Source organism: Priestia sp. MDV22-iso46 (genome assembly GCF_058629175.1).
On the sequence record NZ_JBZVWT010000001.1, the window covers coordinates 689,473 to 747,143 of the forward strand.

General features: G+C 37.3%; 52 protein-coding genes, 3 tRNA genes, 1 pseudogene and 1 riboswitch (2 of these 57 only partly in view). Of the genes and pseudogenes, 13 read left to right on the forward strand and 43 right to left on the reverse strand.

Going from position 1 to position 57,671, the window contains the following annotated elements; all coding sequences use genetic code 11:
* The 6 genes from AC4NPH_RS03625 to recQ all read right to left on the reverse strand — a co-directional run.
* Nucleotides 1–1,560: the 5' portion of a helicase-related protein gene (locus tag AC4NPH_RS03625; protein ID WP_098563201.1), read on the reverse strand. The gene continues 1,050 nt to the left of window position 1, outside the view; 1,560 of the gene's 2,610 nt are visible here — the first part of the coding sequence; it begins with the start codon at nucleotides 1,558–1,560; its stop codon lies beyond the left edge, outside the window.
* Nucleotides 1,561–1,768: 208 nt separating this feature from the next.
* On the reverse strand, nucleotides 1,769–3,130 hold the full coding sequence (locus tag AC4NPH_RS03630) for a purine-cytosine permease family protein (protein WP_098196457.1): 1,362 nt from the start codon (nucleotides 3,128–3,130) through the stop codon (nucleotides 1,769–1,771).
* 20 nt (nucleotides 3,131–3,150) lie between these two features.
* Nucleotides 3,151–4,599: an aldehyde dehydrogenase family protein gene (locus tag AC4NPH_RS03635; RefSeq protein ID WP_098314912.1), complete on the reverse strand. Its 1,449-nt coding sequence runs from the start codon at nucleotides 4,597–4,599 to the stop codon at nucleotides 3,151–3,153.
* A gap of 82 nt (nucleotides 4,600–4,681) precedes the next feature.
* Complete coding sequence (gene speB, locus AC4NPH_RS03640) at nucleotides 4,682–5,665, reverse strand: agmatinase (protein ID WP_098196455.1); 984 nt, start codon at nucleotides 5,663–5,665, stop codon at nucleotides 4,682–4,684.
* Nucleotides 5,666–5,882: 217 nt separating this feature from the next.
* A complete protein-coding gene (locus tag AC4NPH_RS03645) occupies nucleotides 5,883–7,259 on the reverse strand; it encodes a sigma-54 interaction domain-containing protein (RefSeq protein ID WP_013056958.1) in 1,377 nt (458 codons plus the stop codon).
* Between the two features lie 115 nt (nucleotides 7,260–7,374).
* A complete protein-coding gene (gene recQ, locus AC4NPH_RS03650) occupies nucleotides 7,375–9,510 on the reverse strand; it encodes a DNA helicase RecQ (RefSeq protein WP_098314910.1) in 2,136 nt (711 codons plus the stop codon).
* A 281-nt stretch (nucleotides 9,511–9,791) separates the two neighbouring features.
* Here recQ and AC4NPH_RS03655 point away from each other — a divergent pair, with 281 nt between their 5' ends.
* From AC4NPH_RS03655 to AC4NPH_RS03675, 5 genes are all read left to right on the forward strand, one after another.
* Nucleotides 9,792–10,211, forward strand: a complete 420-nt coding sequence (locus AC4NPH_RS03655) for a hypothetical protein (RefSeq protein WP_013056956.1) — start codon at nucleotides 9,792–9,794, stop codon at nucleotides 10,209–10,211.
* A 331-nt stretch (nucleotides 10,212–10,542) separates the two neighbouring features.
* The gene (locus AC4NPH_RS03660) at nucleotides 10,543–10,869 is read left to right on the forward strand and encodes a YflT domain-containing protein (protein ID WP_013056955.1); all 327 of its coding nucleotides are present in this window, start codon (nucleotides 10,543–10,545) and stop codon (nucleotides 10,867–10,869) included.
* A 118-nt stretch (nucleotides 10,870–10,987) separates the two neighbouring features.
* Nucleotides 10,988–11,245 carry a hypothetical protein gene (locus tag AC4NPH_RS03665; protein WP_029321637.1) on the forward strand — a complete coding sequence of 86 codons (258 nt, stop codon included), beginning with the start codon at nucleotides 10,988–10,990 and terminating at the stop codon, nucleotides 11,243–11,245.
* Nucleotides 11,246–11,521: 276 nt separating this feature from the next.
* Entirely contained in the window at nucleotides 11,522–12,070 is a 549-nt protein-coding gene (locus tag AC4NPH_RS03670) for a DUF3231 family protein (RefSeq protein ID WP_097812442.1), read from the forward strand.
* Between the two features lie 67 nt (nucleotides 12,071–12,137).
* On the forward strand, nucleotides 12,138–12,431 hold the full coding sequence (locus AC4NPH_RS03675; RefSeq protein WP_013056952.1) for a hypothetical protein: 294 nt from the start codon (nucleotides 12,138–12,140) through the stop codon (nucleotides 12,429–12,431).
* A 25-nt stretch (nucleotides 12,432–12,456) separates the two neighbouring features.
* On the opposite strand, the gene AC4NPH_RS03680 is transcribed toward AC4NPH_RS03675, so the two are convergent.
* Nucleotides 12,457–14,634: an FUSC family protein gene (locus AC4NPH_RS03680; protein ID WP_097812441.1), complete on the reverse strand. Its 2,178-nt coding sequence runs from the start codon at nucleotides 14,632–14,634 to the stop codon at nucleotides 12,457–12,459.
* 188 nt (nucleotides 14,635–14,822) lie between these two features.
* Nucleotides 14,823–15,638 carry a hypothetical protein gene (locus AC4NPH_RS03685; RefSeq protein ID WP_013056950.1) on the reverse strand — a complete coding sequence of 272 codons (816 nt, stop codon included), beginning with the start codon at nucleotides 15,636–15,638 and terminating at the stop codon, nucleotides 14,823–14,825.
* 178 nt (nucleotides 15,639–15,816) lie between these two features.
* Here AC4NPH_RS03685 and AC4NPH_RS03690 point away from each other — a divergent pair, with 178 nt between their 5' ends.
* The gene (locus AC4NPH_RS03690) at nucleotides 15,817–16,755 is read left to right on the forward strand and encodes a VanW family protein (RefSeq protein ID WP_029321627.1); all 939 of its coding nucleotides are present in this window, start codon (nucleotides 15,817–15,819) and stop codon (nucleotides 16,753–16,755) included.
* Nucleotides 16,756–16,828: 73 nt separating this feature from the next.
* On the opposite strand, the gene AC4NPH_RS03695 is transcribed toward AC4NPH_RS03690, so the two are convergent.
* The 3 genes from AC4NPH_RS03695 to AC4NPH_RS03705 form a co-directional block, all read right to left on the reverse strand.
* Complete coding sequence (locus AC4NPH_RS03695; protein ID WP_013056948.1) at nucleotides 16,829–16,951, reverse strand: YjcZ family sporulation protein; 123 nt, start codon at nucleotides 16,949–16,951, stop codon at nucleotides 16,829–16,831.
* 188 nt (nucleotides 16,952–17,139) lie between these two features.
* Nucleotides 17,140–17,652 (reverse strand): GNAT family N-acetyltransferase, encoded by a 513-nt coding sequence (locus tag AC4NPH_RS03700; protein WP_013056947.1) that lies wholly within the window; start codon nucleotides 17,650–17,652, stop codon nucleotides 17,140–17,142.
* An 82-nt stretch (nucleotides 17,653–17,734) separates the two neighbouring features.
* A complete protein-coding gene (locus tag AC4NPH_RS03705; RefSeq protein WP_029321624.1) occupies nucleotides 17,735–17,959 on the reverse strand; it encodes a YczF family membrane protein in 225 nt (74 codons plus the stop codon).
* 146 nt (nucleotides 17,960–18,105) lie between these two features.
* Here AC4NPH_RS03705 and AC4NPH_RS03710 point away from each other — a divergent pair, with 146 nt between their 5' ends.
* From AC4NPH_RS03710 to AC4NPH_RS03720, 3 genes are read left to right on the forward strand one after another with little or no spacing between them, the layout of a single operon-like run.
* On the forward strand, nucleotides 18,106–19,728 hold the full coding sequence (locus AC4NPH_RS03710) for a spore germination protein (RefSeq protein ID WP_063671512.1): 1,623 nt from the start codon (nucleotides 18,106–18,108) through the stop codon (nucleotides 19,726–19,728).
* Nucleotides 19,718–20,941, forward strand: coding sequence for a Ger(x)C family spore germination protein (locus tag AC4NPH_RS03715; protein ID WP_098315056.1), 1,224 nt, complete (start codon nucleotides 19,718–19,720; stop codon nucleotides 20,939–20,941). The genes AC4NPH_RS03710 and AC4NPH_RS03715 overlap by 11 nt, the downstream gene beginning before the upstream one ends.
* 20 nt (nucleotides 20,942–20,961) lie before the next feature.
* On the forward strand, nucleotides 20,962–22,065 hold the full coding sequence (locus AC4NPH_RS03720; protein ID WP_063671509.1) for a GerAB/ArcD/ProY family transporter: 1,104 nt from the start codon (nucleotides 20,962–20,964) through the stop codon (nucleotides 22,063–22,065).
* Between the two features lie 177 nt (nucleotides 22,066–22,242).
* Here the strand turns inward: AC4NPH_RS03720 and AC4NPH_RS03725 are convergent, their stop codons facing one another.
* From AC4NPH_RS03725 to AC4NPH_RS03750, 6 genes are all read right to left on the reverse strand, one after another.
* Nucleotides 22,243–23,643 carry a Na+/H+ antiporter NhaC family protein gene (locus AC4NPH_RS03725; protein ID WP_043982340.1) on the reverse strand — a complete coding sequence of 467 codons (1,401 nt, stop codon included), beginning with the start codon at nucleotides 23,641–23,643 and terminating at the stop codon, nucleotides 22,243–22,245.
* Nucleotides 23,644–23,857: 214 nt separating this feature from the next.
* A tRNA-Gly gene (locus tag AC4NPH_RS03730) sits at nucleotides 23,858–23,929 on the reverse strand.
* Nucleotides 23,930–23,948: 19 nt separating this feature from the next.
* Nucleotides 23,949–24,030 (reverse strand) — tRNA-Leu (locus AC4NPH_RS03735).
* A gap of 26 nt (nucleotides 24,031–24,056) precedes the next feature.
* Nucleotides 24,057–24,130 (reverse strand) — tRNA-Trp (locus AC4NPH_RS03740).
* Between the two features lie 221 nt (nucleotides 24,131–24,351).
* Nucleotides 24,352–25,746 carry a phospholipase D-like domain-containing protein gene (locus AC4NPH_RS03745; RefSeq protein ID WP_057273122.1) on the reverse strand — a complete coding sequence of 465 codons (1,395 nt, stop codon included), beginning with the start codon at nucleotides 25,744–25,746 and terminating at the stop codon, nucleotides 24,352–24,354.
* A gap of 306 nt (nucleotides 25,747–26,052) precedes the next feature.
* Nucleotides 26,053–26,322 carry a hypothetical protein gene (locus tag AC4NPH_RS03750; RefSeq protein ID WP_013056940.1) on the reverse strand — a complete coding sequence of 90 codons (270 nt, stop codon included), beginning with the start codon at nucleotides 26,320–26,322 and terminating at the stop codon, nucleotides 26,053–26,055.
* Between the two features lie 504 nt (nucleotides 26,323–26,826).
* Here AC4NPH_RS03750 and AC4NPH_RS03755 point away from each other — a divergent pair.
* Entirely contained in the window at nucleotides 26,827–27,957 is a 1,131-nt protein-coding gene (locus AC4NPH_RS03755) for a GerAB/ArcD/ProY family transporter (protein ID WP_279824649.1), read from the forward strand.
* A 26-nt stretch (nucleotides 27,958–27,983) separates the two neighbouring features.
* Here AC4NPH_RS03755 and AC4NPH_RS03760 read toward each other — a convergent pair whose 3' ends face one another.
* The 9 genes and pseudogenes from AC4NPH_RS03760 to AC4NPH_RS03800 form a co-directional block, all read right to left on the reverse strand.
* The gene (locus AC4NPH_RS03760) at nucleotides 27,984–29,318 is read right to left on the reverse strand and encodes an FAD-dependent oxidoreductase (protein ID WP_491938566.1); all 1,335 of its coding nucleotides are present in this window, start codon (nucleotides 29,316–29,318) and stop codon (nucleotides 27,984–27,986) included.
* Nucleotides 29,319–29,559: 241 nt separating this feature from the next.
* Nucleotides 29,560–29,992: pseudogene (locus AC4NPH_RS03765) on the reverse strand (YrvL family regulatory protein).
* 83 nt (nucleotides 29,993–30,075) lie between these two features.
* A complete protein-coding gene (locus tag AC4NPH_RS03770) occupies nucleotides 30,076–32,157 on the reverse strand; it encodes a DNA topoisomerase III (RefSeq protein ID WP_013056933.1) in 2,082 nt (693 codons plus the stop codon).
* Nucleotides 32,158–32,284: 127 nt separating this feature from the next.
* Nucleotides 32,285–33,940 (reverse strand): DUF2339 domain-containing protein, encoded by a 1,656-nt coding sequence (locus AC4NPH_RS03775; protein WP_063671501.1) that lies wholly within the window; start codon nucleotides 33,938–33,940, stop codon nucleotides 32,285–32,287.
* Nucleotides 33,941–34,113: 173 nt separating this feature from the next.
* A complete protein-coding gene (locus AC4NPH_RS03780; protein ID WP_013056931.1) occupies nucleotides 34,114–34,350 on the reverse strand; it encodes a hypothetical protein in 237 nt (78 codons plus the stop codon).
* 99 nt (nucleotides 34,351–34,449) lie between these two features.
* Nucleotides 34,450–34,893: a hypothetical protein gene (locus AC4NPH_RS03785; protein WP_029321599.1), complete on the reverse strand. Its 444-nt coding sequence runs from the start codon at nucleotides 34,891–34,893 to the stop codon at nucleotides 34,450–34,452.
* 153 nt (nucleotides 34,894–35,046) lie between these two features.
* The gene (gene splB, locus AC4NPH_RS03790; RefSeq protein WP_025752275.1) at nucleotides 35,047–36,075 is read right to left on the reverse strand and encodes a spore photoproduct lyase; all 1,029 of its coding nucleotides are present in this window, start codon (nucleotides 36,073–36,075) and stop codon (nucleotides 35,047–35,049) included.
* A 111-nt stretch (nucleotides 36,076–36,186) separates the two neighbouring features.
* Nucleotides 36,187–36,435 carry a transcriptional regulator SplA domain-containing protein gene (locus tag AC4NPH_RS03795; protein ID WP_016764006.1) on the reverse strand — a complete coding sequence of 83 codons (249 nt, stop codon included), beginning with the start codon at nucleotides 36,433–36,435 and terminating at the stop codon, nucleotides 36,187–36,189.
* Nucleotides 36,436–36,519: 84 nt separating this feature from the next.
* A complete protein-coding gene (locus AC4NPH_RS03800) occupies nucleotides 36,520–37,479 on the reverse strand; it encodes a LacI family DNA-binding transcriptional regulator (protein ID WP_013056927.1) in 960 nt (319 codons plus the stop codon).
* Nucleotides 37,480–37,603: 124 nt separating this feature from the next.
* Between AC4NPH_RS03800 and AC4NPH_RS03805 the strand changes: the two genes are divergently transcribed.
* Complete coding sequence (locus AC4NPH_RS03805; protein WP_255263033.1) at nucleotides 37,604–37,732, forward strand: hypothetical protein; 129 nt, start codon at nucleotides 37,604–37,606, stop codon at nucleotides 37,730–37,732.
* A gap of 39 nt (nucleotides 37,733–37,771) precedes the next feature.
* Here AC4NPH_RS03805 and AC4NPH_RS03810 read toward each other — a convergent pair whose 3' ends face one another.
* From AC4NPH_RS03810 to AC4NPH_RS03820, 3 genes are all read right to left on the reverse strand, one after another.
* Nucleotides 37,772–39,082: a Na+/H+ antiporter NhaC family protein gene (locus AC4NPH_RS03810; RefSeq protein WP_013056925.1), complete on the reverse strand. Its 1,311-nt coding sequence runs from the start codon at nucleotides 39,080–39,082 to the stop codon at nucleotides 37,772–37,774.
* Between the two features lie 86 nt (nucleotides 39,083–39,168).
* Nucleotides 39,169–39,275: riboswitch (SAM riboswitch) on the reverse strand.
* 101 nt (nucleotides 39,276–39,376) lie between these two features.
* Complete coding sequence (locus AC4NPH_RS03815; RefSeq protein ID WP_098196450.1) at nucleotides 39,377–40,144, reverse strand: ABC transporter permease; 768 nt, start codon at nucleotides 40,142–40,144, stop codon at nucleotides 39,377–39,379.
* On the reverse strand, nucleotides 40,137–41,048 hold the full coding sequence (locus AC4NPH_RS03820; RefSeq protein ID WP_098196449.1) for an ABC transporter ATP-binding protein: 912 nt from the start codon (nucleotides 41,046–41,048) through the stop codon (nucleotides 40,137–40,139). The genes AC4NPH_RS03815 and AC4NPH_RS03820 overlap by 8 nt, the downstream gene beginning before the upstream one ends.
* A gap of 170 nt (nucleotides 41,049–41,218) precedes the next feature.
* Between AC4NPH_RS03820 and AC4NPH_RS03825 the strand changes: the two genes are divergently transcribed.
* Entirely contained in the window at nucleotides 41,219–41,659 is a 441-nt protein-coding gene (locus AC4NPH_RS03825) for a YtoQ family protein (RefSeq protein ID WP_025752263.1), read from the forward strand.
* 153 nt (nucleotides 41,660–41,812) lie between these two features.
* Here AC4NPH_RS03825 and AC4NPH_RS03830 read toward each other — a convergent pair whose 3' ends face one another.
* From AC4NPH_RS03830 to AC4NPH_RS03840, 3 genes are read right to left on the reverse strand one after another with little or no spacing between them, the layout of a single operon-like run.
* Nucleotides 41,813–43,024 carry a Ger(x)C family spore germination protein gene (locus AC4NPH_RS03830; protein ID WP_098196448.1) on the reverse strand — a complete coding sequence of 404 codons (1,212 nt, stop codon included), beginning with the start codon at nucleotides 43,022–43,024 and terminating at the stop codon, nucleotides 41,813–41,815.
* Entirely contained in the window at nucleotides 43,008–44,135 is a 1,128-nt protein-coding gene (locus AC4NPH_RS03835) for a spore germination protein (protein WP_082352700.1), read from the reverse strand. The genes AC4NPH_RS03830 and AC4NPH_RS03835 overlap by 17 nt, the downstream gene beginning before the upstream one ends.
* 3 nt (nucleotides 44,136–44,138) lie before the next feature.
* Nucleotides 44,139–45,716 carry a spore germination protein gene (locus tag AC4NPH_RS03840; protein ID WP_098196447.1) on the reverse strand — a complete coding sequence of 526 codons (1,578 nt, stop codon included), beginning with the start codon at nucleotides 45,714–45,716 and terminating at the stop codon, nucleotides 44,139–44,141.
* 505 nt (nucleotides 45,717–46,221) lie between these two features.
* Here AC4NPH_RS03840 and AC4NPH_RS03845 point away from each other — a divergent pair.
* Nucleotides 46,222–47,841, forward strand: coding sequence for an ABC-F family ATP-binding cassette domain-containing protein (locus tag AC4NPH_RS03845; protein ID WP_013056918.1), 1,620 nt, complete (start codon nucleotides 46,222–46,224; stop codon nucleotides 47,839–47,841).
* A gap of 35 nt (nucleotides 47,842–47,876) precedes the next feature.
* On the opposite strand, the gene AC4NPH_RS03850 is transcribed toward AC4NPH_RS03845, so the two are convergent.
* The 11 genes from AC4NPH_RS03850 to AC4NPH_RS03900 form a co-directional block, all read right to left on the reverse strand.
* Nucleotides 47,877–48,767, reverse strand: a complete 891-nt coding sequence (locus tag AC4NPH_RS03850) for a DMT family transporter (RefSeq protein ID WP_098196446.1) — start codon at nucleotides 48,765–48,767, stop codon at nucleotides 47,877–47,879.
* Between the two features lie 64 nt (nucleotides 48,768–48,831).
* Nucleotides 48,832–49,548, reverse strand: coding sequence for a helix-turn-helix transcriptional regulator (locus AC4NPH_RS03855; RefSeq protein ID WP_098196445.1), 717 nt, complete (start codon nucleotides 49,546–49,548; stop codon nucleotides 48,832–48,834).
* A gap of 27 nt (nucleotides 49,549–49,575) precedes the next feature.
* Nucleotides 49,576–50,208 carry an alpha/beta family hydrolase gene (locus AC4NPH_RS03860; RefSeq protein ID WP_098238734.1) on the reverse strand — a complete coding sequence of 211 codons (633 nt, stop codon included), beginning with the start codon at nucleotides 50,206–50,208 and terminating at the stop codon, nucleotides 49,576–49,578.
* A 251-nt stretch (nucleotides 50,209–50,459) separates the two neighbouring features.
* Nucleotides 50,460–51,239 (reverse strand): hypothetical protein, encoded by a 780-nt coding sequence (locus AC4NPH_RS03865; protein WP_491938567.1) that lies wholly within the window; start codon nucleotides 51,237–51,239, stop codon nucleotides 50,460–50,462.
* Nucleotides 51,240–52,038: 799 nt separating this feature from the next.
* Nucleotides 52,039–52,857, reverse strand: a complete 819-nt coding sequence (locus AC4NPH_RS03870) for a hypothetical protein (RefSeq protein WP_491938568.1) — start codon at nucleotides 52,855–52,857, stop codon at nucleotides 52,039–52,041.
* Nucleotides 52,858–53,184: 327 nt separating this feature from the next.
* Entirely contained in the window at nucleotides 53,185–54,072 is an 888-nt protein-coding gene (locus AC4NPH_RS03875; protein ID WP_491938569.1) for a restriction endonuclease, read from the reverse strand.
* Complete coding sequence (locus AC4NPH_RS03880) at nucleotides 54,069–55,187, reverse strand: ParB/RepB/Spo0J family partition protein (RefSeq protein ID WP_491938570.1); 1,119 nt, start codon at nucleotides 55,185–55,187, stop codon at nucleotides 54,069–54,071. The genes AC4NPH_RS03875 and AC4NPH_RS03880 overlap by 4 nt, the downstream gene beginning before the upstream one ends.
* A gap of 375 nt (nucleotides 55,188–55,562) precedes the next feature.
* Entirely contained in the window at nucleotides 55,563–55,817 is a 255-nt protein-coding gene (locus AC4NPH_RS03885; RefSeq protein ID WP_491938733.1) for a peptidoglycan-binding domain-containing protein, read from the reverse strand.
* Complete coding sequence (locus tag AC4NPH_RS03890; RefSeq protein ID WP_491938571.1) at nucleotides 55,814–56,560, reverse strand: LysM peptidoglycan-binding domain-containing protein; 747 nt, start codon at nucleotides 56,558–56,560, stop codon at nucleotides 55,814–55,816. Before AC4NPH_RS03890 ends, AC4NPH_RS03885 begins: the two co-directional genes overlap by 4 nt.
* 53 nt (nucleotides 56,561–56,613) lie before the next feature.
* Complete coding sequence (locus AC4NPH_RS03895) at nucleotides 56,614–57,141, reverse strand: phage holin family protein (RefSeq protein WP_491938572.1); 528 nt, start codon at nucleotides 57,139–57,141, stop codon at nucleotides 56,614–56,616.
* Nucleotides 57,142–57,176: 35 nt separating this feature from the next.
* On the reverse strand, nucleotides 57,177–57,671 hold the 3' portion of the coding sequence (locus AC4NPH_RS03900) for a hypothetical protein (RefSeq protein ID WP_491938573.1). The gene runs 87 nt beyond the window's last position; only the last 495 of its 582 coding nucleotides appear in the window; the start codon falls outside the window, past its right edge; the stop codon is at nucleotides 57,177–57,179.

The following is a 57,671-nucleotide window of genomic DNA, read 5'->3' on the forward strand; positions in this document are numbered from 1 at the left end:
ATGAATTTCTGAGATCACACCGTCTAACATCTCTTCTAACATACTTCGAATGCTTAAACTCCCGATAACATGAACTTGTTTGGCATTAGCTCGAGTGATGGCTTTATACCATGAAAACCCTCGGTCTCTGTCTTGAATCATTTGTGCTTCATCAATTACGGTTACATCGCCATGTTCTAATTCACTAAACATCTCTACGGTACCGGCCATATGCTGAGCGTCTTCAACAATCTTTTCTTCTTCACCTGTTTTTAACGAACAAGGGACTCTGTCTTTGTTCAGCTTTTCAAAAACTTCTAAAGCTAACAGGCGAAGCGGCGCTAAGTAACTACCCGAAGCAGCTTTTTTTAATGATTTTAATGCCGTATACGTTTTTCCTGTGTTTGTATCACCGAGATGAAGGATGTATTCCGTTTCTTTTCTTGGGTCCATTTCGTATTCTGCACCAAAAATATAATTTAACTGTCGCTGTTCTTCTTCGATAAGCTTTTTCTTTTCCTCACGTTCACGTTCTTGTTGTAATCGTCTTTCTTCCAGTTGCTGTTGATATCTCTCTTGATGCTCTTCAATCGTCAAGTTGTGATCTGAAATTTCTAGTACATCAGAAAGCTTTTCTTCTACAAGCATTTTTTTATATTCATAGACCAAATCCGATAAATCACTTCTAAGTGCTTTTATAATATCCATTCGTGTTACCGAAGCATTTGTATAAGATTTATATTCTTCTTTAAATGAAGCAGGAAGGTCATCCATAATCATAGTTGGAATAATTTCATAAATCTTATCGGTGATAAATACCTCGTATACATCTTCATACGTTTCAAACAAGATAATCGTTGAATATCTGTCTAATTCTGAGCTTACGCCGCCGGTGAGCTCTTGAAAAAAGTCATTAACCGTTTCATAATCATGACGTGTTAAATCGCCGTTTGCTATTAATTCATCTTCAAGCTCAGTATGCGGCGCATAGTTTTCAATATACTTTGAGTTTGTTTTAATGTCTTTTGACAGCTGATGGGAAAGCTGTTCTCTTATATGTAGGTAATACAGCCCTTTGTTTACTTCCAAAATAGGAGCTGCTTCTAAGTTTAACTGTAATTGATATCTAGCTTTTCGATCATTAATACTTTGCTGTCGTTCCTTCTCTTTTCTTTCTTCTTCTTTTTCGGCAAATTCAGCTCTTGCTTCTCCGTATAGAGATAGCCACTCCGCTTTATTGCCCTTTCCGTATTGCTCTTCTAGCCAAGAAAAAGCATTAAACTCTATACCTTTTCTCGTTTCTTTAGCAAATAACTTATCTATAGCTTGAGGTTTATACCCTTTCACCTCGAAGCCTTTCTCTGTTAAATATGACTTTCTGCTTTTTTTAGATACAGAAGAAACAACTGCTTTTCTCCACGTAGTCCCCCAGGCCTTTTTAATAAAAGAGTGCCTGTCTGTTAAATAAGTCTCAAAATCCGGACATTCGTCTTGTTCACCTATTACGTTTTTTATATCCTGTAGTAATGTATGTTTAGTTTTTTCAATGGCACTGCTTTGAATAGTCTCTAATTCGAGCATAAAATTCTCCTTTGGAAAGTTTTCCTACATTTATTATAGGAAAGACCCCTGACAGAATCAAATACATGTTATTACTTTATTTTTAGCTAGATCAAGAACCTCTCTTCTTCCTGCTTTTGCTTATTTCTTAGCTATTTTTAACACAAAAAGCTCCTTTAAATAGGAGCTTTTTGATTATTTTTGATAATTCAGTCTATTTAAAATTATATTAAGCATTTCTGTCGATTCCCTTTGAGTAAGGGATTGAGAGCTGCGAAAGTTTGGTTAACAATACATGCAAAACACCTGTAAATAAAAAAGCTAAGATTGTTGCGCCTGTGGCTAGCGGGTGAACGTACGTAAAATAGTAGGCAAATACAGCCCCCACTATGTAAGATACATACACACGAAGATTAAAGCCTTTTATATACCAGTATAGTTTATTTTCTTTTTCTAAAATAGCTGAAACGTCATAGTGTTTTCGGCAAATGATATAATAATCAACAAGAACAATCGCAATAATAGGAATAAATAATACGCCGATCATAAGCAAAAAGCTTTGAAAATTTGTCATTAACCACTCTTTTAATAAAGAACCTAGAACTGTGACAACTCCCATGGTTAGTGCCGGTATCCAGAACCTCTGCTTTGGAAAAATAGATAAATAAGACATTGTCGCGCTATACAATACCATTACGTTGGTTGACAGCACCGATAAAAAAATTACGATGGCAGCTACTAACCCTAACAGCGGGCTATATGCACCAATTAAATTTACCGGGTCATACGTTTGCGTCATATTTCCGAGAATTGAAAAGCCAGAAACCGTTGCCCCTAACCCCATCGCAATTAGAGTTGCGACGTTATACCCTAAATAAGTTCCCGCAATGCCCGTTTTTTCAGATTTACAGTTTCGGTTATAATCGCAAACAATGGGAATCCACGTAAAAGCTGTAGCTACTACAATATCAAAAGCTAACATTCCTGTAATACCAGGATTTTCGCTTGCTTTCATTTGAATTAATTTTGCTGCATCAAATTCGATAAACAAATAGCTAAACACAACGGTTGCTAAAATGACCATAAGCGTAGCTACTAATTTTTCCGTTGCTTCAATGCCTTTATGTCCGTATATAGAAATAGCTACTACCAACACTTGAGTAAGAATTGTAAATAGATTGATATTGCTGTAACCTGTCAAAAAGGTAACGGCATGATTTAAACTTAGCCCTGCCATGTAGGCTTGAATCCAGGCCCAGCCGATTAATGTAATAAGATTAACAGCAGCAGGAAGCATAGCTCCTCTTTGCCCAAAAGCTGGTCTCATCAAAACCATGGTTGGAAGACCGGTTCGAGTTCCGATATTCCCCATCAACACGAGCGGTATGGCACCAACTAAAGAGCCAAGCACAATAATAAATAATGCCTTTAAAAAGGTCATATCGGGTACAAACAGCATTCCGGTAAAAACGGTCGTTACTACCACATTGGCTCCTATCCACATGGAAAATGTAGAGAAGAAGCCCATACTTCTTTTATTCGTTGCAATCGGCTGCACATCATCATGGGCGAGACCACTTTTTGTTGTCATTCCTTTTCCACCTTTCACTTTTATTGATACCAATTGGCTCGAGCTAGCTTGGAATTTGTATTCACATGTTTTGTTTCAGTAAAAGCAGCTAATCCTGATGGACCTAACTCCCGCCCAATGCCGCTTTCTTTAAAACCGCCCCACGCCGTTTCAATATGAGGCGTATGGTAGCCGTTGATCCAAATCGTTCCCGCTTGAAGATGTTCAGCAACTCGCTCTGCTTTCATTAAATCATTCGTTAAAATTCCTGCAGCTAAACCAAATCTCGTGCCGTTGGCAAGTACTATGGCTTCTTCTTCACTTGAAAAAGATTGAACGGTAATGACGGGACCGAATATTTCTTCTTGTACGACTTTCATATGCTGCTCCACATCGACGAGCACAGCCGGCTTTATATAGTTTCCACCTTCGCAGTCAATTAACGTTCCTCCTGTTAATAAATTCGCGCCTTCTTCTTGACCTAACTTGATAAAATCCTGTATTTTGTTCAGATGCTCCGTGCTAATAACCGGACCCATCTCCGTTTCTTCTCTTAAGGGGTTACCAATTTTTATAGCAGCAACAGCCTCCATAAGAGCAGAAAGAAACGGCTTATAAATAGATTCATGTACGAGTATACGAGATGAAGCTACACACACTTGTCCTTGGTTAAAAAATGAGCCAAACATTGTCCAGTCTACTGCAATATCAATTTCACTGTCTTCAAAAATAAGAAGCGGAGATTTCCCTCCCAGTTCAAGCGAAACTCTTTTCATCTCTTTTGCGCACTGCTGATAAATACGTTTGCCTGTTTCTGATCCTCCTGTAAAAGAGACTTTGGCTACGTCTTTGTGTTCAACCAGTGCACTTCCCACTTCACCGTCTCCTGTAAGTAAATTAAACACGCCTTCTGGTATACCAGCTTTTTCACATAATGAAGCTAACTTTAAAAAAGAAAGTGGCGTTAATTCTGACGGCTTAAACACCACCGTGTTTCCAGCTGCTAATGCAGGAGCCAGCTTCCACATGCCAAGCAGCAAAGGGAAATTCCAAGGAACGATTAGCGCGCATACGCCAATAGGTTCTTGAATGATTTTACTGTTTGTATCGTCGAACATGTCTTTTGTCCACGGCTGATTTTCTTCTATTAAATTTGCGTAATATCTTAAACAATTAATCGTATCTTCAATATCTAACTGCGCTTCTTTTATCGGTTTGCCTGTATTTAATGTTTCTGTTTCAGCGAATATACTCGCTTCATTTTCTAATAAATTTGCTAGTTTCGTAAGCACCTCTACACGCAGTGACTTATTTTTCTTCCATTCACTCTGTTCAAAAGCCTGTTTCGCTTTACCTACCGCTTCCTCTACTTGTTGAAGCGAGGAATCAAACACTTCCGCTATGATCTTATTGGTCGCTGGATTGAATATTTCTCTTTTACATGGTTTTGCTCGCTTTTTATCTACTGTTACATTTACTTGCCCGTTCATAGTCCAACACTCCCTATAGAGAACTCTTATATAAAAGTGGGAAGATAATAGTACCTTCCCACTTTTACCATCTTCTTTATATTCAGTCGCGCGCTTTCATTAACAGCGCTTCTTCTTCTTTTGCTTTTTTTCTTAACGCGATAAGCGTGATAAATTCATAAACAATATTAGCGGCCGCTGCTGCTGTAATTTGTCCATGGTCATAAGCTGGCAGTACTTCTACTAAATCAAACCCGACAAAATCAATATTTGTTAACCCACGAACGAATTGAAGCGCATCGTCAATACTTGCACCCGATACTTCAGGCGTTCCTGTTCCCGGCGCGTAAACTGGATCTAAAAAGTCAATGTCAAACGATAAAAATACGGGTCCTTCTCCTACACGCTCATGAATAATATCTAGCATTCTTTCAACGCCCAGTTTTTTATATTCATTTGTCGTATACAGAGCTAGACCTAAGTTCTTTGCATCTTCTAAATCTTCAATTCCGTACAGACCGCCTCGCATACCGATTTGAATCGATCGCGATACGTCTATTAACCCTTCTTCAATTGCTCGTCTAAATACCGTACCGTGATTGTATTTTTGTTCAAAATAACTATCCCACGTATCAGAATGAGCATCAAACTGTAAAAGCGCTACCGGCCCGTGCTTTTTCGCGATGGCACGAAGTTCGCCGAGCGTCATCGAATGATCACCGCCTAGTGAAATAGGAATAATTCCTTCATTCACAACCGGCGTTAACCCTTCTTCAATTTTTTTATATGTTTCTAAAATATATCCCGGAACAACTGACAAATCGCCGTAGTCAACGCCTGAAATGTAATCAAAAATATTAATCTTTTGTTCCGGGTTATACGGGCGAAGCAAAATGGAGAAATCTCGAATAGCTTCCGGTCCAAAACGTGCTCCTGTTCGAAAAGATTGACCTGAATCAAACGGAATACCCGTGACAATAAAATCCATTTCCGAATTTACTTGTTCTACATACGGAAGTCTCATAAATGTTCGAGGTCCGCAAAAACGCGGAGATTCAAATGAATTTTTCGGCTGATATTTTGGCATGATTTATTCCTCCTAATGGGTTTCATTCATTAGCGCCGTGTCAACATGTTAGATACTGACGCTTTTTATTTAGATACTTTTTATTAATGCAAAATGCATGCCAATTTTTATCGTCTTATTTCGTGCAATTATGGACGATTTTTAATTCATAATAGAATCAAAACAAAAAAACTGATTCAGTACGGAATCAGTTAATTCATTTTGAATTAAATTTTCTTTATTTAATATTGTACTTTCGTAAACGTCTTACAACCGTAGGCTGACTAATTCCTAATGCATTTGCCATTTCATACGTTGTTTGACACTGTCGATAAGCACGAATCAGCCAGTTTTTCTCCACTTCTGCAAGCGCTTGCTGAAGGGTCATTCCCTGAGAGGTTAACGTATCAAGAGTCTCCCATTCTTCTTTATCACTTTTGATCTTTTCTGTATAAAACGGCAGGTCTTTAGGCGAGATGCTGTTTTCATCCGTTGTTAATACAAGGCGTTCAATTGTATTTTCTAGCTCGCGCACATTTCCGGGCCACGGATGTTCAACCAATATATCTAATGCTTCTGCATGAAAAAATTTCTTCATTTTATATTTTTCATTTTGTTTATGTAACACATGATAAAGCAGTGCCGCGATGTCTTCTTTTCGCTCGCGAAGCGGAGGAATAGTAATCGGAATAACGTGTAACCGATAAAATAAATCTTCGCGAAATGTTCCTTTTTTGACCATTTCCTCAAGCGGCTGATTTGTTGCTACAATCAGCCTGAAGTTTACGTATTTGGCTCGTTCACTTCCAATTTTGGTGACTGTTTTTTCTTGCAGCACTTTTAACAGCTTCACTTGCATATCAAGAGGCAGCTCTCCTATTTCATCTAAAAAAAGCGTGCCGTTATGAGCTAATTCAACCTTTCCTATTTTCCCTTTTGTACTTGCACCTGTAAAAGATCCTGCTTCGTATCCAAACATTTCAGATTCAAACAAACTAGCTGGAATGGCTCCGCAGTTGATTTCAATAAACGGCTCTTCTTTTCGTTCACTTCCATAATGTAAAGCACGCGCAAAAGCCGTTTTACCAACACCCGATTCACCTAGCAACACAACCGTTGCATCGCTGTCTGCCACGCGACTAATAATGGACCATACCTTTTTCATCGCTTGACTTCGTATGACCATTTCATTTGACTGCTGTTCCCGAAGCTCTTCCATTTCTAGCTGATATGTTTTCATTTTCACTTCGAGCTGCTGATAATCTTCTTTTAAGCGCTGAAGCTCTGTTAAATCATGTGAAAAGCTAATTACTCTTTTCATACACTGATATTCATCATACACGGGAATACCGGTTGCCATTACAACTTTACCCGTTTCTGTTTTTTGCATCAGCTGTACTTCTTTCTTTTTCTTTAACACTTCAATCGTAACGGAAGGTGAAAATATCCCGCGGTCTTGCAATTCGTATACTGTTTGTCCGACCAACTCTGGCACGTCATACCCGTATATATCACGGCAGTTTTGACTCGCCCGTAAAATACACCCTTTTTCATCAGTGATAACGATATTGTCGTTAGAAGCATGCAAAATAGCTTCAAGCTCTCGTTCAATCATCTCAGTGCAGTACTCCTTTTTATTTAATCTGATTTTTCAAATATTTATATCTTCTATTTTATCAGTAAACTCCCTTATTCAACATAAAAAAGCTCCTTAAATAGGAGCTTTTTGTTTAAGACAGCTGCTTCATTTTTTGTTTAAACAGCGCTACTTTAATCATAAAATAGGTAATGTTTTCAGGTAATTCTTCTTTGATTGGTTTTAACTTTTCATCGCCTACTGAGAAAGCAGCTTCTAAAATAAGCTGTTCGTCCTCCTCTGAAAGAAAAGGTGACCAGTCAATTTCTTTTTCTTCTTCTGCGCATTTAAACAAATGATTTTCAATGGTAATGCGGCTCAATTCACGTTCTGCAGCAATTTCATCTAACGATTTCCCTTGCTGAAATAGCTCATACGTCATTAAGTGAGAGCCTTCTTTTGATGAAGCTCTTGCTTTTTTCGGAGCAGAGGAAGATACTTCTCGCTTTCGATCTGGATGTTTCTCACAAAACTGTTTGATTTCAGTCGTGAATCGTTCTCCGTATCGCTCTTGTTTTTGTTCTCCGACTCCTTTTACAGTGGCGAACTGTTCAAGAGTTACCGGAAGTTTTGCGCACATATCATGAAGAGTATCGTCTGAGAAAATAACAAAAGGAGGCACGCCCGCTTCGTCTGCCAGCTGCTTTCGAACGGAACGCAAATGAGCAAACAGCTCGTCGTCTTGGACAATTTGCTTCACTTCCATTTGTTCTTTTCTCATCACTTTTTCCGTGCCGAGAAGCACACCTTTTCCTTTCGCTGCTACTGATAAAGTAGGAAATGATCCTTGTCCTACTAAAATAAACTGCTCTGAAATCAAATACTCAATAAAATCGCTCACTTCTTTAGCCGACCGGTCGCTCATGACGCCGTACGTTTTCAGCTTGTCAAAACCAAAATCAACTACTTTTTTATTTCGTGAACCCGTTAATACTTGAGCAATCATCATTTTACCGAAACGTTCGCCCATACGAATCATACAAGATAATACTTTTTGCGTATCGACTGTTACGTCTATTTCCACACGATCATCCGTACAGTTGCTGCAGCGGCCGCACTCATGCGCTTCACTTTCTCCAAAATAATGAAGAATATACGCTTGCAAGCAGCCTTCTGTATGACAGTAGTTCACCATATTTTGCAGCTTTTCAAGATCTTGAATCTGCTTTTTAGGATTTGACGTTGACTGTTCAATCAAAAAGCGCTGCACGCGAATATCTTGAGGAGAATAAAGGACGATACACTCACTTGGAAGTCCGTCACGACCAGCACGTCCTGCTTCTTGATAATAGCTTTCCATATTTTTCGGAAGCTGATAGTGAAGAACAAAGCGAATATTTGATTTGTCAATCCCCATTCCGAAGGCAGAGGTAGCCACCATCACCTGCACATCATCTTGCAGAAAGCGGTTCTGCTCTTCGTCACGGCTGTTCCCATTCATACCAGCATGGTATTTTGATACATTAACTCCTGACTTTTGTAATCTAGCATGAAGCTCTTCAACATCTTTACGCGTAGCGGCATAAATGATTCCTGCTTCTTGGTCATTTTTACGGATATACTGCTCGATATAGCTGATTCGATCCTGGCCTTTTACCACAGCGAACGATAAATTTTCACGTTCAAATCCCGTCATCACCGTGTACTCTTCATTAATATGAAGAGCTCGACAAATATCTTCACGCACTTGAGGCGTCGCCGTAGCCGTCAGCCCCATCACAATCGGAGCGTTAGACAGCTTGCTGATCAGTTCGTTGATGCGTAAGTAACTCGGTCTAAAATCATGACCCCACTGTGAAATACAGTGCGCTTCATCTACCGCTACAAGCGGGATAGGAAGCATTTGAAGCTGCTCTAAAAACTGCGGAGACTCCAGTCGTTCCGGCGCTACATAAAGCAACTTATATTCGCCAAGTGCGACTTCTTCTAAGCGCTGCTGTACCTCCGTGTGAGTCAGCGAGCTGTTAATATACGTGGCCGGAATACCAGCTGCATTCAGCGTGTCCACTTGGTCTTTCATCAAGGAAATCAACGGAGAAATCACCAGTGTTGTACCTTCTAATAATAATGAAGGAATTTGATAACAAAGTGATTTTCCTCCTCCTGTTGGCATAATACAAGCGGTATTGTGCCCTTCTAAAACATAACGAATCGACTCTTCCTGTCCTTTTCGAAACGAATCATAGCCAAAATAGGACTGTAAATGTGTTAAAGCTTGTTCAAACTGCAAAATAGCGTCCTCCTTTAAAATAAGTAGAAATAGTAGTTGAGGGATCTATCGGAAGGAATTAAAACGTAGGGTTTTATTTTACCAAATCTTAAAAGAAGTTGCACAGAATTCGTTGATTTAAGGTTATAGCAAAAATGATAAGCGAAAAGCCCTCAATTTATAACTCTCTTTCCTATTACAAACAGTTTACAAACAGTCTTTTTATGTATGTCAGGACTCCTTTCCTAAAAATCTTTCCCCATTCCATTCTTTTTTCCTGTATACTTAAGAATAGGAAAGAGGTGCTTATCACGAGACATCCTGTAGAAACGATTTATTATTTAGAAAATCCACAGCGTAATATTTCAACATATGCTTCCACAACTCAGTTAACGGTTGAGTCTGTTGTGAAAGATGTGTTTGGTGTTGCTTGCGTAGCAGATATTAAAATTATGCTCCAATATAATAAAGAATTCCGCAAAAGTATTAGTCAATTACACAATGCAATGGACGATGATCTTACGTTAGAAATGGTTTTTCGAGTTGCTTCAAAAGAAGATTTGCTTCGATTTAAAAAAAGTTTACTTGAAAGTAGTTTAGATGACGCAGAAACGTCAATAGACTGTCCATTCAGCGCAACCATTCAATTACAAGATGGTCGATATACATGGAACGAGTCTACTTCTGTTTATGAAAAACAAAAAGAACGTCTTTCATCTTAAATTTCTCATGTATGCAAAAAGCCTGGATCTTAGCTGTTTAAGATCCAGGCTTTTTGCAGTTTGTACTGTACCTTAAAAGGTCAAAAAAAAACGATGCAGGAAAAAGGCTAACTAAAGCTTCTTCCCGCTTACCCTTCACCAGATTCTCCTTAAAAATAAAAGCGTTTTTCCTTGTTCTTCTATATTAGGCTTTTTAACTCAATTTCATGAAATAGGTTTTATCTCTTCCAATAACGTGTATACACAAAACAAGGAGATAAGTTACTTAAGCTTCTCTTCATTACTCAACGTATTCAAGAAAGTTGTCTATCATACAAGGAGGTTTTTTGAAATGGTAAATGTAAAAGTAGTTGAAAATGGCGTACAGGCAAAAGATACAATTGAACAATTTTTGCGTGAAGGATTTACAAAAGACGAAGTTTATTTACTTGCACACCATCAAGATCGCTCCGAGGATTTAACAGCTGCAACAAATACAAACAACATCGGTCTTTCTGAACAAGGTGTTTTTGATGCGATTGCGAATGTATTTCGTTCTCGAGGAGACGAGCTTCGTGCCAAGATGCGTTCATTAGGATTATCACAGCCGGAAGCTGAACGCTATGAAGAAGAATTAGATCACGGTAAAGTCATCGTCGTTGCATCAAAAGTTGCTTAATCTAAAAGCCCTACAGCAGGGCTTTTTTATTTTTGTCTTCCTCCCTTTTACCCTTTCATTAAAGAAGTCATTCATACATATGATTATGAAGATAAGAGCTACTGTGAGGAGTGATATATTGATTATAGGAATTGAGTACACAAAACGTGTGAAAAATGGATTAGTCGTTAAAAATATTCCTTACAAGATACACGATAAACCCTGTGATGAAGGCTGCTGTAAAAACGATAAAACGATAGGCGTCAGAGACAAATTAAGGGTTAATTGGCTGTTGAATGTTTTTATGCCTAGCAAAAATATAACGGTATTTGATTATAAATATTGGTCAGAGGAATTAACTTCTTTATGGAGAGAGCATCGGAGAAAAACGATATAACACATCTGATAAAAAAATCTCCTTAATGAGCAAGGAGATTTTTTTCTATTTACTTCATGTTCTAGCCCTAACATATTTAGTACGCATTGCCGCAATTTTTATACCTTTAGATGTGGTGACAGTAAATGTACTGTCATCATTATAAATGGCTGCGTGAGATGCTTTTTCTTCCACTCATCATAATCAATTTTATATGTAACATTTCTTAGCTGTGTTTATCCTTTTCTGCTGAAGGTAATAATGGAGATGGATAAACTATATAAAGGGTGAAAAGTTATGATTAACGTCATTGAGACACTACTTGATTATATAAAGAACTCTTCTACAGATGATTCGCCCCCTCCCCCACATATTGGTGAGGCTATGGGATGCTGGTTATATTTCACTGCTTTAGCGGAAGAAGTACCTGCCTTAGAAACCTGTCTTAATACAACAACCAACAGTGAACTGCTTAAGCTTATTCAAGACTCAAAAAACCTGGCTGAATCTCAGATTGATACCCTAAAGAAATTAATGGTTAAAGAAGGAATCCTGCTTCCTGAAATACCGGCTACCAAGCCCAAATCCGACCCTAACAGCATTCCATTAGGAGCAAAAGCAACGGATTCTGAAATCGCTAACTTAATATCTGTAAAAGTTGCCTCTAATATCGTCATGTGCAGCACAAATATGGGACAGTCTATTAGAACCGATATTGGATTGATGTGGCTAAAATTCCACACTGAAAAGGTCATATTAGGATCAAAAGTGAAAAGTCTGATGCAGCAAAAAGGCTGGCTTAAAATTCCACCTTATTATTATTCACCTGGAGCACCTCATAACTAACTGAAGTGTTTTAAGGTAAGCAGCATAGATAACCTTACATCTAACACATTTAACGAGGTGCTTGAATATGGATTTCCCTACAATTCATACAAATTTTTGGGACGCAGTCATTGGCGTTCCTATCGTATTAATCGTGACGCAGCTGATCAAATGGCTTTTCCATCCTAAAAAGCAATATGTTCCGACTATTGCTTTAGCTGTTGGCGTGCTTTTTTCAGTATTTATCAGTCATCCTCATCATATTATTGCCGGCTTGTTTATGGGATATTTTTATGGATACGCTGCAATTGGCAGCTATGCCGGTCTTAAAACAACGTGGAGAACGATTAGAAAAGATACGTCTCCTTATTCATCAGACTAAAAATCAGCGAAATATTCGCTGGTTTTTAGTCTTCACTACTTATTTCTTCTGCCCCTAGCTCTTTGGCTAAGTGAACAACCGATTGATTGATTTTCCATACGTAATAAATGTTATGCAGCAGCTGAAGATGCTGTAAATTTCTTGATTGAACGGACGTATCAAAATAATCTAAAGATTGTTCAATCTTTTGTCTTACATCTTCAAGCGTGTATACATACGTTCCTCTTTCTCCTCGTAACGCTTTTTCAAGCTGAGTGAAGTTGCTTGCTACTTTCTCTTCCACTTCCTTTACTACGCCATGAAATTCTGCTTCCTTATAAAAAGCCTCGTTTCTAGTAGAAGAAGCTACCAAATGCTTGGCGTAATAATTAATGGCGGTAAAGACGGTCAAAAATTGCTGAAGACGTGAACGGCCAACGAAACCTTTGATAATAGGATCTGAATCGACATGAAGCTGTTTTAGCTTTTTTTCTAATTCCATTCCTTTATCAGCTAAATTGGCCAACGCATACTGCTTCGTAAAACGATGCAAATAAGTGTGAACAAATTCTTTTAAAGCCGCTACGTATTCTACTGAGGTGTCGGTTATTTTATCTCTTGTTCTTTTAGGAAACACAAGAGCAGATACGGCTAAACCAATTCCAACTCCTACAACTGTATCTAATACGCGAGCTAGTAATAAACTCTCTGAAATCCCCCCAAGAAGCATGTCATACATAAAGGCGAGCATCATCGTAATCCAAAAGCTCATAAACGAATACGTAATAGGAAAGAAATAAAAAGCCATAAACACACAGATAAAAAGCAGCGTTATTTCAAGTATCCCGGGTGAGACAAAGCTTGCGACAACAAAGCCAACAGCTGCTCCTAAAAGCGTTCCTACGCTTCGCTGCACGGCTTTTACAAACGTACTTCCTATCGTTTCTGTACCAAGAAGCACTAGATAGCCTGCTAACAGCGCCCAATATTGATGCGATGGAGATAAAAAAGAGCCAAATATTAACGTGGCAACAGCGGTGATGACCGCTTGAATAGACTTTTTCGTAGATGGTTTTAATCCTTTTTCTTCATCATTGTCCTCTTCGCCTTCTTTTTCTTCCGCTTCTTTTTGAGGCTGTTTTTCTTGTTTCACAATTGCTTGCTGCAGCTCATAGGCTTCATCAATCACGTGATTTGATATCGTTTCGATACGGCGGATTAAGTAAAGCCAGTCTTTATACCTTTTATCTTGAGGTTCGAGTTCACTTAATTTTTGGCGCAGCTCTTGCAGATGCTGAGCTGCATCCGTTAAGGAATGAGTAGGATTTTCATTTAATACTTCTGCTTCGCGAATCGATTCCACTAGCTTTAACAGCAGCTGCTGAATGTCAAAATGATTAAATGCTTTTAATTCACTGAGCTTTCGAATCGCCGGGGAATATGTCTGAAGCAGCATAACTGTATCAAATACATAAAGGCGCATCTGTTCAGCTGTTACGCCAGGCCATATGTCGTGGGGATCTGTATTCCCAAGCTCTTCTGATGCTACACGGGCATACTCTGCTAGTTTTTTAATATTGCGGTTATATTGTTTGATTTGAGCCGGTTCAATTTGTTTCTTTTGAATTAACTCAATAATTAAATCAAGCACCAAATTCACTTGAATATGAAATGATTTCATTGAAGACCTCAGCACGTTGGCAGGCCGGTCTTTAAAGATAACAAAATTATAGATAAATGCACAGCAGGCTCCTACTACAACGCCAGCTAACAGCCACGGCAGCTGAGAAAATGTGACGTGTAAAATAGAAGCAAAATAAAACGACATAAATGCTACCATCGACAGGGAAAAATAGCGAATACCAAATTTCTGTAAATAAAAAGACAAAAACACCAACAGAACAAGAAAAATATTTTCTGCTTGTCCATATCGTGATAAAAACGAGCCAATTCCGAGAGAAACGGCGCTGGAAAGTGCTACTAAGCCTGTTGTCACTTTTTTTGCGTTTGTTGTTTCATCATTCACGACCAATATACCCATCAGGCCGATTACACCTGCTAAAATAGCAGCGGTAATTTGTGAGCTTCCCGCTGCTTTTAATACGATCAGCATAATAACGACCGCTGTAATGACGCTGATCGTAGCTTTAGAAGCTGTTTTGAGCCTTTTTCGTCCAGGGTCTGCAGCAACTAAGCGGCTAAACCAATATGAAAAAATAAACACCCTCTCCTTTCGTGCTGTAGAGTTCTTTGTAGAAAGAGTAATATTATTACTTATACCCTTTTTTATTCTTTTCTATCGTATGTAAGCACGTTTTTACACTATAACATTGCGAAGGACTAAAGAACTAAACAAATGCTTAAAAACACATCTGTTTTCTGTCAGATGTGTTTTTAAGCATTAATCAGTACTTACAATGTAAGTGAAGAAATTTCCCACCCGTTTGTTAACGGGTTTCTTTTTAAAGTAAAAACCATCGTGGTCTTTTGAGCCCCTTTATCTTCGTAATAAATAAGGCAATCTACGGCGATTTTCTCTTTTGTTCTATACTTTTTTGCATGAAATAAGTCCGTTTTATAATAAATAGTGGAGATACTATGCAGTTTTGTCCATAGCTTATGCTCTTGCTTCACGCGCAAAACCGGCTGCATTAAGGCATCGTCATCTTGCTTTAATCCTGTTAAAAACATATTTACGACTTCTGCCGGCTCAGCTTTTAATGCATATTCATCAAGCTTTCCTCCTGCTTTTAATACCATTAACTGATGACCTGGATCCACATTTTGAGACTTGTGAGTCGTACTTCCTGCAAAATGAATGCAAAAATGACCGGGGAACCCATTGTCAAGCGCACCGGCTCCGTGAGGCATTCCGTTCATGGAAGCTGCAAGCATTTGACCTTTAAACGGAATGAGAACAGCTCTTCGGTTCCAGCTCCATTTCCCATTATATAAGTGCTTCATTATTTTCGTATCTTGGCGTGTAAGCGGCTGAACATCTGCATGGTGTGAGCCTGCTCTTCGCTGCACATAAAAGTAAAAACCAGTTTCTACATCGATCACTTTAAATTTTTTCCCCTTTGGCAGTAAGCTTTCTACACGTTTCCACTTTAATACTTTTCCTGTGTCACTTACGGGAAAGTACGTAAGGTTTTCTTCTGCTTTCATCTTTTGGGGATGCACAAAAAAACTAATAAGCATAAAGACTAAAATCATTAATTTTGTCATTGTCTACCCTCATTACCTTGTAGTTTCTCTATGTAATATGCGAAAGTACACATACAATTATAAATAGAAATTTTTACACGCTAAGCTCATGGAAAATAATACAAAAAAGAGCTTGTGAATCTTATACATTAAACGGTTCATTTTATTCATACTAACAGGTGAAAGCGAGGTATATGATATGAATTTCACTTGGATGGTTGGACTTTTAATGCTCATTCAACCTCTTTCTACACAAGACCACCTATCTATTACTCATGACGGTAACCCAATTGAACGGATTGAACGGGACAAAGTGGCCGTGCCTCTTCTTCCTGTACCTATGGTTGATCTTGATCGATACAATCTTCTTCTAAAAGAATTGGATAAAAAAACATATAGAGAGCCCATAAATGCCCGCATTGATAAAAGCGGACAAATTGTTCCTGAGCAAGCGGGTGTCAAACTATATCATAAAGATTTTGCGAAGAAATTTTATACTTATTTTTTTAACGGCGGTACGTCAACATTAGAAATCCCGACGCTTCCTGTTCCGCCTCGCGTGGATAAGGAGCTGCTTGCAACGATTCGAATTAAGCAAATCGGTCATTATCATACGTTATTTAACCCTCATAATAAAAATCGTTCTCACAATATTTCCCTTGCGGCTGAATCACTAGACAGCAGCGTCATATTTCCTGGGGAAGTTTTCTCGTTTAATCAAACCGTCGGAAAAAGAACGGCAGCCAAAGGGTATATGCGTGCGCCAATCATTGTAAAAGGAGAGTATTCTGAAGGAGTTGGAGGAGGAATTTGCCAAGTTTCTTCTACCTTATTTAACGCCGTCGATAACGCTGGCGTAACAATTACGCAGCGTTACTCACATAGCCGCAGTGTTTCCTACGTACCTCCTGGGCGAGATGCTACCGTGAGCTGGTATGGACCTGACTTTCATTTTAAAAATACGTATAGTGATCCTTTGTTGATTCGAGCGCAGGTGCACGGCGGAGTCGTAAGCGTAGCCGTTTATTCTACCGATGCGATTGAATACAAGCCTCGCCGCGTGCCTTGGGCTTCTATTAATCAATTGCAGAAAGAGAAAAAAATTGAATCACATGTTGATACTGAGCCTGCCGATTAATCATCTCTTCCAGCTTTTTATAATGAACATAAAAAAGCCTAAAGGGTATCCTTTAGGCTATTCAGTGATATAATTAGCAGCCGTAGCCGCCACCGTAACCACCGCTATAACAACTACATCCGATAATTACTAATAGAATAAATAATACAACTAATAAAGCGAAACCAGAACCAAATCCACATCCAGCATTAGACATACAAGCACTCCCTTTCAACGTAATTTTCTGTTGCTAAAACAAAGAAGGTTCAAACATGGGGTGTTTCTCATGGATAGGTTATTGTATGTCTGCCTAGACGTTTTGGTTTGCTGTTCTGCTCATTTTTTTAAAATTGGGCTTGTTTTCGTCTTTATAACTCGGAAAATGCAATTCCGTAAAAGTAAAGCTCATTTCCACTCTTCCTTTAAAATCGCGTAATAATATTCATCCCACCATCCTTTTTCAGTTGGAATACATTTTTTAAAATACCCTTCTCTTCTCATCCCGATCTTCTCCATAACACGATAAGAAGACGTATTCTCAGGTTGACAAGTAGCAATAATCCGATGCAGTTTCATTGTGTTAAAGCCATAGTCCACTATTGCTTTTGCCGCTTCTGAAGCATATCCTTTCTGATGATAGAGAGAATTAAATACCCAGCCAATTTCATAAGTATGGTTGCCAAAATAGTTAAAAAAGACGATATGACCAATTAGAATTTTTTTGTTTTTTAATACAACTGGAAAATTTTTAACATTTTCTTTCATATTTTCATTTAAAAATTTCTTCGCATCAGTCTTACTAAAAACACCTTCTGGTATATACTTCATGACATTAGCATCAGATGTATATGCGTAGACATCTTGCCAATCTTCATATTTAAATTTGCGTATTAGTAATCTTTTAGTCTCAATGTTCATGTGGTTCTCCCCTATCTCAAAGCTATCTCTCTATACGCTTGTTTCGATAGTGAAGATATAAAAACCTCTTTGCACCAAGTTACTATTGCTTTTGTTGACGCTTCTTTAAAACAAGATAAAGTGACTCTGCGAAAAAGAAAAACAAAAGAGAAAAAAGGACAAATAATTCGGCCACTTCCATTACACGAAACGGGCTTAAAGCATTGTATAGTGCCTGCAGTACGTTTGTTCCTTGAAAAAGATCAATTCCTACAGAAAGAGCGATCACAGATCCAAATAGCAGCAGGCTAACTCCAATAATTTTCATCATTTTCTCTCCTCACCTAATCATTACTTACCTCATAGGGTCGTCATTTTTATTTACCGTCATGCAAAAGATATTTTGTTAAAAATTACATAATTATACGGTTTTTGGTCAAATTAATAAAAACTATAGTAAGGGTGCTTTCATTTATGCCTTCGTTCTTTAAAAATCAAAAATCTAAAAATAAACTTCAACCTCAGGCAGATCAAACAAACAACGAACAAACAGTGTCTTCTCTTAAGAATCTGCTGTCTGAAAACCTTACCCTCATTAAAGAGAAAACTGGAAACAGCTCAGATATTGTGATTCGTCATTTTAAAATAGGCGTCAATAACAGCTTGGCTGCTGCTATCGTCTACATAGAAGGGATTGTAGATAATCAGGCTATTCAAGATTACTTACTGCAGTCTCTTATGAAAGATAATCAAAAAAACGACCTAAACGATCAAAATGCATTAGAGTTAATTTCCGAAGACATCGTAACAATGGGTAACGTATCGTTTGCAGACAACTGGAATGATTTACTTTCTTCTTTAATGTCAGGTGACAGCCTTCTTATTGTCGACGGCATAAACCGCGTACTCAGCGTGAGTACACAAGGCGGTGAAAAGCGTGCCATTGCAGAATCTACTACCCAAATGGTAGTGCGAGGACCAAAAGGTGCCTTTACTGAGTCTATTGGCACAAACTTAGCCATGGTGCGCCGAATTATTAAAACACCCGACTTATGGCTAGAGTCGATGAAGATTGGCCGGGTAACTAAAACGGATGTCACTCTTATGTATATTCATGGCATCGCAAACGATAAAGTTGTAAAAGAAATTCGAAAGCGATTAAAAAACATTGATATTGATAGTATTTTGGAATCAGGTTATGTTGAGCAGCTAATTGAAGATCAAACGGTCACTCCTTTTCCAACTATTTATAATACAGAAAGACCCGATGTGGTGGCGGGTAACCTTTTGGAAGGAAGAATTGCTATTTTTGTGGATGGCACTCCTTTTGTACTTATCGCTCCAGCGTTGTTCATTCAATTTTTCCAATCGGCTGAAGATTACTACGCACGCTTTGATATTGCGACGTCCATTCGTCTTTTGCGGGTGTTTATGTTTATGATTTCACTTATCGCTCCTGCTACGTATGTGGCGGTTACGACATTTCATCAAGAGATGGTACCCACAACGCTTATTGTAGCTCTTGCGGCACAGCGAGAATCCGTTCCATTTCCCGCGTTCGTGGAAGCTTTTTTTATGGAAGTCACCTTTGAAATTTTGCGTGAAGCAGGGATTCGTTTACCAAAAGCTATCGGCTCTGCTGTATCGATCGTTGGAGCTCTTGTTATTGGGCAAGCAGCGGTCCAAGCAGGGATCGTCTCACCAGCTATGGTTATTATTGTATCGATTACAGCCATTGCTAGCTTTGCCACACCGTCTTTCGATATGGCTATTTCAGCGCGTTTAATTCGTTTTTTATTTATATTAGGAGCGGCTACATTCGGTTTCTATGGCATTATCCTTATTCTTTTAATGGGGGTTGGACACCTGTGCAGCTTACGTTCATTTGGTGTTCCTTACATGACGCCATTAGCACCCTTTATTCCTGTAAGCAATGAAGATACATTGCTTCGGTTACCTTGGTGGACGATGAGAAGAAGACCTAAATTAATTAGTGATAACAAAGTTCGTCAAAGCAAACATCAAAAGCCTGAGCCTCCTTCTTCAAGAGGCATGATTAATCAGGAAATGGAAGAAGATGATCAAAATGAAACGTAAAAGTTTATTTTTACTGGTAATGACCATAATGATGGTATTGCTTACTAGCTGCTGGAGTAAAAAAGAGTTAACGGACCTTTCATTTGTATCAGCAATGGGCATTGATAAAACGAAAGACGGGCGGTATGAGCTTACCTTTCAAATTATTAACCCGGGAAATGTAGCTGGCTTACAAGGGGGCGGCGGTACTCAAAGTCCGCCTGTTACGATCTATTCCGCTTCCGGTAATAATTTAGTTGAAGCAAGCAGACGCGCTTCAGCTAGAATTTCCCGAAGACTTTATTATGCCCATACCAACTTAGTCGTGATCGGAGAAAAACTAGCGCGTGAAGAAGGAATTAACATTCTTATTGATTCTATTGATCGCGATCCTGAGTTTCGAATTACGACTTCCTTAGTAATCGCAAACCAATCAAGTGCTGCTGATTTGGTAAAAGCACTAACGCCTGTCGATAAAATTCCAGCAAACAAAATTATGAAAACGCTGGAGTTCACTCAAAGAAAATGGGGAGAAAACCTAAAGGTTTCCTTTCAAGAAGTGATGAGATCTCTCGAATCTCCCGGAGGAGAAGCGCTAGTATCGGGTTTTCGTTTAGTTGGAAATCCTCAACAAGCAGAAAAATTAGATAATCTCCAGCAAAGCGCACCAGAAGCTACCCTTCGTGCTTCTGGCATTGCTGTTTTTAAAAATGGAAAGTTAATCGACTGGTTGTACAATAGTCCAGCCAGAGGCAGTGTTTGGATCCTTGATAAAATACAAGGAACCGATATTAATGTAGATTGGAAAGGAAAAAAAGAAGCGCTTGCCTATCAAACAGTTCGTCAAAAAACGGATGTATCTGTAAAAATGATAAAAGGAAAACCTTATGCGTCCGTTCATACTCGTGTAGAAGGCGATCTTGGAGAAGTGGAGGTCCCTGTTGATACACGTCAACCTGCTGTAATCAAAAAAATGGAAAAAGCTGCAGGTAAAGAAATAAAAAAAGAATTACAAACGGCTATTAAACAAGCTCAGACAGACAAAGTTGATATCTTTGGATTTGGAGAAGCGCTGGAACGCACGCGCCCCAATCAGTGGGAAAAACTCAAATCAGAATGGGATGACGTTTACTTTCCAAAATTAGATGTAGACGTTACGGTAGAAGCTTATATTCGCCGAACAGGTCTGCGCAATAAATCATTTCTTTCTAGCGTAAAAGAAAAACAACACTAAGACAAGGAGGTACTGGGTATATGGAAAAAGCAAAAATTAGCGCCACTCAATTATTTATTCTCATGGTTTTATTTGAACTGGGAAGCGCTCTATTAGTCCCTCTTGCAATGGGAGCGAAACAAGATGCGTGGCTAGCTATTTTAATTGGAATGCTGTGCAGCTTTTTTTTCTTCTTAATCTATCATAAACTCTATTCCTACTATCCGGACCTCCTGCCTACAGAGTATATGCAGAAAATTTTAGGTAAGGTACTGGGAACACTTCTTGCCTTCATATATATTGTGTATTTTTTATACGATGCATCGCGAGTTCTAAGAGATTTCGGAGAGATGCTTCTTACTTTTGCTTATCCGGATACGCCTTTATTTATTGCCAATGCTTTATTGATGCTGGTCATTATCTATATAACCCGAAAAGGAATTGAAGCAATAGCGAGGTCAGGAGAGCTTCTGTTTATTTTTATGTATTTTCTGGCTATTGCAGGCTTCATCTTAATTATTAGCTCAGGATTAATTGATTTTAAGAACTTACAGCCGGTATTAAAAGAAGGAATACTTCCTGTTGCCAAAGTTGCTTTAACCGAAACGCTGTATTTCCCTTTCACAGAAGCTATTGTATTTACCATGCTTCTGCCTTATTTAAGCAACCCTAAAAAAGCAAATGTCACCATGCTATGCGCAACGGGATTAAGCGGAATTAATCTAATTATTACGATGATCATTAACATTAGCGTGCTTGGAGTTGATTTGACGACAAGATCACAGTTCCCTCTTCTGAGTACTGTCCAAACAATCCAAGTAGCTGATTTTTTAGAGCGTCTAGATGTATTTTTTATGTTCGCTATGGTTATTGGGATTTATTTTAAAGTTAGCATCTTGTTTTATGCTTCTATAATAAGTACAGCTACTTTATTTAAAATTAAATCTCCTTCACGTCTGGCATATCCTTTAGGCATCATTGTGTTGTTTTTGTCGATTACGATCGCTAGTAATTTTCAAGAGCATCTTTATGAAGGATTGCACGTAGCAAGATTGCTTTTACATATGCCACTTTTTGCTGTCGTACCTATACTGCTTCTGCTTATCGCATTTTTTAAGAATAGGAAGCGGCAGCAGAGACAATAACAATAAATTTGCAGTTAGTGAGGTGATTTTCGTGTATATATGGTTTTATGATCATTTTGTTAATACCATCTTATTTCCGCTTACTTGTATCATACTAGTGTGCCTATCATTAGGACTGTATGCATACGTTAAGCTGAAAAAAATAAAAAATTGATACTAGATGGCTATTTCTCTCATTCAAAACAAGAAAGATACAACGAGATAAAAAGCAACTGTTATTCCTGCTGCAATTAAAGCTGGCTTTAATTTATACTTGGCATATTCAATAACAGATAAATCTAATATTTTGGCGATGGTATTCGTATCGTCGCTTAAAGGTGAAGAAAACGCTCCAAATGAACCGCTCGCAAATACCGCACCGATAATCAACGGTAAAGAAAGGTCTGCAGAACTTGCAAGCGATACGCCAAGCGGCATTAAAATCCCCCACGTCCCCCAAGCAGACCCGATAAAGTAAGAAATAGCAGCTCCAAACACAAACATAAAAGGAGTGACAAACATTTGAGGAATCCACTTAGAATGTGCCGTCACGAAATTCGAAAAACCCAAGTCTTCTGTAACAGCGGATAATCCCCATACTACCGATAACAACAGAATAACGGACATTAAGTCATTGCCTCCTGTGATAAAACCATTAAGCAAATTCTGTAATGTAAAGCGCTGAAATAAGAAAAAAATGAGGGTAATTAACGTAGTCATAATCAAAGCTACTACCATCGCTTCTAGTACGTCTGCTTTAATAAATGCTTCAAAAAAGGTGTGACTTTTATGATGTCCACTCCACCATGTTAAAAGTAAGGTGAGTGAGATCACGACAAGTAAAGGCACTAAGAGATTCCAAGGCTTAGAAGGCAAATCCTTCGATACGCAAGGATGACAATCATGCCAATCTTTTTCGTCTTCTTCCTCAAGCTTCATAGGAGCCGTAGATGTTGAATGATGAAAAAAGCTTAAATAAATCCCTACTAAAATAATTACAATCGAAAAGAAATTATAAGGAATACTTTGAATGAACAAAGAATAAGCGTCTTGTTTTATGCCTTGATGATCAATCGCCATTTGAATGATTGATACCATATATCCTACAAATGCCGTTGCCACAGGAATTAAGACGATAACAGGAGTAGCAGTTGTTTCAATAACAAACCCTAGCTCTGCTGTCGTCATTTTCACTTTTTTCAGCAGCGCTCTCATGATGGGCGCGATCGTAACAAAACGAAATGTCGGAGCACTGAATGTCCCAATGGTTGAAACATAGGTTAAAATAAGGGCTTTTTTTCTTGTATCAATTCTTTCTGCAGCAGTTTCCACAAACCCCTTAACTCCTCCAGCCATCTTAATCATTCCGATAAGCCCTGAAAACGCGTATAAAAAGACGACGATTTCTATATTACTTTTATTTCTAAGAGCTTGTACAACGTAGTGAAGTAGCTTTTCAACACCTCCAATAATCGAATGATCAATCAAATAAGCGCCTACTAATAAGCCCAAAAACAACCCTGGCAGCACTTGTTTGGTGAAAATAGCTATTGGAATAACAATTAAAAACGGTATAATGGAAAACCAACTAGATTCCATAGGACTCTCCCCTATCTTAAAAACCATATTAGATGTCTTCACGTATCGTTCATTAGCTTTTAATGTAACCCCAATATTATGTGTATATTCACGAAAACAACACGTATAAGCAGTACTGCTTTAATAAAATATTTCTGATTAAAAACAGCATAATAAAACTCTTTATTTCTACAACAAAAAAGCAGTTTGCACATGCAAACTGCTTTTGAAAAGAAGCGGAAGACGAGGTTCGAACTCGCGACCCCCACCTTGGCAAGGTGGTGTTCTACCACTGAACTACTTCCGCGCATATATGAAAATAAAGATGCGGGTGAAGGGACTTGAACCCCCACGTCATAAGACACTAGATCCTAAGTCTAGCGCGTCTGCCAATTCCGCCACACCCGCGTGTGAACTAAAAGATAACTCCAAAATGGCAGGGGCAGTAGGAATCGAACCCACACTGACGGTTTTGGAGACCGTAGTTCTACCTTTAAACTATGCCCCTAGAAATGATTTCTTCAAAAGAACCTCGTTTATTAACGACGCTATATCATAATAAAACATATATGGAATTTCGTCAATAGGTCTTTTGATAAATCATAACTAGTACTAGCAGTTTCAAAAAAACTGTGAGGCATATCACAGCTTTTTACACATTCCCTTCACCAGCTGCAGTCTTCTTTAATCTCCGCTATTTGTTTTTAGAGACTCTACTGTAACATAGTACTATACAAAATGTCTCCAAAATCGCGTAAAGACCGAAAGAATATGTAGAAGTGCAGATTTTACAGGAGGCACGTTTTTTTGAGAATCCGTATTAAAATCCACAGGTTCTCCCTCATTTCCCACAAGCATACTGTGAGAAATTTTAGTTTCAATAGCTCCTGTTAACTCGGCTGCAAATTCTTCACTATCTATCATAACCATGGATTCAGTATTTAAAAATGCAGAGCGGGAATCTAAGTTAAAAGAACCAACTGCACTTAAACGCTGATCATAAACAACAGATTTCCCGTGAATTGAATAGGGCTTTTGATATTCATAAAGCTTTGAACCAGCTTTTATGACGTGATTCTTCACTCCCAAGTATGCAGAAAAAGCCATAGCATTTGGAGTGGATGTAATAGAATTAGTTAAAATAATTCTTTGTACTTTGGGTTTTACCCGCTTATCTATATACCGTTCCATCTCTTTTGTTGGTACGATATAAGGGCTTTGAACAACAATGGATTTTTCAGCTTGTTGGGAAAGCTTAATAAATGTTTTCCATATAAAAGGGCTTTTATTAATTCTCTGAATAGGATTTGTAATAAAAGAAACCTTTCTTGTAGGCATCGTTGATTCTCTCCATACAATATAAGGATGGACAAAAGGTTCGTTTGCTTTTTTTGCCTTTTCGTATTGATCTATCAACAATTTTTTTCCTGAAAGACCACGAAATTGTTTAGTCTTCTTGAGCTTTTGAAAAGCTTTGCGTGTATACGGATGAGTCCATAATTTCTCTACATACTTCTCCATTGAGAGAATGACACTATGACTTTCTTGCTTTGTGTTATAAATCAGCACATCACGGTCATAGACAAAATTTTTATCTGGTTGACTGGCCAAGTATTTATCTCCAATATTTCGTCCTCCAATAATACCTAATTGGCCATCGACTACTATTATTTTATCGTGAAGACGATTATGCCAGGTCCAAGGTTTAAAAATAGTGAAGGGCTCATAGTACTTTAATTCTATATTATTGTGGAAAGCTAGAGCATAAAGAACATTTTTTCTCTTGCCTTTTAACCCATGAGAGATCCCGTCTAATAGCACTCGAATACGTATACCTCGATCCGCAGCTTCGAATAAAGCGCCCATAAGTAAATCCGAAGAACGACCTTTACCGATGGAAAAGTAAGCAATATCAATTGTATGCCTCGCTTCTTGAATCATCTGCATCCGAACAAGCCCTGAAAAATAACCGTTTTCCAAAAGCATAACCCGGTCTGTGGATTCTTCCTTTCCGTAAAAATTCTCAGTATTCATTACTTTTAAGTCTTTTCCCTTGTGCAAAGGGACATAAAACAGTACCACTGCAGTTACGAATACATATATGAAGTACAATACGACAATCATTATTAGTATATTTATTAGCATGTTCCTGTCACAATCCCTTTCCATTCTTATCGTTCTGTTTTTATTAGGATTCTTACTTTTTTAACTTCTATACCTTTTAAAATAAGAATGGAATGATGGATTATTTGTTACACCACTGTTGATTTCCGTGCAAGTCTTCGCCTTTCCCCCAAACAATAGCCAGAAGCAATTATATACACGAAACCTACGTTCACACTACCAATAAAAAAAGCAGAAGTTCATTATCTTCTGCTTTTACAATTTATACCCTATTGTGAACCTGTTCTAAGTAAAACAGCGGCTCTTTTATTGATTAAGGTTGTTCTCCATATCTTTTATATCTTGCTGAAACTCTGTTAAACGCTGACGCTGTGTTTCAGAAGCATTTTCAAGCGCATTCTCAATTTGCTGAGAGGCTTCATTCACTTCACCTATCGCTTGCTTCGCTTCATGGCCGTACGATGCATCATTTTTAGCTTCATTTGCCTGTTCATATGCATCTACTGCTTCTTTATGCCCCTGCTGTGCTGCTTGAAACGATTGTTGTTTATCTTTATTGTATGGGAATTTTTTCATCATAGTGCTCCTTTCCATTTGTTCACTCTTTAGTGTGGCATTTTTCTACATATTCATACAACGCTTCAATAGGTTAAAGCTAAGTGTATATTCCTCATAACAAACCCCTCAATCATATAAGAGCCCTAGAAAATATCTTCTATCTCCTGAAATACTTTCTATATTTTACAGAAATGTATAATGACTTTCTTTAGCGGACATCATACGAATAGCTTATCTGAACGAAAAAATGTATTGGGGTTGACTGCATGCACTTGTTTCTTTCCTTTTTGATCATTTGTGCAGGGATTATATGGATGGAAATAAAAAGATTACCTCAACACTCTCATAAAAAGGAACGGAACATTTTTATTGTGTTCATGACAATCAGTATCATAATCGCTCTTGCAAAAATCTTTCGGCTGCCTCTACCGAACCCTTCTGATTGGGTAGAAGTAATGTTTCAACCTTTAAGTCACTTATTATTCCGTTGGATCACTTAATTAGTGTATATGGCAAAAGGATGTGCTCATTTTGCTTAATGAAATCAATATTTCAGCTGCGCAGTTTCGCAAATTAGTAACTTTGTATAGCATCGGAAGCACAATTATTGTTGTACCTGCCGCTATTACAGCTGATGCTCATCAAGATGCCTGGATTGCCGCACTCTTCGGTGTTGCATTAGGAATTGGCTTAGTTTTGCTTTTTACCTCACTAGGAAAAATGTTTCCAACGCTTACGCTGATGGAAATGAACGAAAAAATTTTTGGCAAACTATTTGGAAAGATTGTTTCTGCTGTTTTTGTGTTATCCAATTTATTTATCAGCAGTCAAGTTCTTTACTATGTAGGGAATTTTCTCACTACACAAATTCTTCCCTACACCCCGCTTACAGCCATCCACATTGCATTTATGGGTGTGGTCATCGTAGGAGTACGCCTAGGAATAGAGGTTATTGCACGAAGTGCCGAGATTTTATTCCCTTGGTTTGTCGGATTATTCGGGCTTCTCATTGTGTCTATGATCCCTCAAATTAAAATAGAGCATCTTCAGCCTGTGTTCGAAATCCATCCAAAAGCTTTTATTCGTGCTGTTTTAACGTTTTTAAGCATAAGTTCTTTGACTTATACGATTCTGCTTATGATTTTCCCTTCCCATACACCAGACACGAAAAAGGCAACTCAATCTTTTTATATAGGTAATGTAGCCGGTGGACTAGTGATGGTTACGTTAATCTTACTCGGAATTTTAGTACTTGGTCCTTATTACTCCCAAATCACCATGTTTCCAAGCTATGAATTAGGAAGAAGAATTGATGTAGGAAACTTTCTTCAAGGAATTGAAGTAATTATTGCTATTATATGGTTTCTTACTCTTTTCTTTAAAGTTTCTCTTTATTTTCATGCTTCTATCGCTGGGCTTTGCCACATTTTTAACGTTAACGAAACTCGATTTCTAACGTTACCGATGGGGTTAATCGTTACAACTTTTTCTATTATCGTTTATCCAACTATTATCTATCAAAAAACATGGTTAGCCGAAACGTGGATTCCCTATAGTTTTTTCGTAGGGGCTTTTTATCCTTTTATTCTTCTTATTATAGGCTGGATCCGCTTTAGACCTGCTAAAATAAAAAAGATAATAAAATCTACATAAAAAAAGCAGGTAGTCACCTGCTTTTTTTATGCTTGAAGCGCTTGAAGTCCTGCTTGGTTTAAGAAATGCCAAGGCTTATTAAAGTGCGGTTGAAAGAAAAAGTCCATAAAGCCAAGCTCATCGATGGTCATTTCCTGCTGTACACATACAGACAATGTATTGATTGCTTGAGTAGCATCAATTTTAGAAATAACCTGTGCGCCTACAATTCGTCTTGTTTCTTCTTCAAATACTACTTTCAACGTAATATTTTCGTACGTTGGCATGAATTCAGGTCGGTTATTCTCTGATATTGTGATACTTTTCACATTCATATCAAAAAGAGAAGCTGCTGTTTCAGTTATGCCGGTAGATGCAACATTGTAATCATAAATATGCAGACCTGACGTTCCTTGTGTTCCCATATACTTAATCGTTGACTTAACAAGGTTTTGAGCTACTAATGTTCCCATTCTAACTGCATTTGTAGCAAGCGGAATATAGGCATGTTTCTTAATCGGATTATAGTAAATGGCACAGCTATCTCCGGCAGCAAATATATCTTTTTTGCTTGTTTGCATATATTCATCAACCACAATTGCGCCGTTTGGAAGCATGTCTACTTGTCCTTTTACTAATTCTGTATTTGGACGGAAGCCAACACACAGAATAACAAGATCCGCTTCGTATTCGCCTTTAGTTGTCACTACTTTTTCAACAGATCCCTCACTGCCTACAAATTTAGTAACCGCTTGGTTTAATGCTAATTTAACTCCTCGATTTTCAAACTCAGTTTCCATTAGATTCGTAAATTCTGGATCAAGATATTTATTTAAAATGCGATCAGCACTATCAATAAACGTGACTTCTTTTCCATACACTTCGAATGCTTCTACTAATTCTGCACCAATATAGCCCGCACCAATTACGGCTATTTTCTTCGCTTGCTTCGCTTTTTCAATAATGTGATTAGCATGCTGATAGTTTTTACAAAGCACAACATTATTTAAATCGATGCCTTCAAGGTTTGGAATGATCGGCCATGATCCAGTTGTCATCACTAATTTATCAAATGTATCTTCAAATTCTTCGTTGGTTTCTAAATTTCGTACAGCTATTTTTTTACCATCTGTATCAATATTCGTAACTTCATATTTCATTTTCATATTTACACCCATCTCTTGCAATTCAGACGGTGAAGAGTAAAATAAGCCATTTGCATCTTTTACGACCCCGCCTACATAGAGCGCAATTCCACAAGACAAAAATGAAACATTATCATTTCGCTCATAAACTGTAATTTTAGCTTCTGGATAAAGTTCTGCCATATTTTTTACTGCTGCCGTTCCTGCATGTGTACACCCTACTACTGCAATTTTCATAGATGATATCCCCCTTAGGATTATAGAAAATATGATATTGTGAATTTATTCACATATATTGTGAAATGTTTCACATATCTTTTACAATTCTTATTATACAAACATGTTTGTCCTTTTTCAAGAGTTATGTGAAAAAAATCACATACTTTTTTAAAAAAATATGTTACAGGGTTCTTTAAATAGCTTTGAAGCTTGATATGATGCGCTTTTCTTGCTGATGCGCTGTTGATGAAAAACTTCATCAGCTTGTTTTTTTACGTAGAAACTTACTATCCAATGCACTCTCCATCCAAAAAAATAAGACGGATAAAAGAATCATCGCTAAAATAGATAAACGAATTCCGCTCACAAGCAAGTCTGCTATATAAACTGATAGAAAAGTAAAAAATATATCTACAGAAGCTGCAAATGTTACAAATAGTACTCTATTCAGTCTGGCATTCTTCATTAAAAAAATGAGTGTCTTTGAAAAAAGCTATAAAGCCAAATACAAAAATAAAAAATAGAAATAAATATATGGCCCAGTAGGACTCATATTCCACTCCCATTACTTTAAGGAAGCCTATAAAACCAAAAAAATAGCTTCCCATTAGTATCGCTAAAATGATTAGTACCATCGCTCCTACTATAAAGAACGCGATTAAACGATCCATTCCCCTGCTTTTTCTTTTCATTGTTCCACTCCACCTTACTTACTCATCACTTAATCCATATTATACGAAAAAAGTGCGATACCGTGGTATCGCACTTTTCTAGATTATTTATCTTTTTTATCTTGAAGGGCTTGTTTTAAAGCATCACCCAAGCTTGAACCAAATGCTCCGTCATCATTATATTTGTTAAGAAGCTTTCGTTCTTCTCGTTTTGAAATCTTTTTCTTTTTGTCCTCAGCTTTCTCCACTACTTGACATGAACGGCATTGGAAATACGTGCCCGCTTTTCCTGAATGAATTTCCATTCGCTTGTGACACTGCGGACAGCGTCGATTCGATAGTTTAGGGTCTTTTGCGCGTCTATAGCTGCACTCAAGGCTTGAACAAACGAGCACTCTTCCTTGCTTTGTTTTCTTTTCTTTCAAGAAAGAACCGCATTCCGGACATTTAGAGCCCGTTAAATTATGAGGTTTGTACGTTTGATTACTCGTTTTTACTTGCTTAACTAGCTTTTCTGTTTGTTCGCGAATATTTGTTAAGAACTCTTTTGCATTTCCTTTTCCTTTAGCAATTGCTTCTAAGTCACGTTCCCACTTAGCCGTAAGCTCAGGCGACTTTAACTCATCTGCTACTAGGTCAATCAGCTGCTTTCCTTTTTTGGTTGCGTGTAGACGATTGTTTTGGCGATCAATGGACTCATTTTGCAGAAGTTTTTCAATAATATCTGCACGTGTTGCCGGAGTACCTAAATTATGTTTTTCCATTTGTCCAAGAAGATCCGCTTCTGTATAGCGCTGCGGCGGCTCTGTAAATGCACTTTTCATCGTTACATCTTGAATGAGCAGCTTGCTGCCTTCTTCCATATCAGGCAGCTTCACCGTTGCTTCTGAGTCTCCACCAGAAACTTTTTTGAAGCCTGCATTCACGACTTGCTTTCCGCTTGCTACTAACTGTTCCCCATTTACTTCAAGCTCTGCTTTAACCACTTCATACTCATATGCAGGATAAAATAATGAAATAAATCGCTTTGCAATTAAGTCATACAGCTTTCGTTCATCAGCTGATAAGTCCTGTAGAAACACGGGCTGATCCGTTACGATAATAGCATGGTGATCACTTACTTTTTCGTTATTAACCACTCGCTTTGGCAACTGTGCATTTCTTAAAATTGAACGAACCTCTTCTTTATATACAGCAGAGATGCTTTCCAAACGCTCTTTCATAGTAGAAACCATATCTGTTGTTAAATAACGGGAATCTGTACGTGGATATGTGACTAACTTATGCTGTTCATATAACTTTTGAAGTACATTCAATGTCTTCTTAGCAGAGAAGTTAAAGCGTTTGTTAGCATCCCGCTGCAGTTCGTTTAAGTCATAAGGAAGCGGCTGCGCTTCTTTATGCATTTTGCGCTTAATTGTTTTTACAACTGCCTCACCTGATAATTTTGAGTGCAGCTCTTTTGCGCGTTTTTCATCAAAAATGCGCTTTTCATTGCCCTTTTGCCAAGCCGCTTCAAAAGATGAAAACTGAGCTGTAAGCGTCCAATATTCACTAGGTTTGAATGTGTTAATTACTTGTTCACGCTCAATTATCATCGCAAGCGTCGGAGTTTGTACCCTTCCTGCCGACAATGGTTCTTCGTATTTAGTCGTTAACGCTCTCGTCACGTTTAAACCGATAAGCCAATCAGCTTCTGAACGACAAACAGCTGAATCATACAAGCGATTAAACTCTGTTCCTGGTTTTAACTGTTTAAACCCGTCACGAATTGCTTTATCCGTTTGAGACGAAATCCAAAGGCGTTTAAACGGCTTGTTCCAGCGTACCTTTTCCATAATCCAGCGTGCTACAAGTTCTCCTTCACGCCCTGCATCAGTCGCAATAATTAACTCTCCAATATCCTTTCTTTTTGCTAGATCGGATACTGTGCGAAACTGAGAACTCACTTTACGAATTACTTTTAATTTCATTTTCTCAGGCATGATTGGCAGATCTTCTAATCGCCACGTTTTATATTGGTTATCATAATCCTCTGGTGTTTGTAATTCAACTAAATGACCGAGTGCCCATGTTACGACATACTTTGGTCCTTCAATATACCCTTTTTTTGTTTGGGTGCTGCCAAGTACGCGCGCAAGATCACGTGCTACACTTGGCTTTTCTGCTAATACAAGTGATTTCATTTTATGTATACCTCCAATTCACTTGTTCCATTATACATGATTGTATACTTTTTGTACGACTTCAAGATTAAGTTTACATAATAATATTATAATAAATAAAGCTGAAGAATTTCTCTTCAGCTTCTAGCTACTTCTTTTTATAAAATAGTCGCGAGATAATTAAACCGATAGCTCCTAAGACGATAAATAACAAGGCCCGTATAGCCATTGGGATAAAAGGTAAATCGTATAAAACAAGTTTAAAAAGTGTTAAGAACAAAATGCCCACACCGATATACGTTGCTGTTTTAAACGTTTTAAGTGATCCTATTACAAATGCTGCAATGGACAGCCCTAACCAAACGGCCGTCATAATAAGCGTTTGCGGATTAGCGGAAAGATGATTGGTGCCAGCGGCCGTAACTTCCGTAGCAAAAATTAAAGAAAGAATAGAAAAAACAATACTTCCTCCAATTTTGAACGTATCGTGCTCATCCTGTTCTGTTTTTTGAATGCTGATCCATATAAATACTAGAATAGAAGCTAACACAACAAGCCAATTTAATGTCGGAAGAGACAGCACTTGTTCGATTGGTGTAACTAAGATATACGTTGCACTCAGTATATAAATTGTATAAGAAAATAGTTGATGAAGTAGATTTTTATACGTCATGGCGATATAGTAAACAGCAAGTCCTTGAATCACATATAAAATGACTCCTTCTCTTAAATCGACGAGCTGATGAATAAAAAACGCTACTGCAACAATTAAATAGGTAATAAAAAATTCAAATTTCTCTTTAGAACTTCTTACTGCGTAAACACCTACTGCGTAAATAATAACTAGCGCAAGCAGCACCATTGTGGTCGTGCCATCGTCAAAAACGGTGAGCAGCCAGCCGTACGTAACTGCTAAACTCGATAGAAGGGTAAACGCATATACTTGGAGTACGGACTGTGATAGAAAAAAACTAGAAATTAAGCATAAATGCTGAATAAGAATCGCCATACCTAATAACTCTTTTACACCATTATCACCAACAAACGAGTAATAAATGAGTAGCGTAAGATTTAATAGTACCGCGGAAAGAACATATAAAATTGAATATTTTTGTTTGATTGCCACATATAAAAAGGCAATATACAGAAGCGTTTCATAGCCAATGAAAACGAGCGCATTAGGCGAATTACTTTCAATAAGAAAAGGAACTAGTACGCCTCCAACCGCGCTAATAATACCTAATGCCTGTGAACGATAAAAGACTGTCGCGATAATCCCTAGGATAATCCAGCTCGCATTTAGTATAAAAGCAAGCGTTGGTCCCGCTAAATGATACAGGCTATGCATCGCAAACGTCGTTAACATGAGAATAGGAATAGCTCCTCCTACAAGTACTCGCCCGAGCACCAACCTGCCCTTTTTAATTTGGAAACGACCTGTCACAGCAAAACCTATTGAAACAACGAAACCGAGAACAACTTTTGCTTTTTCATTCATTAACCCATAGTCAGAGGCTGCTTTAAATCCCCATAATACGCCAATAATAAATACAAAAATAAAAATTCTCGGCAGCCATGTTTGAAAAAGGACTTTTTCCCAATCAACAGGTTCTTCTATTGCCTGTGAGCTTTTAGCTGCTGTTTGAGCAGGAAGTTTAGTGGTCTCCTCGCACTGCTTGGGAGGAGCGTGAACTGTTTTTGATCTTGGAGAATTTGTTTTATATACGAGCGACTTTAGCCTAGCTACGTCTTCTTCTAAACTGCTTATTTTTCGTTCAAGTTCTTCTATTCTTTCTTTTTCCATATTTCCTCACCCTTTCTCTTTAAAGTATTTGTGATGTTTATATGTATATCTTACAGCGCTTAACTATTATACTATTAAAAGGAATATCTCTTAGAAACATTCTATTTTTAGCAAAAAAAAATACAGCGCCCTTTTCAAAAGAAAAGTTCGTTGTATAGGATGTGCTGCATTTTTTATGTCACTTTCTCGCTGTATGTACTATGAAATCCCGCTTCGATGTGGGCTACTTGAAAGCTATGGTGACCAATTAAATATTTAACAATATCCACACGGTCAATTTTACCGGGCTTATTGTTCATTGCTTCTCGCACCATAGATTGAAATGTTTCTTTGCAAAACTTCTTTTCATGAAGCAGAATCGTTTCACAATACTCTTCATGGTCTCCCTCTGAAATACGATAATAATGCATTTCTTTCACCCCTTTTTAATGGTATACCTATTACATACCCCAAATATTGCTATTTTAACAAATTAATTTTATTATTCTTTATTTTTCTATATATATGGTTTATAGGGCAACGTTTCGAAACTCGTCGTTATAAATGCTAATTTGAAGCCGCTGAGAAAAACGTTCTTGTTCGATATATGTTTCAGGCATTAATCCAACAGGATATACCTTAGGGTTTTCGCCACTGCCTAATATGTATACATACATCTTTCCTTCGCTTGTATATCGAACCTTCGTCGAAATACCCCCTTGCCCTTGAAGAGGCGCATAAACAGCTCTTACATTATCTCTTATTTCTTGTACAAACCCATGTAGTTCAATATCAGAATCATAATAATGGTTTGCTTCATACAAGCCGTAAATACGAGACTTATCGATATCACATAATATGTTCCAAAATTCAGATAAATTTTCTTGGAACAACACTTGAATAAAATTTCGTGCAGCTTCTTGCTGTTCGTTTGTTAATTCTTTTGTTAGCGCAAACTCTTCATTTTTTAACATCTCAGTCACCTCCCTTTTGTATGTAATACGACAAGAGATAAAAATAACCTCTTTTTTTCAACTTATTAGCAAGCAATTTATTTTTTTACATTAAAAATTGAAAAGTTATTTTGACTAAGGCGTCAGAATAACTTTTCAATTACTGTAGAATAATTACGTAAAGTATTCGATTTTTGCATTCGGAAAATACTGATCAATGTAATATTCCAACGTCTCTCTTAATTCTTGTTCTTCATCTTTTGCGTATACATATTTTCCAATTCCGTAACGCCCCCATTTGTAGCGGCGCTCCTCTTCATTCATCTCAAGCTTTGTTTTCGGATAATTTTTCTCGATTACCCGCTTGGCCGGCTTGGTAAAGCGATGCTGAATCATTTCAAACGTAATATCATCTCTTGACTCCTCAGGTATAGAGGCGTCAAGCTTTTCAAACAACTGACGGTATCCCTCTTGCCAACCTTCATGAATGTAAATAGGCGCCACAATAAAGCCAAGTGGATATCCGGCTTTTGCAACTTTATTAGCAGCTTCAATCCGGTAATCAAGAGGAGATGTACCAGGTTCAAAGTTTTTTATAACATAATCTGCATTTATGCTAAAGCGGAAGCGCGTGCGACCATTATGTTTAGCATCCAATAAATGATCCACGTGATGAAATTTAGTCACAAAGCGCAGTTGACCTAGTTCACTTTCCCCAAAATATTCAATCGCGCGCTTTAATGAATGTGTCAAATGGTCAATTCCTACGATATCAGATGTACAAGCCGCTTCAAATCGCGTTATTTGAGGGGCTCTCTCCTGCATATATTGCTCTGCTTGACCTAATATTTCTTCAACATTCACGTACGTGCGAATATATGGTTTGCTTCCCATTGTTGTCTGCAAATAACAATAGTGACAGTGCCCCATACACCCTGTTGCAAACGGTATTGCATATTCAGCTGACGGTTTAGATGTATCAAATTTCAATGTTTTACGCACGCCAACTACTAAAGTCGACTTGGCATTGCGATATTTTTGCAAATCATTTTTTCCCGGTATATTACGCACTTGATTATGAGAAGTTGTTTGACGAATCTCAATTCCCATCTTCTCAAATTTTTCTTTTAATTGAACACCAAGCGGGTACTCCATTGCCCCTGGCTCAATATATACTAATTGAGGTACAAAAGGTTTTATCATCATGTACACTTCCTTTTTTCTAATATTAATAGCGTTTGAAAAACAAAAAGACTCTATCCTTGGTAATTATTTTTCAAACAAAAAAGACTCTCCGTTTAAGAGAGCCTTGCGTCAGTCATATTGTTCATAATCAAATATCTTATTATACATTTTTTCAGCTTCTTCATATGTTGAATACACGGCATCATCTTCAGCTAACAAATGATAAGACTCATGTAAAAACAGCGCCTTTTCACCTTTGTTTTCAGGATGTTCAACAATTTCAGCTTGATTAATATTTGCAACGTTTGCCGTATGAGGATTTCGGTAAATAACAAATACTTGATCTCCCACTTGATATTCTTTTTTCTCCACGATCATCATCCTTTTCTTTTTTCTTTACTCGTATGATGTCCGCTTTTGCTCATTTTATCCGGTAAAAACCCTCATAGCATCATCAAGAATTCATACGCTTTTACGCTCAATAAACCGAAAAGGGAGCTCAATTTTCTGAGGAACCTTGCTTCCCACTAATGTAAAAAGCGTTTCGCCCATTTCCTTAAGAGGAAGTTCTATCGTTGTTATTTGTAAATAAGAAGAAAGCGGATGATTATCAAAACCAATGATAGCTAACTCACCAGGAACTGAAATACCCGCTTGTTCGCACTGAGCTTTTATTCCAATAGCTACTTGATCATTTGTTACTAAAAGCGCCTGAGGCCGATTTTTCATCTGCACTAGTTTTTCCACCACTTTTTCACCATCTGTCACGTTCAAACAGCCTTGAAAAACCCATTCCGGATGATAAGGCTGATTTATTCTTTCTACATATTCTTTGTATGCTTGTTGCCGCTGCAGGCTATTTGTACCCGTCATTCTTCCAATACAGTAGCCAATATCCGTATATCCTTTTTCTTTTAAATACATAAGCGCCTGCTTAAAAGCTGCATAATGATCAACGTATACGGAGCGAATAGAACGATTCTGTACGTTTTCGCACACGGCTATCGGCCCGTGCTGCTGATAATATTCAATCGTGCTCCAGCTGCTTGCTCTAGAACAAATAATCACTCCATCAACTTGCTTTGTTTTCAGCATATGAAGCGCTTCTTCTTCTTTTTTCACATCATAGTTCGTCTGACAAATAACAAGCTGATACTGCTTTTCTAACGCTTTAGATGCCACTCCTTCTAAAAGCAGACTAAAATACGGATGATTAATAAAAGGCAAGACGACGGCAATCATATTTGTTTTCCCTTTTGATAAGTGAACGGCATTAATGTTTTGTTCATAATTAAGTTCGTGAATAACCTGCTCTACCAGCCGGCGTTTCTCTTCTTTTACATACGGATGATGATTTAGCACCCGGGATACAGTCGAAACAGATACACCCGCTTTTTTTGCGATATCTCGGATATTTGTCATGTTTTCACCTTTTTCTCTTGCGCTGAAACGCGTTTCATACTTTATTCTCATTATAAAGTGAAACAGCAAGAAGCTAAACCCGTTACCATCGTGTTTTTATTCATTTACGTAAGGAGGTCATTTCATGGGTATTTTATTATTTATTTTATTATGCGGAATTGAAATTGGAGGAGCGACTTATGCACTTAAACAAAATGAGACGCTTTGGAAGGAGTTAGATGAAGAAAAGCCGACTGATTTTTTCAAACAGTAAAAAACCCTTAAAAAGAACATTCTTTTTAAGGGTTTCATATTACGCAGCTTCTTTAGATGACTTAGACTTTTTATTTAAACGAGGAAATCCAATTACAATCGCAATGATTCCGCAAACCGCTGTTAACATTGGATAGAATGTAAATGGAATAATCTCAATCGGTGAAACTTTAGCAAACCCTGCTGCGAGAAGCATTTGTGCGCCGTAAGGGATAAGCCCTTGAACGCTGCATGAAAACAAGTCCAGCAGACTGGCTGATTTACGATTATCAATTGAATACTTATCAGAGATTTCTTTTGCTAACGGACCTGCTGTAATAATTGAAATCGTGTTATTAGCCGTCGCTAAATTAGTTAAACTTACCAGTCCGGCGATGCTGAATTCTCCGCCTTTTTTTGTTTGAATGCGTCGTGTTAATAAATTCAATAAGAACTGAATACCGCCATTATAGCGAATAAGCTCAACCATTCCGCCAATTAACAGAGATAAAATAATTAACTCTGACATTCCGCCAATACCTTCTGTCACAGTTTTAGCAAGAGAAGAAAGCGTGTAGCTTCCGTCAGCTAATCCAATCACGCCGGCTAGCACAATTCCTCCGGTTAAAATGCTTAATACGTTTGCACCAAATACTGCAGCAATGAGTACGCCGATATAAGGCAAGATTTTAAACCAGCTGAAATCTTTAATTTCTACTGATGACGTGTTTCCTAGCGTCATTACAAGCAATAGAATCACTGTAACAATCGCTGCAGGAAGTACGATAAAAAAGTTTACTTTCAATTTATCTGTCATATTTGTTTTTTGCGTACGAACTGCCGCAATCGTTGTATCAGAGACAACAGATAAATTATCACCAAACATTGCACCGCCAATCACACCGGCTATTGCCAATGTAACAGAAACATGCGCTTGCTCACTGATTCCTACAGCGATAGGTCCCAGCGCAGCAATTGTTCCCATTGATGTTCCCATCGAAATTGAAATGAATGCGCCAATAACAAAGATTCCTGCTACGACTAAGCTTTGCGGAAGCACAGAAAGCGCTAAGTTTACCGTTGAATCCACAGCTCCCATGCCTTTAGCGACTTCAGAAAAAGCACCTGCTAAAATAAAAATAAGCACCATAATAATGATATCAGGATGTCCTGCTCCTTTAGCAAAACGCTCCACTTTTACATTAAGTGAATCTTTGCGGTTCATAGCCAGCGCCACAATGGCTGCAATGATAATGGCTACTAATACAGGCAGCTTATAAAAGTCTCCCGTTATAATTCCTGATCCGACAAACAGGACTAAAAAGACGCCCAGCGGTAACAGCGCCCAGCCGTTTCCTTTTTGTTGTTCCATTCTTAACACCTCTTGTTTACGTAATAAAAAAAGACCTCTTCTTATTGATAAGAAGAGGTCTCTTATTTTGTATCATAAGATTACCCTTCTCATCTTCCAAACGAAACATCGTCTGCTGGATTTGGCACCGCACTGCGTACAGCCAGTTGCCGAGACATCATAGGGCCAGTCCCTCCGTCTCTCTTGATAAGAAGTTTATAGTTGTTTTAAAAATAGTCTTTCACTACTGTAATCTCTTTTTATTTAATTGTCAAATGCTATTTCAGAAAAATATATAGTGCGAAAATTCTCACATCAATTAGCTACGTCTCGTTTTAAAAACGCTGCCCAAGCTACGCCCATAAAGAAGACAAAGTGTGCAACTAAGACGAAGATTGAAAATGGAATCGTCATGCCGTCAAACATCGTCTTCATTCCGTCCATATACTGTACAAAGTTCGTGTTGGCAAATAATAAAAATTTCCCCCACCATAAACCTAGCTCTGATACTAGTCCTGTTACAGCTTTTGCGCCGATACTTACGACAATAGCCAGACTGGAAGCAAGCGCGCTGTTTCTAAATAAAGACGACAGCATGAATGCGAACGTCATCATCATAAACGTTTCCATATACGCACTGTCATACGTAAGCGTAATGTTTTTAAGCAGCTGCGCATCTCCTTCTAGACTGGTAAATCCAAAGAACAATGCTCCCCATACAAACGAAAAAAGCAAATAGCTCAGTAAATAATACAAGCTAATTAAAATGAGGGTTAGGTACTTGGATGCTAAAATCGTTGAACGTCTAGCAGGGCGAATTAAAAGAAGCTTAATGGTACCTGCCTCAAACTCTTTTGCAACCATTGACCCTCCAACAGCAAGAGCAAAAAATTGAACGAGAATCAGCATACCTGAACTAAATGACAGGAAGTTCAAAATGTTGTCTTCTGTTCCTGCACTGTTTGCTACTTTCTTCATTAATAGAGCCATACAAAGAGTCAAAATACCGATGGTAATAAACGTGATTTTTGTACTTCTTTTGTGAAACCATTTCATGTGTTCATTTTGAATTAGCTTAAGCATGGTGCTCTCCTTCCGTAACGGACATAAACGAATCTTCAAGCGTCTCATACACAGGAGTGATTCGGTAGACTAAAATATCGCTGTCCACTAATTTTCTATTGACAGCTGGAATTTGCTCTTTCACAATTGCTACGTCAATAATATTTGATCTCATCGTTACTTCAAATTCTTGTGATAAAAATTCCGCTGCTTTTTGCGCGTCAGACACCTCAAATTCTACAAACATTCCTTGATCTTGGCGATTTGGAGATAGATCTTGAACGGCTTTTAACTCACCGTCTTGAATAATGCCAACGCGGTCACATAGTGCTTCTACTTCTTTTAATAAGTGGCTCGCGATCAAGATCGATATTCCTTCTTCCCTGCAAAGCGTTTGTAAATATGTACGAAACTCTCTCATTCCCGCTGGGTCTAGACCATTTGTTGGTTCGTCTAGTAAAAGCAATGCAGGCTTATGTAAAATAGCTTGAGCCACTCCTAAACGCTGTCTCATCCCAAGAGAATACGTCTTCACTTTTGCATGAATGCTGTTTTCAAGCTTTACTAAAGCAATGACTTCATCCAAGCGTTCTGATGTGATGCCTTCATGCATATTAGCAAAGTGTTTTAAATTTTGATAGCCCGTCAGATAATCATAAAACTCAGGGTTTTCAATAATCGCTCCAATTGATTTCATAGCTGATGTAAACTGTTCTTTTAAAGGAAACCCATTGACGGTAATTGTTCCCTCTGTTTCTTTAATGAGTCCTACGACGGTACGAATTAGCGTTGTTTTTCCAGAGCCGTTCGGGCCAAGCAATCCGAAAATCTCACCGCGCTCAACCGATAAGGATACATCATGCAAAATGGTTTTCTTCCCAATTACTTTACTGACATGATCTACTTGTAGCACTGTTTCTGTCATCATGTACATCCTTTCTTTAATTAGCAATACGCCTTCTATTGTTTCTCTTTTTTAACTATTTGTCTACTATAACCTTATTTTTGGAAAAGTAGCCCATTCAAATCATTCGTATTATCCGCTTACATTTGATAAAATAAAACAAACTTTAGTTAGAGGAGGACTTCTACATAATGAACTTAACCGTATACCTTGCCGGGCAAATTCACGATAACTGGCGAGACGAAATTAAAAACCAAGCAGAACAATTAAACCTTCCCCTTACCTTTGTCGGTCCCATGACAGACCATGACCGCTCCGACAACATTGGAGAAGAAATTTTAGGAAAACAGCCTAACGCTGTCTTAAAAGATGAAGCTGCTTCTCAAATTAATAATTTACGTACGCAGGTACTCCTAAAAAAATCTGATGTGGTTATTGCTTTATTTGGCGAAAAATACAAGCAATGGAACAGCGCAATGGATGCGGCGACAGCCATTGCATTAGATAAACCGCTAATTTTGGTTCGCCCTGAAAAACTGCATCACCCGCTTAAAGAACTGTCAAACAAAGCCCAGGTTGTAGTCGAAACGCCAGAACAGGCTCTTCAAGCATTAGCTTATATTTTTGAATAGCAAATAAGAGCTGTCGGTTCTGGACAGCTCTTATTTTTCATTTATCCCTCAAGCTCATTACTAGGGGAAATATTTTTTTAGCAAGCTCTAAGGCTATTCCTTTTAGTTTCTTTCATTTTCAACATCAAAACAAGCAAAATTGTACTTAGCTACTCATTTTTTTGATCCTGACGTTCCATAATCTTTAATCATTAATTTTACATCATAGTTAATTGGAACTTCACTAAATGTTTGATCCCAATTGTCTTTGACCCTCATCCATACTCTGGGCCTCTTAATTCTCAATTGATTTCCGAACCCGGCCACATCGACTTTATATTCTTTTTGCATTTTTTCTACCGTGTTTCTTACGAGGTGCTTCACTTTTTTTTCTGAGTTTTTTTGCACCTTATGTAAAAATTGATTTTCTAAAGGATTTCCTGAGACCACCCAATTTTCAGATAGCCTTCCCTCGGATTCAATATGCACATTGAAGGAGATGCTATTTCCTTTAACATGAGGTTCAATATGACTTTTCATGGATTCTATTTCGTATACAATCAGCTGACCGGTCTTTTTATCAAAGCTTTTCACTAGCCCGCCTTTCCCTTTTCCTGTGATCCAAGTCAGACCATCTAGTTCTTCTTCATTCAAAAAACCGATCATTTTGTTTGTTTTCCCTTTAATTATGGCAGCACCAGCAAATTTGATTTCCCCATTTGCCGATAATACATTTTGCAATAGAAAACTAGTCCCTGATTCAATATTGCTCTCTAATTTAATGAGCGAAGTGGGAGGTAAAATTCTTGTTGTTCGATAGGCATTTTCCACCATTCCAGCCAAACGAAATGCCGGGATCTCTCCTGCTGTCTTCGATTCTAGCCCGTCGCTAGCTCTCCCTTTACTAATAAGTACAAGACAGCTTGGTCTAATCTCGTTATCACGAAGAAACTCATTCACTAATTTTCCTAAGCTATACGTTCTTGCAAGAGCCTCGCCAATAATAATTACTTTTAGATGTTGGCTGGCAATCGAAGTCTCTCTTCTCAATGATAATTCACGGGTCATTTGATGAATAGAATCTCCCGTTTCAGCCATATTCACGTAAGCCTTCTGCTGAGATCCTCCTTGGACAGTTGTTGAACTTGCCACTTGCGGGGTGATCAGTTGGTAGGTTGACGTAATCAAGTTCCGTTTGGGATACTCTTCTTGTTCATCAAATTCTTTTTCAGTCATGGACTTGTTAGCTTTATCAAGAGCCATACCTACTCCTAAACTTCGTTCTTCAATTTCATGACTGCTCCAACAGCCCGCCAGAGGAAAGAGCAAAAAAACAGAAAGCAAAACCGATAAGAAGAACCGTACGTGATTAGAGACTTGTCTCATACTTTTTCCCCTTTATTTTTGAAATGATAAGAAGCAGTACCGGTAAAAAGCCAAATAAAATCAGGGCAGCATTGCCAACCATATCTCCTAATTTAAATACATCATTGATATTTCTAGGAACCATGGAAATGAGATAAATAACTGGAAGCACACCATACATAAATGGATGGATATTTTTTTTGAAAAGCTGAGACAGTCCTAATGAAGCAGCGTAATGGTTAACATTAAAAGAAGTAAACATTTGCATAATCCATACCACCAGCAACAAGGAATCAAAGCGTTCAAAGATTAACCCAGTTAATTCATAACTTCTTATCAAATCAAGCGTAGGCCACGTTCTCGTAACCACTCCATCCACTGAGAACGCTCCGATAACCATCACGACGGTAATAACATAAAGAAGCAAAGGAATCGCAGTACCAACTAGTACAGCTTTTACTGCTTTGTTTGGTTCTTTCATAAATGCCAATATTAAAAGCATGAATTCAGGCCCAGTAAACGCAAGAGCTGTTGTCCTTATCCCTTTTAACACCGGCGTAATACCTGAACCTAGTACCGGGCGCAGATTATCCACTTCAAATATTTTGATACTCATAAAGGCAACAAGTAAAAAAAGAATAACCGTAATAGGTAATATAATTTCAAATATACGGGCAATTGGATTTATTCCCCCTCTTATCAGATAGAGACTTGCCCACATAAATGGCATGATTATAGCCCATTTGGGAGTTCCCTCCAACAACAGATATCCAGTTACCTCTGCCAATGAACGAGCATGAAACCCACCCAGCGCCAAAAAATAACCTATCATGAGGAAACTAAATAACTTGCCTATCCATTTCCCTACAATTTCTTGGCTGTATTGATAAAAGGTTTTTTCAGGGAAGCGTTGACTTAATTTCACCATGATTACCCCTGCTATCATGGTGATTATCCCCCCTAAAATAACAGTTAGCCAAACATCTGGTGTTTTCACTTTTTCCGCAGCTGCCCGGGGCAAGGTAAGAATCCCTGTTCCAAGGATAAAGTTGGTAATAATAATAGTTGTTTGAGGCGTCGTAATACGATCTTTTGAATTTATCATTTCTAACGGCCCATTTCCTTTCATCATAAGCTACCCTTTTCGCAGAGGATCTTTGGTGTGCATCATCTTTGGACGTCGTTTCATCATCATCAGAGGCATACGGACTACCAAGTCTTTCCATTCACTTAAACGATAAGGAACAGCTGGACTCATATAGGGTACGCCGAAACTTTTTAGTTTCACTAAATGGCTCATCATAAAAAGGAAAAATAAGATGACGCCATATAATCCAAGTATGGCAGCACAAAGCATGGCTACAAAACGAAGAATACGCAATGTGATTCCTACACTATATTGCGGAATAGAAAACGATGAAATGGCAGTTAACGCCACTACAATCACCAAAATAGGGCTAACGATTCCTGCCTGCACCGCAGCTTCTCCAATGATTAACCCACCGACAATGCCCATTGCTGGACCAATTGGTTTCGGCAACCGGAGTCCGGCTTCTCTCAAAATTTCGATCGATAGTTCCATAAATAAGGCTTCGATAAGGGCGGGAAACGGAACACCAGATCTTGATCCTATAATAGAAATAGCTAACTTAGTCGGAATTAATCCTGGATGAAATGAAATAAACGCAATATACAAAGCCGGTGTAAAAAGGGAAAGAACCACTGCAATATAACGAAGAAAACGAATGAATGTACCGGGAATCCACCTTTCATAATAATCTTCCGGCGACTGTAACATCATGCTAAACGTAACGGGAGCAATCAAAGCAAAAGGCGTCCCGTCTAATAAAATGGCTACTCTCCCTTCCATCAAAGCAGCAATTACACGATCGGGACGCTCCGTATTCTGTACCTGAGGAAAGGGACTAAGGTAATTATCTTCAATGAGTTGTTCAACATATCCAGACTCCGGTACATTATCAAGGTCAATTTTTTTAATTCGTTTTTCTACTTCTTCAACTAGTTCTGGATCAACAATTTCCTTTATGTAAGCAACAATTAAATCTTTTTTGGAACGCTTTCCTACTTGAAATTTCACCAGCGACAAATTTTCAATATCTCCGCTTCCTCTTAATAAAGAAGTATTATCACTTAAAGATTCAGTGAAGCCTACTCTTGGCCCTCTCACTAATGCTTCTGATACGGGCTCTTCAATCGTCCTTGTTTTTAATTTGCTTGTACCAAGAATAAAGGCAAGTGATAACCCGTCAATTAAAAGAGCCGTAGATCCTGTTAAGACTTTTGATATTACTTCTTTAATAGAATGGACCTCTTCTACATCACTAATTGATAATACTTGGCTTTTAATACACTGTTTTGAAAGGCTTCCCTTTACGTAAAGCTGATCCTGTTGATATTCTTTTGAAAAATCAGCCATCAATGATGACAAAATATGTTTTTCAATAAGATCTTTATCTGAGAGCCCCTCTACAAAAATAATAGCTGCCTGAATGCCCGTGCGTCCTATAATAAACTCACGAAAATGAACGTCGGAATTATGACCAATTTCATTTTTAATTACTTCTAGAGTTAAAGCTAAATGATCCGTAACATGATTAGGTGAATCTTGATGTATAGATTCCTGTTTGTTTTCCTTCTCGTTCGCATGGTTACCTATTTTTTTCACTGCCGATTTCCATTTTTTCACTTCCATCACTCTTCCTCTGAATTACGAATCCCGCTTAATAATTTGTAGATTATATATGGGATGAAAAAAACCAGAACTGCTTGTATAAAAACTGGCCCTTCTGGAAGATAGGAAACAACTAATTTCCACATGATAATCACCCTATCTATGTCTATGTCAAACCAATTTTAGAAATAAGCACCCGTAAAATATCAGTGTTTACTTTATAAAAATTCTTTTATTTACCAGGTAGTATTATTCTTCTTTTTGTTTCTTATACAAAGGAATACAACATCCATCTTAAAAATGAAAAAGAGCTGATTACTGAAGGATTATACATGCTGGTTTGCCGCTCAATGTTTTGGTGAATGCTAGAATAATCAAGTTTTACCGCTCAAAAAATCCCTTAAATGGTTGACGCGTGTTTAAAGTGTCGGTTACACTTTATGTTTGAAATATTGTATTCATATCGCTCTTATCTCAAAAGAATGGTATAATTTTATAGATATTGAATTTGGAGGACTGCTCATACATGATTACAGTTAGTAATGTAAGTTTACGATTTGGCGACCGAAAGTTATTTGAAGATGTGAATATTAAATTCACGCCTGGTAACTGTTATGGATTAATCGGCGCAAACGGTGCTGGAAAATCAACGTTTTTAAAAATTTTATCTGGTGAAATTGAATCTCAAACTGGTGATGTACATATGGGCCCTGGCGAACGCCTTGCTGTCTTAAAACAGAACCACTTCGAATATGAAGATCAAGAAGTTATGAAAACCGTTATTATGGGGCACGCTCGCCTTTATGAAGTAATGCAAGAAAAAGATGCTATTTATATGAAAGCAGACTTCACAGATGAAGATGGAATGAAAGCAGCTGAGCTTGAAGGTGAATTTGCTGAATTAAACGGTTGGGAAGCAGAATCAGAAGCAGCTATTCTTTTAAAAGGATTAGGTATTTCTGAAGATCTTCACGCAAAAAAAATGGCTGAACTAACGGGTAGTGAAAAAGTAAAAGTGCTTCTTGCACAAGCTTTATTCGGAAAACCTGATGTATTACTTTTAGATGAGCCTACGAACAACTTGGATATTCAAGCAATTCAATGGTTAGAAGAGTTCTTAATTAACTTTGAAAACACAGTCATTGTTGTATCTCATGACCGTCACTTCTTAAACAAAGTATGTACGCACATTGCTGACCTTGACTTCAGTAAAATCCAAGTCTACGTTGGTAACTATGATTTCTGGTATGAATCAAGTCAATTAGCACAAAAAATGGCGTCAGATGCGAACAAGAAAAAAGAAGAAAAAATTAAAGAGCTTCAAGCCTTTATCGCTCGCTTTAGCGCAAATGCATCGAAATCAAAACAAGCAACGTCTCGTAAAAAATTGCTTGATAAAATTTCATTAGATGACATCCGCCCTTCTTCTCGTCGCTATCCGTACGTGAACTTCACGCCGGAACGTGAGATTGGAAATGACGTACTTCGCGTGGAAGGTCTAACAAAAACAATTGACGGCGTAAAAGTGCTTGATAACGTAAGCTTTATTATGAATAAAGATGACAAAATCGCCCTTGTAGGCCGCAACGAACTTGCAAATTCAACATTAATGAAGATTTTAATGGGTGAAATGGAAGCAGACAGCGGTACGTACAAATGGGGTGTGACAACGTCTCAAGCCTTTTTCCCAAAAGACAACTCCGAGTACTTTGAAAACGGAGATTTAAACTTAGTAGACTGGCTGCGTCAGTATTCACCTAATGACCAAAGCGAAAGCTTCTTACGCGGTTTCTTAGGCAGAATGCTATTCTCTGGTGAAGAAGTGTTGAAAAAAGCCAACGTTCTTTCCGGAGGAGAAAAAGTTCGCTGTATGCTTTCTAAAATGATGCTAAGCGGTTCAAACGTTCTTTTACTAGACGATCCTACGAATCACCTTGACTTAGAATCAATCACAGCGCTAAACAATGGACTTATCAGCTACAAAGGTTCAATGATTTTCACATCTCATGACCATCAGTTCGTTGAAACGATTGCGAATCGTGTAATTGAAATTACGCCAAACGGAGTAGTTGACAAGCAAATGACATACGATGAGTATTTAGAAGACAGCAACCTACAAAAACAAGTAGCAGGCATGTACGCTTAATAAAAAAACCCCTTTCTTTAAAGAAAGGGGTTTTTTTATATATGCACCTCCTGATTTAGCGATGACTTCGGAGAATACGTTAAAAACGCTAAGCTAACAAACACTAGTGCTGCTCCGCATATGTTCACCAAAGTGAGGGATTCCCCCAACAAAAATACGCCCAGTAAAAAAGCGGTAACGGGCTCTGCTAACGATAACGTCACCGCGGTAGACGCATGCACCGACTTAAGCGCTGTAGAAAATAATACATAAGCAAGAGCAGTCGTAAGTATTCCTAAGTGAAGAGCAATGCCTATTCCATTTAAAGAAACTAGCCAGCTCATATCATACATAAACCAGCATGGGATTAGTAGAACAGCTGCTGTTGTGAACACAAGAGAAGCGCCTACTTGCGGATCAACATACTGAACAATTTTTTTATTAACAGTCGTATAGCAAGCAAAAGACGCCCCTGCTCCTATCGCCATACCCAAACCTATCACGTCGATTTGACTATCTTTTTTTAACAACAAGCAGCAGCACCCTAGAATACCCGTAAACGTGGCAAGCAGCCATTTTTTTGTAGGTTTCTTGCTGTACACTATGTAATCTAACACTCCTGACAAAAGCGGCGCACTCCCAATTGCAACCATTGTTCCTACTGCAACACCCGTTTTGATAACAGCTGAAAAAAACAGCGGCTGATAAGCGGCCATACTTGCTGCAGCAACCGTAAGAGGCAGAATAGGAAGGCGTCTTACGTCCACGTCCACTTTCTTTTTTTGAATAAGACAAGCTGCAAGAAGCGACAGTCCCCCTACAGCTAATCGCACGGCTCCAATCGCCACAGAATGCGCTTCAGCAGATGCTAAAGCTTGGGCAGTCCCTGTTGTTCCCCATAGTACAGCTGCACATAATATAAGTATTTTTGATAATGAAGTATTCATATTTCCATCTCCTTTCTTTTATCATAGCTAAAAGAAAGAAAAAAGTTTTTCCGCTTTTATGATATTATTTGTCTGTTTTTAAGATACTTCGATATTGCGTGGGTGAGACTCCTTCTTGTTTTGCAAACCATTTAGTGAATGAAGACAAGCTGTGATAGCCGACTTCATGCGCAATATACGTTACCGAATAGCTGCTCTCTTTTAACAATTCTTTTGCTTTATTTAAACGTATACGCGCTACATAGCTTTGAGGCGAATAGCCCGTTTTTTGTTTAAACCAAGCGGAAAAATAAACGGGATGATAATTTTCCAGCTTGGCAAGACTTTCTATGTTTAGCTCTTGATTAAAGTTAGCATGAAGATAATCAATGGATTTAAACGTTTGTTTCTTTGGCAAATAATGCTGAACGTAACGGACTAAATCTTCAAGCGCCCCCCTGTCAGTGCTTTTTTGAAGCCCATCAAGTAAAAGGTAGCGAATTGCTTTCCACGTTGAATCCCATTGAATAAAAGTGGCTTGTTGAGAAAGATGCGCACTTTCTGTAAATTTCAACGGAATATCAACAACTAAACATTCATTTGTATTTTTAGCTTGATACGTATGAAGCTGACGAGGCGGAATGTAAAAGCATCCTTCTTGCAGCGTTAAGTGCTGCTCACTTGCTTGAATATCAAGTGCACCTGCTAGCGGAAACAAAAGCTGACTGTAGTTATGATCATGAGTATGAGGTGAATAGCTGTAGGCTCTTTTTTCGCAAATAATTTCACGTAGCGTATCCATTTTGTACTCCTTTCCTTATTTCCTATCTTATAGAAGCTGTTCTATGCCATTCAAAACGGTTTCCAGCGCCTTTAACGATTCCGTGGGAGTATACAAAACGTCCAATGAATGATCGGCATTTTCAATCACTTGAATATTCATTGTGTTTGTTTTTAATTGATAAACTTCTTCAGTATAATAGTGATCACGAGTTCCTATTACAAGAAGACCTTTATGAGTGCATTCTAGTAAACTTTCAAACAGTTCTGTTCTTGTTAAAAGCGGGGTCAGTAAAAGCATCACTGCATCTTTGTAGACTTCATCTTTCATAATTCGCTGAATCAGCGGAATTGTGCCAATCGATTTTCCTGCAAATATGATATTTTTATAGTCATTGTGAGATAAAACGCCTTGCAGCACGAGATCAATGTCTTTCATCATAACGTCTGCAATCTCATCTGTAGACTTTGTCATGAGCTCTTTTGGATATGTATAGTGAATATGAACAACGTCAATTCCGTGTTTTAGCATCAGCATTGTTACATAATACAATAGCGGCTTTTCATATGTATAACCCAAGCCTGAAAACATAAAGCAAATTTGACTAGACCCTTCCGTTTTAATATGTGTATAGGTAATCCTATGAGTTTGGTTGCTTACGCTTTTCTGATTTACGTGCATGTCAATCCTCCTTTTTAAATATTCTAACATTTAATTCCGTAAAAAAACCCCATCTTTTTCTTAAAAAAACAAGCGGGTTTCATAATATGTGGTTAAGCTATTGTAGAGCTATTTAATTAATTTTTATTAGGTTTCGATTTTCAAAATATATCATTATAAATCAAATTAAGTGGGGCAAAAATGGGGCAAAGCTTCTGCCCCATTCTCTTTTATCTTATGACCATTCATTAGGAAATACTTAACAATAAATATTAAATGTTCTGTAGTAGGTATTTATCATTTACAAAACTGTCTTGCCTAACCAATAAAAGCAACACCTTTAAGAAATAAGGAAATTCCTCTATATCTTTTGGAGTTACTGTAACAAAAGCCTCTTCACGGGTATGCTTAGAAATTGGAGCCTCATATATTTTTTCGTTTTTAGATATTTTATATGAAATTTCTGGAGTATCCGTAAAATTATAATAAATATCGAAAGTGGTTATAGTTTCTTTGTCTAACTCCTCATGAGTTAAAGATATCTCAGAACCAACCCTCAAACTCATAATCATAGACTCTAAAACTGAAACGAATGCAGAGACAAGATCAAAATAAGCCTCGATATCCTCTATTTTAGGTATCTGGTAATCATGTTCCATTTTATTTCTCACCTTATTAAATCTATCCAATGAAAAGGAATTAAACACTCCAGCCTGCTTGAAGAAATCAAGCTTAGAATTCAAACCCAAATTTTTCTTTTTAAATATATTGAATATTTTTAAGATGTATAAACATGTATCTAACTGACAATCTATTGCCCTTTTTAAATGGGATACACAGTTAATTAGATGAATATGCTCTAAATTATTGGAATTATTTCTCATTTCCAATAGTTCATATTCGGCAAATTGCAGATACCCACGAGCAGTCAAGTCGTATGTAGGGAACTCTAAAGAGTATCCGATAATTTGGTCATAGTTAAAATTAGAAAAATTATTTAATAAAAAATTTCTTAATGGAGTCGTTTTATCCATCTTTAAAGTTTTAGACATTCAATTAATTCTCTCCTTATAAAATCCTATACTTATATTATATCTTTCCTACTTTCGGAAAATTGGTATTTATTTTAACAATTGTAAAAATAAATACATAAAAGGTGTGCATTGTTTACCAAATAAAAGTTACCGAGGCAAAGATAAATAGATTTTCTTTCAGTAATGTTTTGTTATAATTTCATATATTTTTGATGTTAAAATTGCTTTTAATTTTTAGTTCTAACCCATATATGCCATCAACTTTACGTAGAAAATAGATCATTGAAAATTATGTAACAGCATCTTTTGTCTTGGCTACCCAGATATCAGTAACTTCATTATATTTCAAGTTAATAGTATGTTTGGGCTTACCTTTAACTCGCCAGCACTTAACCCTAAAATCATAGAAAATACCATATTCTTTTTCATCTTTTAAAACGTTTCATCTTCTAGATAAATGAGAAATCGAATTAGGCTTTTTAAAGATTGTTGAAAATTCCACACAAAAAAGCTGCTGTCACCAGCAGCTTTCTTTAGATTTCTCGTATTTAGAAAAGGTGACCAGCATCTTTTATTTTCAAACTCAGGTAAAAGGAGAAAATCAACAATTCTGCATTTTGGATTTTCAAAATATTTTATTATATGTCGTATTAAGTGTGACAAAGAATTTCCGTTGTCTTTTTTCAGGACTTCTAAAATCAAATATATAAATTAGATCAATAACGTTCTTTATTAGCATTCAACTGAAGGTTAGCAAACTCAAACCTTTAGATACTTAGCATTTTTAATAAGATAGGCAAATTTGCACTAATTGATATTAATGGGTAAGTTTATATACTCTCCCAAAGCTAATTTCACATTTGTATTTCATCCAATTATTAATAGCTAAACGCAAAGCTTTCTTAATCTCAATTAAGGAAGGTTTATCCTTAGGAGATGGTGTATTTCCAGAGCCATGCCTAGATAAAATCCCTGATGCATCTTTAGAGTTAATGTATTGAGAATAGCCTGCTAGTTTACTTAAAGATTCTAGTAACTCACTAGATAAATCTTTTCTCCCGTGAACTTTACGGTTACTTACTTTCAAACTAAGATCATTCCTTATATTTTCAAAAATTTTATATGTGTTAATTAGAAAATAAATAGTTTCTTCTTCACCAAGTGTAAGTAGTAAAAGTACCTCTCTTACCAGGGATTCATTTACAGATAATTCTATGTAATCCTTGACTAAACTTGGCTCTTCGCTTCTCCTTCTAATACGATTAAGGTGTATGTCGTTTAAAATATTTTCATCAAATGGGTTTCCTAACTCTTCAATTGTAATGTCAATGTCTTCAGTCCATGTTCCTGTTCTAAAAAGGTTATCTTTTACATATTCTAGCGTATTGTGATGATAAAAAATATCATCTCCCCTTAGTATATTGATTCCACTAAGTAATCTTAATAAAGTCTTAAGCCTTATATAAGCTCTAGTAGATTCTTCTTCATGAAGAACATTTACATGCGGTGAAGAAAAAAGCGGTGTTATATTTCCACCATCATTTCTGTCATGCCAAAAATAAAAGTGTGGTCCTATATCCCATTCTGCTAGTCCCGGATTTCCGTTAATAGCCAAAGCCCAATGAACTTTACTCATAATTAAACCAGTGCCTCCTAAAATTCAGATTTTTATCAACCTAGCATCATAGCAATTTCTATTCAATGACGATAAGTTGAAACACCTTTTCCTTAAGAAAATAATTAGTTTTTTAATGGATCTTTAGTACGTTCATTTATTCCTCCCATTGCTTACACTTATAGTTGGAAGCACCGCAACAACTATATCAACTGGCCTTTACTTTTATAATTTTAAATTTCATTTAAATACATAAAGGGAAACTCTTATTCATCTTGGAGTTTCCCTTTACGTTTCATTTTGCACATTTTTCATGTGGATTCAAGCATATTCATTAAATTTAATTAACTAGCTATTAATTAACCAATGCTCTAAACCCTCTTGATCGAATTCCCATACTCCATGGCTATTTATTTTGGAAGCAACACCTATTTTCAATAGAGCTTGTGCAATTTGTTCACCATCCATAAGGATCATCCCAACATCTTCAGCGTATATTTTTGCAAACCTAGTGAACCTGCTTGTTGTTATAAAGAGTAAGATCATTGGATAGCCTGATGATTTATTTAGAATTTCTATAATAGGATCTCCTGGATGTTTTTCTACAAGTTTTTCTATAATATTTTCATGTTTACTACCTTGTAGCTGTCTAACCTCTTTGACATCTATATCATTACTGTATCTCTTAGCTTGCCCTATAATACGTAGTGAAAGTTTCTGCAAAATCCTTACATTTATTTCGTAATCTGTACTACTTCCGACAGGAGAAACATCAAGGATTCCACCAAAATCTACTCCTTCATCTTGTGTAGACCTAGTAGTAAAAGCTTGACAATTTAAAGATTCTAACAATTTTTGTCCTAATTTTTCAAAAAGGTTAGGATCAATTTGTTTTAAATAGTTTTGAACCTCTTCAGCTAATCGATACTTCGAGTGCTCTGGTTCTTGTGCAACGGCTAAGTCAGCTTTATATAAAGAAATTATAATATCTCTATCATACTCTCCCCATTTAAAGCACGCTTGTATTCTTTTATCTACACATTCCTGTAAGTGTTTGTTCAACTGAGTCCTGACTCTTTCTAGTACTGTTGAGGCCGAATCAGAAACTTGACTTGGCAAAAGGCTATTATCCATACTATAGATAACTTTTTCAATAGCATCTTGTATATTAATGCGATCTTCAATTCTTATTAGTTGCAAAATTTCTCTTGCAATAACTGGAGCGTATAGCTTCATTCCCCATCCTCTACCTGCTTGATTGCTAAAGCTTGTCTATACCTTTTCCTTCCTTCATTAACCAATTTATTAATGACATTGAAATCCTCTTCAGTAAAAGTCTCAATAGTTTCTAATGATAATTTCTCGAGAGTATTCAACGCTTCTTGTACTTTTTCCTTCCAATCACTTTCTTCTTCACTGCCTAATTTGATCAGAACTTCATTTAAATCACAACGTGGGTCCCTCATTTTTTCTAAAGCCTCTGGAAACTCAACAATTTTCGCTAAGTAGTTGACATCTTTTCCTCGTGGTAGCTTTCTTTCACCGTCTAATTCTTCGGAGGGTATTATCCAGCTATAAAACTCTTGCAGCCTTTCTTCATTCGTAAATTTCCCTTCAGTTTCATTCCACCCTAAATAATCTCTTATTTTTGGAATTCTATATGCTTCTTCAAAGTGAGTAAACAATGATGGACCGGCATGAAATGAAAAATCATCATATTGTTCCATTTGTTTTATTAATTGGAATGTTCGATTGAATCTGTTTACCATTACAACTGTCATACCTAAACTATCGGCAATGGCTCTTGCAGTTTTGCCTTGTGAGAACATTTGATCTATTAAGCTAGCTTTTTGATACGGTCCCCACTCTTTAATACCAGAAAGATGTCGAATTCCTTGAAGATACCATTGATCTGCATTGATATCTTCCCCCTCGCTATTTAATACTAAGACCTCTAAAGTCATTAAACGAGCTTTTTGTTCCTGAGTGAGAGTAACTTCACCTGATGCAGCTTGTAATAATATAGTTTTAATTGCAGCAATACGTCGATTCCCTTCAACCACAACATAGTATTCATCGTTGATCGGTCTTACAACAATTCTATCCAATGGTAGAAAGCCATTTTGAAGAATTGAATTTCTAATGGATTTCACATCAAATTCATCATCAAGCATTTTTTCCAAGGTTGCCCGTTGTACACTTTCTTCAGCAAACCTAGATTCTGGCACTGCCTCAGTTGACCTTACCCTACCTGGAAATTTCTTCCCGATAAACCTTGGATTATTAGGATCTAGCAAAATTTTCTCTACAAGTACATTCACCTGTGAAAGCTTATTTATTATTGATTGCACTATGTTACCCCCATATCGATTAAATGAATTTATAATGTAGTTTTAATGAAGGCCCGGTATCATTTTTACGCACCTTCTTAGATACTAATAACCACCATTAAATAAACTTTTTCTTCTATTCATTATAGCCGAAATTCTTTTTGTTTTATACATAAATACAGTTATAGTGCATTATGTACTTCTTGAAAAATAGTAAGAAATTTTTCTATTATCTAAAACCATAAATAATTAAGCAGTTTACATCTATAATAGGTGCTAAATATCTTTATCATAATTATAAATTTCAAATGTGTTTTCTTGAGAACTGTACAGATATAGGGAAGATAAAATAACGTATTTCTATTTTGGTTAGTACTTTAATTTGATTTAACATCTTTATAATTTCAAAGCTTCCTGTAGTTTGTTCTTGGTATTAAAACCATAAATACCATCTACTTTATCAGGCAAATATACTTTTTGAAAACGAGAAAGTGCGCCTTCTGTCTTGTTTCCAAAGATGCCATCAATACCATAGTTTTCAGCATCTTTATCCGGATAGAAGTTAACCGCGACAAGCGCTTCTTGTAACTGGCGAACAGCTTTTCCTCGATCTCCTTGTTTTAATACGCCTGAAGGTAATTTATATTCTATTTGTTTTTTTTAGGTGTTTCACACTTTAGTGTATATGAATTTTGAGCTAATCCAAATTTAATTGTTTGTCCCACTTTCAACTTGCTAGGATCTACACCTGGGTTTGCTGCAATTAAATCCTCAACAGTAATGCCTTCTTTTCCATCTTTTAAAGCAATACTCCAAAATGTATCCCCTTCTTGAATTGTGTATAATCCTGGTACTGGATCAGGTTGTTTAGATCCTGGTAGCATATCATCTAATACATCTTTGAAAGCCTTATTATAATCAAATACACAACATGCTTTCCAAGAGTATCCAGGCATTTCATTATGAGCTTTATCATATTTCCCTATTCCATCTGCAACTAAAGCTTTATGAAGATCCACAATTGAATGGACAGTAGGATCAGTAAGTTTATCAGTTCGATAATCACCAATAACACAAATACCTAAACCAATGTTATTGCTATTCCCTACATGATAAGATTTCTTAGAAATATCTACACAGTAATAAATAGTCGCCTTTCCATTCACAACATGTTTAGGATCAATGATTAAATGATAAGCAATTTCTGGCCAACCGTTTGTTCTTACATGAAAATCTGCAAATGATTCAATTTTAGATCCACCTGCGGATAACTTTGTTAATGAATGATGCCATACGCGGGTTGTAATAGCTTTTGTACGCTTACTGTATGAACCTTTATGAACTAATTTACCTCGTTTATCAACTAACTGTGGTAGTTTTTCAAATATATACATTTTCATCTTCCTTTCAAATTTAGATATAAAAAAGCCGCTGCATAAACAGCGACTTACTTAATTTCTTCTTTTTCTTCTTTTTCTTCTTTTTTGACTTTAGCTGTAACAATAGGCGGATTTGGTGTAACGACTGCTGGCACTTCTAAAGTTGAAGGTACAACAGGTTTTTCTTCTTCTTTTTGTGGCTTGCTTCTTAAAACGGCAATTGCTTTGGTTAATGGTTCTGGAACATAAACACCCATTTTTCCAGCGTTCTCAACAATGGAAAGCACTTCATTCAGGCAATAAGCGGTAATTACAACACTCATAGCTAGATAACCAACTTCAATTTTGTTTTCAATTAGCAATAGATCCACCAAATGACTGACCGCTACCATTGCAAAAATAAATACTTTACGGGCTATACCCATTAATCCAACACGACTTTTTAATTCCCCGTTTATGGATGCTGCTGCCATACCTGACAGATAATCAATAACCATTAACGCAACCAAAATATTTAACATGGGTGTCCACGCTCCAAATAAAAAAGCGATTACTCCACCAGAAACGGTTAGTAACCATTTGAAAATTTGTTCCACCTTTACTCCCTCCTTTAAGAATTAAAAAAAGATGCTTATTCAGCATCTAATGTAAGAATGGATACATCTTCAACAAACGTTAAATTTCTTAGCTCCTGGACATCGGCATATTCTGTTTCATCGATTTCCTTAGTTAAATCATCAAGTCTTCTAATAAGCTGATCCTTAAAGGAATTTGCATATGTGACCAGGCTAATAAATTCTTCTTTTGTATATTTTTTAATACCGTTGTTCTTTGTTTGAACTTGGACGGTAGTTAAAGCTGGATTTAATAAGAGTAAAATTTGTTTTTGAGAAAAATCGTTTTGCTGATCTGGCCCATATAAAAACTTATCTCCATTTGTATATTCAAATCCTGAAGCAATGACCAGGTTACATTGCTGTTCCAATTCTTCAATTTTGAACGGTTTCAAATAATTGGCCACAACTTGCGGTGTTACAGTGTCAGGATCTAAGTCATCTTCTCCTACGCAATAACCTACCTGGAAACCAGATAAAACACCATATTCACCCTCTGCTGTTGTATAAAC

Bases quoted from the DNA above. Each gene is read 5' to 3' on its own strand.
- AC4NPH_RS03770 (WP_013056933.1), bottom strand. From the start codon at position 32,157: ATGAAATCACTTGTATTAGCAGAAAAGCCAAGTGTAGCACGTGATCTT.
- AC4NPH_RS03870 (WP_491938568.1), bottom strand. From the start codon at position 52,857: ATGAGTAAAGTTCATTGGGCTTTGGCTATTAACGGAAATCCGGGACTA.
- AC4NPH_RS03775 (WP_063671501.1), bottom strand. From the start codon at position 33,940: ATGGAAAAAGAAAGAATAGAAGAACTTGAACGAAAAATAAGCAGTTTA.
- AC4NPH_RS03675 (WP_013056952.1), top strand. From the start codon at position 12,138: ATGGATTTCCCTACAATTCATACAAATTTTTGGGACGCAGTCATTGGC.
- AC4NPH_RS03810 (WP_013056925.1), bottom strand. From the start codon at position 39,082: ATGGAACAACAAAAAGGAAACGGCTGGGCGCTGTTACCGCTGGGCGTC.
- AC4NPH_RS03685 (WP_013056950.1), bottom strand. From the start codon at position 15,638: ATGACAAAATTAATGATTTTAGTCTTTATGCTTATTAGTTTTTTTGTG.
- AC4NPH_RS03750 (WP_013056940.1), bottom strand. From the start codon at position 26,322: ATGAAAAAATTCCCATACAATAAAGATAAACAACAATCGTTTCAAGCA.
- splB (WP_025752275.1), bottom strand. From the start codon at position 36,075: ATGATAAAACCTTTTGTACCTCAATTAGTATATATTGAGCCAGGGGCA.
- AC4NPH_RS03745 (WP_057273122.1), bottom strand. From the start codon at position 25,746: ATGATTGTCGTATTGTACTTCATATATGTATTCGTAACTGCAGTGGTA.
- AC4NPH_RS03830 (WP_098196448.1), bottom strand. From the start codon at position 43,024: ATGAGACAAGTCTCTAATCACGTACGGTTCTTCTTATCGGTTTTGCTT.
- AC4NPH_RS03835 (WP_082352700.1), bottom strand. From the start codon at position 44,135: ATGATGAAAGGAAATGGGCCGTTAGAAATGATAAATTCAAAAGATCGT.
- AC4NPH_RS03695 (WP_013056948.1), bottom strand. From the start codon at position 16,951: ATGTCTAATGCTGGATGTGGATTTGGTTCTGGTTTCGCTTTATTAGTT.
- AC4NPH_RS03845 (WP_013056918.1), top strand. From the start codon at position 46,222: ATGATTACAGTTAGTAATGTAAGTTTACGATTTGGCGACCGAAAGTTA.
- AC4NPH_RS03785 (WP_029321599.1), bottom strand. From the start codon at position 34,893: ATGTTAAAAAATGAAGAGTTTGCGCTAACAAAAGAATTAACAAACGAA.
- AC4NPH_RS03815 (WP_098196450.1), bottom strand. From the start codon at position 40,144: ATGCTTAAGCTAATTCAAAATGAACACATGAAATGGTTTCACAAAAGA.
- AC4NPH_RS03630 (WP_098196457.1), bottom strand. From the start codon at position 3,130: ATGACAACAAAAAGTGGTCTCGCCCATGATGATGTGCAGCCGATTGCA.
- AC4NPH_RS03795 (WP_016764006.1), bottom strand. From the start codon at position 36,435: ATGATCGTGGAGAAAAAAGAATATCAAGTGGGAGATCAAGTATTTGTT.
- AC4NPH_RS03825 (WP_025752263.1), top strand. From the start codon at position 41,219: ATGAACTTAACCGTATACCTTGCCGGGCAAATTCACGATAACTGGCGA.
- AC4NPH_RS03705 (WP_029321624.1), bottom strand. From the start codon at position 17,959: ATGAAAATTATTGGAGTTAGCCTGCTGCTATTTGGATCTGTGATCGCT.
- AC4NPH_RS03875 (WP_491938569.1), bottom strand. From the start codon at position 54,072: ATGAAGCTATACGCTCCAGTTATTGCAAGAGAAATTTTGCAACTAATA.
- AC4NPH_RS03865 (WP_491938567.1), bottom strand. From the start codon at position 51,239: ATGTCTAAAACTTTAAAGATGGATAAAACGACTCCATTAAGAAATTTT.
- AC4NPH_RS03800 (WP_013056927.1), bottom strand. From the start codon at position 37,479: ATGACAAATATCCGAGATATCGCAAAAAAAGCGGGTGTATCTGTTTCG.
- AC4NPH_RS03840 (WP_098196447.1), bottom strand. From the start codon at position 45,716: ATGGAAGTGAAAAAATGGAAATCGGCAGTGAAAAAAATAGGTAACCAT.
- AC4NPH_RS03700 (WP_013056947.1), bottom strand. From the start codon at position 17,652: ATGAACATTGAGACTAAAAGATTACTAATACGCAAATTTAAATATGAA.
- AC4NPH_RS03715 (WP_098315056.1), top strand. From the start codon at position 19,718: ATGAAACGTAAAAGTTTATTTTTACTGGTAATGACCATAATGATGGTA.
- AC4NPH_RS03660 (WP_013056955.1), top strand. From the start codon at position 10,543: ATGGTAAATGTAAAAGTAGTTGAAAATGGCGTACAGGCAAAAGATACA.
- AC4NPH_RS03820 (WP_098196449.1), bottom strand. From the start codon at position 41,048: ATGACAGAAACAGTGCTACAAGTAGATCATGTCAGTAAAGTAATTGGG.
- AC4NPH_RS03725 (WP_043982340.1), bottom strand. From the start codon at position 23,643: ATGGAATCTAGTTGGTTTTCCATTATACCGTTTTTAATTGTTATTCCA.
- AC4NPH_RS03860 (WP_098238734.1), bottom strand. From the start codon at position 50,208: ATGCACGTAAATCAGAAAAGCGTAAGCAACCAAACTCATAGGATTACC.
- AC4NPH_RS03710 (WP_063671512.1), top strand. From the start codon at position 18,106: ATGCCTTCGTTCTTTAAAAATCAAAAATCTAAAAATAAACTTCAACCT.
- AC4NPH_RS03855 (WP_098196445.1), bottom strand. From the start codon at position 49,548: ATGGATACGCTACGTGAAATTATTTGCGAAAAAAGAGCCTACAGCTAT.
- AC4NPH_RS03890 (WP_491938571.1), bottom strand. From the start codon at position 56,560: ATGTATATATTTGAAAAACTACCACAGTTAGTTGATAAACGAGGTAAA.
- AC4NPH_RS03635 (WP_098314912.1), bottom strand. From the start codon at position 4,599: ATGAACGGGCAAGTAAATGTAACAGTAGATAAAAAGCGAGCAAAACCA.
- AC4NPH_RS03805 (WP_255263033.1), top strand. From the start codon at position 37,604: ATGGGTATTTTATTATTTATTTTATTATGCGGAATTGAAATTGGAGGA.
- AC4NPH_RS03760 (WP_491938566.1), bottom strand. From the start codon at position 29,318: ATGAAAATTGCAGTAGTAGGGTGTACACATGCAGGAACGGCAGCAGTA.
- AC4NPH_RS03670 (WP_097812442.1), top strand. From the start codon at position 11,522: ATGATTAACGTCATTGAGACACTACTTGATTATATAAAGAACTCTTCT.
- AC4NPH_RS03645 (WP_013056958.1), bottom strand. From the start codon at position 7,259: ATGATTGAACGAGAGCTTGAAGCTATTTTGCATGCTTCTAACGACAAT.
- AC4NPH_RS03690 (WP_029321627.1), top strand. From the start codon at position 15,817: ATGAATTTCACTTGGATGGTTGGACTTTTAATGCTCATTCAACCTCTT.
- speB (WP_098196455.1), bottom strand. From the start codon at position 5,665: ATGCCAAAATATCAGCCGAAAAATTCATTTGAATCTCCGCGTTTTTGC.
- AC4NPH_RS03850 (WP_098196446.1), bottom strand. From the start codon at position 48,767: ATGAATACTTCATTATCAAAAATACTTATATTATGTGCAGCTGTACTA.
- AC4NPH_RS03780 (WP_013056931.1), bottom strand. From the start codon at position 34,350: ATGCATTATTATCGTATTTCAGAGGGAGACCATGAAGAGTATTGTGAA.
- AC4NPH_RS03720 (WP_063671509.1), top strand. From the start codon at position 20,962: ATGGAAAAAGCAAAAATTAGCGCCACTCAATTATTTATTCTCATGGTT.